We start from the raw sequence: 44,286 nt of genomic DNA on the forward strand, positions 1-44,286 counted from the left end.
GCCCCAATCAGAGAAGACTCTGCGAGTTCGGATAATATTCGAACGAGAGGTCCTGGCTTCGGATCGTCACCGGTTTGAGATTGGCTCCGCCGCCGTCGGCCTTGACACCTGTCAACACGCCTGGCGCCAGAGGGTTGCCGGAGTTAAGCAGCCTCGGGGTGATCGATCCGCCCGCGCGGACATCGTTGAGGTTGGGCGGGGAGCTGGATATCGATGCCGCCGCCCTGACGACGAAGTTGCGGCTCACGTCAAACTTGATGTTGAATGAGGGCAATATGCGCGTGTAGGAATATTTGCGTGTTTGTGGCGTGACGCTCTGCACCATCGTGTACATCGTCGGATATACACCGGCATCTTCGCCGCCCGGAGCTCGCAACGCCGCGACCAGCGCGCTATCCGCCTCCGTCAGAACAAACGGCTCCGTCACAGCCGGTTCGCTCAGATTGCCCGAAGCGCTCACCGATTCGCGAAACACGCGGACGCCGATGTTGCCGGAAAAGGCCGGAACAAAGCCTAGCCCGTCGTGGGCAAACTTGGCTTGAACATAGCCAGCGATGGTGGAAATACGGCTGCTGGTTCTACCCATGCCGCCATCGATCATATTCCAATATTGCTCACGAGTTCCGTCTTCGATCGTGCCATTATAGGTACTCAACATATAGTACCAGTCCCGGCTCTTCATAAGAGACTGGGCAGGCATGAGCATATTGCCGGGCGAGGCCAGCCGGCCACCAAAGAAATTAGGGAATTTCGTGGTCTCAAAGTCGGATGGATTGATCGTATCGAGATACTGAATATTGTTCAGCCATGACGCCCCCAGAGGCGCCCAGTAGGTGCCGATGAAATTGTCCTTTTCGGTGCGGCGCGCCGCACGTCCGCCAATCGAGATGGTTCGCAAGAAGCCATTGTCGCTCAGCCTGTAATCGAGATCCAGATTCCCCGCGAGCATCCGGCCGGTATTGTCGGGGCCATTATATCCCATCGAACCCAGATAATGATTCGCTGGGTCCAGCAAACCATCTTGATTGAGTCCGGAAATCTTTGGCAGCGTCCCCGTCAAATCCACATCCACGGATGTAACCAGAGGGGGGTGGCTTTCAATGGAGGGATCCTCCGCTATCGAAACGAACATGTTGCGACCGGTTGCGCGTGAATAGACATATTGCACGCCGCCCCGGACGCGCAGCCGATCACCCGGTGTCCATATGAAGGATTGCGAGAGGTCGAGCGTCGAACTTTTGCTATGCCCGGACGACGATCCGCTGTTGGGGTTGAGGCTCGACTGCGGCGTATTGCAACTGATGATGTTGGGATAATTGCCCCAATCCCATTTCAGGCTGGACACGGGATCACCGTAATTGCCGCCGCAACTGATATTGAGCGCTTCGCGAGGGAACCAACTCGCCCAGTCCGCCGGCATCAGCTCTTCCGCTGTGGTGTTGTTGCCGAAGGATGCGTTGCCCGTGGACCCAAGAATCAGTGTCCCGCGCTTGAAGGCGCCGGCTGAATCGTAAACCGGATCGCTGCCGAGTTGCGGCATGATTTCGTCGATCTGGCTGGGCGTACGGCCGAAGCCACCGCTCTGGCTGAGTGAATCCGAAACATATTGCGAGAAAAACAAAGTATTGGTAAATGTCAGATCGGAGTTCGGCGCCCACTGAACGGCTTGGTACGCGCCGTAACGGTCGCGCTTATTCTTGTTGACGCTCCAGTTGAAGCCGCTCGGTACCAGGGCAATGTTGTTGTTGGTTGGCGCAGAGGGAGCATATTCGCCAAACATGGCGCCCACCTGCAAATTGCTGCTCTGTTGATAAAGCCGGCTAAAGGCAAAATCCCAGAGCACGCCGAATTCACCAATACCGGTATCAAAGCGCTTGGAAAACAAAGCCGAAGCTCTGGGGGAAGACTTTTTGCTCTGGTCGCCATAGCTGGCGCCGACCGAGACATTGAATTCAGTTTTCGAGAAATCAAAGGGCAACCGCGTGCGCAGGTCGACCGAGGATACACCACCTTCGATAAGGTCGGCGCGGGACGCCTTGTAAAGATCCACGCCGCTCATCAGTTCAGGTGTCACCTCACCCCAACTGATAGCGCTACCACTATTGGCGCTGAAGACCTGCCGACCATTGACGGTACTTGTGCTGTACGGCAGCCCGCGTACCGAAAAACCGGTCCCCTCGATCTGAAAGCTGGTGCTACCCCCGTTTACGGCCACGAAGCGCGAAAGCGCGACACCCGACACCCGCTGAAGCACCTCGGTGATCGAATTGTCGGGTAGCTGACCCGCCTCATCGGCCACGACCGATTCGATAATTGTATCCGCGTTTCTCTTGTTCTCGATTGCGGTCTGCAGCGCCTTGCGGCGGGCCGTGACGATGATGTTGCGGTCCTCGGCCTTCTCCTTGGCGTCGTCGTCCTTGGCCTGGTCTTTGGCGGTCGCCTTTGTTTGTGCCAACGCCGGCTCCGCCGCGCCAATGCCCGCAGCGACGAACGCAAGAATACTGGTCTTCACCATAAGATCACGAATATTCACTTTAGCCCCTCCCATTCTCATTCAATATTTCAAACAAGAGAACCGGCGCGAAAGCGAAGAAGCCCGCTGCCTGCTGCATCGCTCGCATCCCCTTTGCGATTGCAGATGACATCGTTGTCAAAAATAATGGCTTCTTCGACGGAGGCGAGCCGCCCGCGTCCGAGATAGCAAGCTCGGCCATGCAATCTCGCGGGCCGAATGCGGCAAGCCGCATCTATTTGCTCTGGATATCTTTCATGCCTGTCCGCTCCTATTCAACCAACGCTCCGCTGGTCACGAACAGGAAGAGATTCTGAAGTCTTCCCAACATCCTTCTCTCCCCGTGCCATTTTCTAGGGCGTCCTTTTGGAGACGCTGCTGCATGGCTGGACTATAAATGCACATGTTTTTGCCGCGGCGTCCATCAATCTGTGCTAGCGGAAGCTGGTAAAGATCTGTTTTTACTAGAAATTACTGAGCCTCAGTGCCGGTTCGCAAATTTCTGGGCCGCTTCGTGAAGCGTCAGTCCGGTTCGAAACATTTCCGGCCTGGTTGTGGCTCGATGACCTTGGCCGGGCCTGTGGCATGTCCGAAACTGCTGTAACAGGAGGGGTGTGGACAGGTTGACGCCCAATGCCGCGAATCATCGCGCGACGACCTAAACTGCCGTCAGGGCCGAGATGCTTGGGCTGGGTCTGTATGAAAACAACTCGGGTGTCGGGGAGAGGAACTATGAAGTATCGGCGCCATCGCCTGCACCATCGCCTGCCGATTGTTCGGCGATTATTCCGACCCGGACTGATGGACACTCACCGCATTTTGACTGCGAGGGTAACGTGACCGAGCGTCTTCTCCCTTGTTCCCACCGCCTCGGCTATGTCGTATCATGAGCAATGCTCGACATTATCCGTTCAGGCCCGGTGCAACGATGGCGGTAACGGCTAACCCCTTCGCCGCACTGGACGTGCCTTGGCGCATGACGTCGATCGCGCCGCTGCGGTTGGCGACCTTCGCTTTCCTGACTTGGACAGCGGTGGGCCTGTTCCAAGGTGTGCCCGACTTATTCAACAGCGGGTTTAACTGGTACATGCTACTGGGAAAGCTCATCGATGCTTGGTCGTGGATATTGATGATGCCCGCGCTCTTGCTCATGGATCGGTGGCTCGTCTCGCTGGAGCAAAGCGTTCTTCGTCTTTCAATCGTTCTTTTATTGTTCAGCATACCGGTCAGCTTCGTTCACACCATCTTGGCGGGCTTGCTGATCTATCCTTTCGAGGAAATTTGGTGGAATCCGCTTCGGGATGCTGAGTTTGCCAAATATTTTTTCCTTGGCAGTTGGATGACTTACTGCGCGATCGTTGGCATCGGACAGGCCCTGAAATTCTACAGCCGTTTTATGAACAGCCAGCTTGAATTGGAGCGGGTCGAAAAACGCTTGTTGGAAGCCAATCTGAACGCGTTGCGCCTACAGCTTGAACCGCATTTTCTGTTCAATGCCTTGAACGCCATTTCGTCCGAGGTCGTCGCCGATCCGAAACTGGCGCGTGAGATGATCGAGAATCTTGGTACGCTGCTGCGATGTTCGTTGGACTGCAAGGACAGCGCAGAAATCACGTTGGCTGAGGAACTGGCGTTACTCACCAATTATCTGGCCATCCAGAAGGTTCGGTTCGGAGATCGGATCGATGTGAAGATCAACGTGGAGCCCGAAGTCATGTCGACCATGGTGCCGTCCATGTTGCTGCAACCGCTGGTGGAAAATGCGATCAGGCACGGGATCGAGGCACGCATGTCGGGCGGGATGATCGTGGTTTCAGCACAGAAGGCGGGAGGACAACTTGAAATCCATGTTCAGGACAATGGTGTCGGTCTGCCGCCCGACTGGCGGATGGAGGCGGTGGAGGGCGTCGGCTTGCGCGTGACGCGCGAGCGCATCAGCGCCCTTTATCCGAGTCCTCAAGGGGATCGCTTCGCCGTGAGCGCCCGGGAAGGTGGCGGGACCAACGTCACTATATATGTGCCGCTCTACGAGGTGGGGACCGGCGCCCGTGAACGCGCTGCCTGACTCCTTTTGCGCCCTGATCGTCGATGACGAAGCCCCCGCTCGCAGGCGGCTTGTGGATCTTCTGTCGAGGGACCGCGACGTTGGCCGCATTCTGGAAGCAGGACATGGCCTCGCGGCGCTGGATATGATTCAGGAGGCCCAGCCCGACATCGTGTTCCTGGATGTCCAGATGCCCGGCGTCGATGGCTTCGGTGTGATCGACGCCATGGGTGTGGATAATATGCCGCTCACGGTGTTCGTGACCGCCTATGACCGTTTTGCGCTCCAGGCGTTCGAGGCGGATGCGCTCGATTATCTGCTCAAACCTTTTGGGGACAACCGCTTCGAGCGGACCATGGAGCGGGTCAAGACGCGCCTGCGCGAACATCGCGCCAGTGATTCAACCGATGCGAACGACTTTGGCCCGGAATTGCTCAAACTGGCCGCGAAACGCGCCGCACCCGGAGAGATTTGGGATTGGCTTGTGGTTAAGGCGCGGGGCGTCACCCGGCTTGTGATGGCGCATGATATTGACTGGATCGAAGCCGCCGGCGTCTATGTAACCCTTCACGTTGGCGGTGAGGAATATCTTTATCGCGCCAGCCTTGCCGTGGTGGCCAGTCGGCTCGACCCGTTCCGCTTTGTGCGGATACACCGATCCAGCATCGTGAACATGCGGTCGGTCGCGCTGCTTGAACGTCGGTCGCATGGCGAATTTGAGGTCATGATGAAGGACGGAACCCATCTGACGCTCAGCCGAAGCTATCGAGCTGTGGTTGAAGGAATGCTGGGGCAGTCTCTTTAACAGGGTATATTTCCAAGGGCCTCAGGGTGCAGCCAAATGCGCAGATATAGTGCCATTTGATGTCGCTACGCCTTGTTGATGGCCGATTTCCCCCTTTTCCCCAATTCTTCGCCGGACGTCCGGGCTGCCATGAAGAAAGGGCCGATTCGTGCCGATATGTCCCGCTGGCTAGCTTCCTATCCGCTCTGTGTCCTGAATGTTCCGGCCCGGAACAATTACCCTCAGGTCTGCGAAGAGAATGTTATTACTCGCCCGAACGAAAGACACACGCTGCACAGGTGAAACGCTTCGCGCCTAACGGTCCGCGGCACCACCATGCAGGGACAGGGGAGGAGGGGGCATAGCCATATATTTCAAGCTGCGGCCGCTTCCTGCCGTGCGGACTTCGGCCGCCCGTGGGTATGCAATAGACGGAATCGCTCCGTCGCGCCACGGCTGCGGTGGTGGGCGATCATGTCCCATGCGCGGCGCGCAAGACTTTCCCGAGCCTCCCCTAGGGCCGGGCGCGGTGCGTCCGGTCCTCTTTTTGTGCCGGGGATCGCATTTGCCAGACGACAAAAAGGAAGAGGATAGTGTTTCGAACATTGACGCGCAGGGCTGTCATGGGCGGAGGCGTCGCGCTTGCTGCTACGCCTCTGCGGGCGGCACGCATGACGTCCGCAAAAGCACCGGCACCTTGGGGCGCGCTGCCCAGCCCACGCCAACGCGCATGGCATAGGCGCGAAACATACGCCTTTGTCCATTTCACGGTGAACACTTTCACCGACAAGGAATGGGGCTATGGCGACGAGAATCCGGCCCTGTTTAACCCGACCGATTTCAACGCGGACCAGATCGTCGCGGCGGCGAAGGCTGGCAATCTGCATGGCATCGTCCTTACCGCCAAGCATCATGACGGCTTCTGCCTCTGGCCGACGCCGTTAACCGAACATTGCGTGCGCAACAGCCCCTATAAGGATGGCAAGGGCGACATCGTGCGTGAATTTGCGGATGCCTGCCGTCGAGGCGGCATTGCCTTTGGCATCTATCTTTCGCCCTGGGACCGGAACCATGCCGAATATGGTCGGCCTGCTTATATCGAATATTTCCGTGCCCAGCTCAATGAGTTGTGCACCCAATATGGCACGCTGTTTGAAGTGTGGTTCGACGGCGCCAATGGCGGCGACGGTTATTATGGCGGTGCACGCGAGACGCGGAAGATCGACGCGGAGGCTTATTATCAATGGCCATCGATCGTTGATTATGTCCATTCGATGCAGCCTATGGCCTGCACCTTCGAGCCGCGCGGCGCGGATCTGCGGTGGGTGGGTAATGAAGGCGGCGTCGCGGGCGACCCCTGCTGGCCGACAATGGACAGCAAGAAAGCCTATACTCAGAGCGACGGTTTTGGGGGCATTCGCGGCGGCGACATCTGGTGGCCGGCGGAAACGAATACGTCGATCCGTCCCGGCTGGTTTTATCACGCGGACGAGGACACACGCGTCAAATCGCCCGAGACACTGACGAAGATATTCGACGAGTCCGTCGGGCGCAGCACGAACATGATCCTCAATCTGACGCCCGACCGGCGCGGTCGCGTCCCCGATCAGGATGTAGCATCGCTCACGGCATTCGGTGACGCCCTGCGCGCCAGCTTTGCGAAGGATCTGGCCCGGAATGCTGTCGCCCATGCTTCGGCCGAGCGCGGCAGGCTCTTTCGCGCTGCGAATGTGCTCGACGGCCAGCGCGACACCTATTGGAGCACGCCGGACGAGGATGTGATGCCCATGCTCACGCTCGACCTGGCGCCCGGCACGCAGTTCGACCTGATCCGGCTGCGCGAAAATATCGCCCTTGGCGTGCGGGTCACGCGTTTTGCCGTTGATGCCGACATGGCGGGCGACGGCAATTGGCAGGAGATCGTGAACAAGCAACTGATCGGTTCGCAGCGGATACTCCGCCTGGCTCAGCCTATCATGCCACGCCGCATCCGGTTGCGGATCCTGGAGGCGCCGGCTTGCCCCGCAATCACTGAATTCGCACTGTTCAAGAGCGTCGCGCCGCGCCTGTTGACAGCGGAGGAGACGAGCAGCGTCGCCTTGCTCGACCGCGCGCTGCTGAAGGTCGTGGCCGCGAGCGCACCAAGAGCTGAAATCCTGTTCGACGGGGATGGATTGACGACCTGGTTCACATCAGCTCCAGGATCGCTGACCATCGATCTTGGCCGGCGCGAACGCATTGCGGGCTTTTCGCTGGTGCCCATGCAAGACTGGTCGCATCCCTCCACGCCGCCGCCCCATTACGTCTTCGAAACCAGCGAGGATGGCGTGACATGGGAACGGCGCAGCGCTGGTGAATTCTCCAACATCGTCAATTCACGCCAGACCCAGCGAGTGCATCTTGGGCAGGCGGTTGCAGCCCGGCAGGTTCGGCTGACCTTCCTGAACAAAAGTGACGATCGACGCCAGCTCGCAATTTCGGAAATTGATATTCTGGCCCCCTTCTGAGGTTGGGCGCCTTGCATGTTACCAGGAGAGACAATGTCGTGATGAAAAGCCGTTCCACCCTATCCCTGCTTCTCGGCTTCGCTATGGCCGGCATGGTCCCGCAGGCCGCGTCCGCCGGCGAAGCGGAGGCAGCGCCGCGCATCGTGAACGTCGATACCCGAGCCGCGCAGGCGCCGGTCGATCGTTTCTTCGATCTGTCAGTGGGTTCGGACTATCCCGGTACGCTGATCCGCGATGACAGCATGGCCCAGCTTCAGAGTGCGAGCGATGAGCTGGGCTTCCGCTATATCCGTTTCCACGCGATCTTCCATGATGTGCTTGGAACGGTGCAGCAGAAGGATGGCAGGATCATCTACGACTGGACCAAGCTAGACGAGCTGTACGACAAGCTGCTCGCCCGCAAGATCAAGCCCTTCGTGGAACTGGGCTTCACGCCTGAGGCGATGAAGACCTCCGACAGCAGCATCTTCTACTGGAAGGGCAATACGTCGCACCCCAGGCTTGGCCCCTGGCGCGATCTGATCACCGCCTTCGTCCACCATCTCCAGGACCGTTACGGCAAACAGGAAGTACGCAGCTGGTTTTTCGAGGTCTGGAATGAGCCCAATCTGGACGGCTTTTGGGAAAAGGGCGACCAAGCCGCCTATTTCGAACTTTATGACGTGACTGCCAAGGCGATCAAGGCCATCGATCCGACTTTGCGGGTAGGCGGTCCTTCCACCGCAGGCGCGGCCTGGGTGCCCGAATTGCTAGATTATGCCCATCAGCACGGCTCGCCGATCGACTTTGTGACGACGCATACCTATGGTGTCGATGGCGGCTTCCTGGACGAGGAAGGCAAGTCGGACACCAAGCTTTCATCTTCCCCCGATGCGATCGTCGGAGATGTGCGTCGCGTGCGCCAGCAGATTGCGGCTTCGAAATATCCAGATCTGCCGCTCTATTTCACCGAATGGAGCACCAGCTACACGCCCCGCGACCTGGTGCATGATTCCTATGTGAGCGCGGCCTATATTCTCACCAAGCTCAAGGCGGTTCAGGGCATCGCCCAAGGGATGAGCTATTGGACCTATAGCGACCTGTTCGAAGAGCCTGGCCCGCCCCATGCGGCGTTCGAGGGCGGTTTTGGCCTGATGAACCCCCAGGGTATCCGCAAGCCGGCCTGGTTCACCTATAAATATCTGAACGCGCTCAAGGGACGTGAGATTCCCACGGGTGATCCCTATACGATCGCATCGGTCGATGGATCCGACATGGCTCTGGTCGTGTGGGATTGGCACCAGCCGGAGCAGTCGGTCAGCAACCGCTCCTTTTACGGCAAGCAGGTCGAGTCCGAGCCGGAGGCGCCCGTTAAGCTGCGCTTCGCCAATGTCCGGCCCGGCAAATATACGCTGCGCATATTCCGCACGGGATACCGGCATAACGATGCCTTCTCGGCCTATATCGACATGAAGATGCCGGTTAAGCTGACCGAAGCGCAGATCGCGCAGCTTCAGGCGCTGACCCGTGATCTGCCTGAACGTCAGGACAAGGTGACGGTGCCCCGCGGCGGATCGTTCGAGGTCGATCTGCCGATGCAGTCGAACGACATACTGCTCGTGCGGCTCGAACCAGTCAGACCCTGACGGCCGCAGCAGGGTTGCGCGCGGCCGGGGAAGCGCCTCGCCGCGCGTGAAACCATGTCACAAAGGAGCGACGGGCGATCATGCGCCATCAGCGGCGCGCTCCAGGCAAGTTACAGGCCGCCAATCCATATTGGGGCGTCAAGCGCCCGACGGTTAAGAGTGGCGGCGCGGATGAAGGAATGAAGAATGCCGATATTCGATGATCTGTCGCGACGCGTCCTACTGGCGGGCATGGGGGCGTTGCCTCTTGCGTCTGGCGCGGTCGCCAACATCCCCGCCGGTGGGCGGTCGAAACCCTGCCGGCTTTGGTATCAGCGGCCAGCCTCCATATGGGAAGAGGCGCTACCGCTCGGCAATGGCCGGCTCGGTGCGATGGTGTTCGGTCGGGTCGGGCAGGAACGGCTTCAACTCAACGAAGATACGATGTGGGCGGGCGGCCCCTATACGCCGGACAGCCCGGATGCGCTTTCCGCCCTGCCTGAGGTGCGGCGCCTGATTGCGCAAAGGCGTTACAAGGAGGCCGAGGTGCTTGCGGGCGACACAATGATGGCGCGTCCGATGTGGCAAATGCCTTATGGAACCCTGGGTGACATCTTCCTCACCTTCGATGGAGCGAAGGCCCCTTCCGCTTATCGGCGTGAACTTGATCTTGAAACGGCGATAGCCACGACCAGCTATGACACCGGGGCCGGGCAGGTCCGGCACGAATCCTTCGCGTCCGCGCCCGATCAGGTCATCGCATGGCGGATCGAGGCGAGCAGCGGACGGATCGGCTTCGACCTGGGCTATCGTGGCCCGCGGGAAGCCGAATATGGGAATCCGGATTTCAGCAATGTGGCCGGCGATGCGATCGACTGGATGCAGCGCGAGGAAATGGGCCTTCGCCCGGACGACATCGTCATTCGCGAAGACGGGCCGGGGGCCTGGCTGATCACCGGACGTAACAAAGCCGCGAACAATGTGCCGTCGGCGCTTACATTCGCCATTCGGGTCAGGCTGTTGACGGATGGCATTGTGACATTGTCCGATACCGTTCTGTCGGTCGGCAATGCGCGTTGGGCCACGCTGCTGATTACCGCCGCTACGAGCTACATAAATTATCGCGATACGTCCGGCGATCCCGTTGCGATCGTGCGATCGCGCAGCGAAAAGGCCGCGCGGAAATCTTTCGCGTTGCTGCGCCGCGATCATATCAAGGACCATCGCGCCCTCTTCGGCGCCTTTTCCTTTGAACTTGAAGGGGAAGACAGGGACGGCACGCCCACCGATACGCGGATATCCCAATCCGCAGCGGCCGATGATCGCGGTCTGGCCGAACTATATCTGCAATATGCGCGCTATCTGCTGATCTCGTCCTCGCGGCCGGGAACGCAGCCGGCCAATCTGCAAGGGCTATGGAACGCGGGCACCAATCCGCCCTGGGGCAGCAAATATACGATCAATATCAATACCGAAATGAACTATTGGCTCGCCGAACCCGCGGGTCTTGGGGCGTGCGTAGAACCGCTGCTGCGCATGGCGGAGGAATTATCTGTCACCGGCGCGGGCACCGCCAGAACTATGTATGGTGCCCGGGGGTGGGTCACGCACCATAATACCGACATCTGGCGGGCGGCCGCGCCGGTCGATGGCGCATTCTATGGACTATGGCCTTGCGGCGGTGCGTGGCTATGCAACACGCTGTGGGATCAATATGAATATCGCCTCGATCCGGCCATGCTCGCCCGGCTCTATCCGGTGATGCGGGGCGCTTCGCTCTTTTTCCTCGATACATTGGTTGATGATCCGGCGGGTCGTGGATTGGTCACCTCGCCCTCATTGTCCCCCGAAAATGGCCATCCGTTCGGATCATCTATCTGTGCTGGCCCGGCGATGGATCGCCAGATCGTCCGCGACCTGTTTCGCCACACGGTCATCGCGGCCGGTCGGTTGGGCGTGGACGCCGACCTGGCCCGGCAAATATCGGAGACCGGAAAGCGGATCGCGCCCGATCAGATCGGCCAGGGCGGTCAGGTGCAGGAATGGCTGGACGATTGGGATGCGCAAGCGCCGGAGCAGAATCATCGCCATATCTCGCACCTGTACGGTCTCTTCCCCAGCGCGCAGTTTAACCTGCGCGACACACCGGCATTTGTGAAGGCCAGCGAGGTCAGCCTGAAACAGCGCGGCGATCTTTCGACGGGCTGGGCGACGGCATGGCGTATCTGCTGCTGGGCGCGGATCGGTGACGGCGATCATGCACACGCTATTCTGAAATCCCTGATCGGACCGGATCGGGCCTATCCAAACCTGTTCGACGCCCATCCCCCGTTTCAGATAGATGGCAATTTCGGGGGCGCGATGGGGATTATCGAAATGATCCTGCAAAGCTGGGGTGGAGAGGTCATCCTGCTTCCTGCGCTTCCCGCCGCCTGGCCATCCGGCCGAATGAGCGGGATCCGCGCGCGCGGCAACATTACAGCCAGCATTGGCTGGACGAACGGCGCGCTTTCCTGGCTCGCCCTGCAAGGCCCGCCTTCATCGGAGGTTGCGATCCGATATCGGGGCAAGCTTCAGCAGGTCAGGCTTGATGGCCGTGGCCGATATCGCATGACGGCGGACACGCGACCGGGCGCCCTGACAGGATAATGCCACGCGCTATGCGATGCTATGCAGCGCGCGCGGACTGTCATGCCGCGGCGGGCCGGGTGCCGAAGCCGCGGCGATGCGCATTACTGATCAGTTCTCGATTGGACGGCAGGTTGGCGATCGCGAAGCTTGCCTGCCGGCGCACTTCTGCAAAGGCCCGCCGCGCCTCGTCATGGTAGCGATAAATGCCTGCCTTTGCGGTCAGGTCGGTCCTCCACCCCATGCCATAGAGGACATATTGCCAACTCATTTCGGAGAAAATATCCACCTGAAGGTCGAAATCCATTTCGTTGGGGGGACGAAAGCGCCAGCGATCGAGCAGTTCGAGCAAGCTGTCCGGGATCGAAGACTGGGCGACATTGTCGCGCCAAAAGTCCGTGTCCCGACGTTCCGAAATGCAATAATGAAGCTTGATGAAGTCGAGCGCCCTTTCGTAGCGCTTGCGCATATTAGCGTTATACTGACGCGCGGAAGACTCAAAATCCCCACCCCAGGGGAAGAGGTTTGCGATCATCCCCGCCGCGATCTCCGAAAATACGATCCCCGTCGCTTCGAGCGGCTCAAAAAAGCCGCTGGAAAGGCCGACGGCGACGCAGTTCTTGTGCCAGTTGGTTTCGCGATAACCTGCTTCGAAGCGAAGTTTGCGGAACTCCAGCCGATCCGATGCCGGGCCGACATAAGCGCGCAGGCGCGCTTCGGCAGAGCCGTCGTCCATATGGGCCGACGAATAGACATGGCCGATACCCCGCCGCTTTTCGAGCCCGATATCCCATATCCAGCCTGCATCCTGCGCGGTGGCTATGGTGCAGGATGCGATAGGATCATCGATGGTGGCGTAAGGCACTTGCATCGCCACGGCACTGTCGCAAAACAGTACGTCGCGGCAGGACCGATAGGGCATGTCGAGCGCCTTGCCGATCAGTTCGGCGCGAAATCCGGTGCAGTCGATATAAAGGTCGGCCTTCAGCAATCCATGCTGGGCGGTGCGCACGCCATCGATCGCACCATCGCCGCCGACAAGCACCTCCGTCACGCGATCGGAGAGATGCGCGACGCCATTTTCGACCGCCTTGTCGCGCAGCATTTCCGCGAGCGCCACTGCGTCGAAATGATAGGCATAATTTAACGGCGCAACATAGTCGGGATGGTCGGGCAATTTGGGCGCGCGATGTGCATCGGCCGCCTTTTTCTGCGGACCGCACACCTCGTCCCAATTGTCCGTGCCGCCCTGGCCAAGCAACCAGTAGGGGAGCAGTTCCATGCCCTCCGGGGATTCCGCGACCTGGAACGGGTGAGAATAATGATCCGGGCCAGCCTGCCCCGGTGCATGGCGCCAATGCACGAATTTCGCGCCCTGCTTGAAACTTGCGCCGCATCGGCGGATCATTTCCGCCTCGTCGATGCCGATCGTCGCAAGCGTGCGCCGAATGGTGGGAAAAGTGCCTTCTCCCACACCCAATATGCCGATCTCGGCCGATTCAACCACGCGGATCGAAACGCCGCCGGGCAGGTCGGAACCCAGGCGGCGGGCCAGATACCCTGCCGTCAGCCAGCCTGCCGTCCCTCCACCCACTATGAGGATGCTCTTGGCCATGGCAGATTCACCCTCCACGGGACATGCGATTGCCGGTTCGGCCGGCAATCGCATCCGCATCGTCAAAATGCCAGATTGATGCCCGTGCTGATCCGTCGGTCCGTTTGAAACCAACTGCGCCCTTGGAGTTTGCCACCGGGATAGCCGCCCATCAAGGTCCGTTGGGTTGAATTGGTCAGGTTCGTCCCCTGGACGCCGAACGAGAAATTCTCCGTGACCTTGAACCGGATGCCGGCCTCCAACTGACCATAGCTTGAGCCATAGACCGGCAGGGCGATCTGGGTGCCGCTACTGACGCCTGGCGCGGAATAATAGTTATAAGTCGGGTTGGTGCCGTTGCTGTTGGTCGATTGAAGATAGCGCGACCGCCAGGAATAGGCGACACGTGCCGAAATCGCCTTTCGCTCATACAGAAGCGTAGCGTTGAAATTATGCTTGGAGAGCCCGACCAACGGCGCGTCGTCACGGACCGTGCCAAGGATGTCGCGGTAGAGGTCACCCGGATTCTTGCTGTCGATGAACGTGTAATTGCCTTCGAACCCAAAACCGTCCAGCCAGCCTGGCAGCATGTCGAAGAAGATGCGCCCGCCGATTTCGAAGCCCTTCACCGTGGCGGCCTTGCTCGAATTCACATAGTCGGTCGCGGAAGCGTTCACCGTCTCCGTGCGGCCGTTTGTAAAGACCACGGTGACCTGCCGTTCCGTTATCGAAAAGATCGGCAGGTTGGTTAGGCGCTTGTAGAAAGGCGCCAGGTGAAATGATGTGCCCGGCCGGGGATAATATTCGAACGACAAGTCGAAATTGTTCGACAATGTCGGCTTGAGCAAGGGATTGCCCGTTTCTGCCGTAAAGTTGGTCAGCAAACCGGGCAGATTATTTTCCGGCGTGCTGTCGGGATTGGCTGTAGTAGCCGCGCCCACCGAGCCCGATGCCCGCAAAGCCTGAAATGTCGGAAGGTCGAGAGTGATGTTATACCCAAAGCGCAGCTTCGTATTCGGGGTCGGTGAATAGTCGATGTTCACCGATGGCAGAATCCGCGTGAATGACGCCTTCCCGCTGCGCGGAACGGCCTGCGCGCCCAGTGTAAGTCGCTCACCATTCCAGATGAACTCGGTGGCATTCTGCTGAATGAAGCCACTGCCTTCATTGCGGATGTGCAGGACGCGCGCACCGACATTGCCGGAAATGCCGAAACCCTGATCCGAGCCGAAGCGTATGAGCGCATAACCCGCTATGGTCTGGGTCTCATTGTCTACCCGATCCACCGGCAGCATGAAGCCGGGGGCGCGGATGCCCGAACCGCCACCATAGCCCGTCTGGGACAGCGGACCCGCGGCAGAACAATCATTCTCGATGCCAGTGCAAAAGCCGGCCGGCGGTGAAGCGGTCAATTGCAGCCGATCGAACCGGCGGACCAGATCATCTGTGGGAAACATCAGATGGGCGGGCAACGACGCCGCGCCGTGAAAGAAATTTTTAAAAGCGTGCAGTTCCACGTCGCCCGGCGCTGCATTGGCGAAGGTGAGCTGAGGATCACCGTTCCATCCACGGCCGAGCGCGGCCCAATTATAGCCATTGCCAAAGTCGCGCTCCGTGCGCTTGGCATAACGCCCGCCGAACTTCACGGAGCGAAAGAAGCTATCCTCGAACTTATATTCCAGGTCCAGATTGCCCGACTCGAGGCGACCCTGATTATCCTCGTCATGCGGCATGGATGCGGCCCAGAAATAATTGGCCGGATCTGACAATGACTGTTGCGTGCCATCCGGCACGCTGACGACCGGCAGGTCGCCGCTGAGATCGAGGCCGAAGCCGGCCGGGAATGCCACGTCCCGAAACACGTCGAGGCGAGTGTAGGTCTGCGCCGATTCCACGCGCTGGATCGCGCCCTTGATCGACAGGGGGCTGTCGTCCGGGCTCCAGTCGAAGCTGAGCGAATAATCGCGGGTGGTGGTGCGGCTGGCATAAGCGCCCTTATTGCCGCCCGACGTGATGGGGCCGCTGGGCATGAACGTGTCGGGGTTGCGATTGAACAGCAGCGGCGTCGAGACCAGCAGATTATTCTCATCGAACTCGCTGGCGGCGGGATCGACGCTGAGCGACTGCGAAGACACGAAAGCACCCCAGTCGCCCGACCTGTTCTTATAGCGCGACTGGAAAAAGGTCCCCGTGAAGGTCAGCGCGTCAGATGGCGCCCATTGGATCGCGCCATAAATGCCGGTGCGGGTGCGCTGGAACTGCTCCTCGCCATAGGTGAAGCCGCCGGGAATATAATAGTCTGAGTTGTTGATGCTGGTGCGGAAATAAGGCTCGACGCGAAAAAAATGCGAATTCGAGCTCAAACGGCTATAAGCCACATCGCCCAGAATGCCGATCTCGCCGATGGGCGTCGACCAGCGATAAGCCGCGAGAACTGAACCGGAAGCGTCCGCTTTGCGAGCCAGATCGCCCATGCTGACATCGCCCGTTGCTGCAACATGGAAACCGTTGCCATAGTCGAACGGCACCTTCGTCCGCAGGTCGATCTGGCCGCCGGTGCCCCCTTCGATCAGGTCGGCCGTCGATGCCTTGTAGATATCGACGGCCGCCATCAATTCGGGCGTGACGTCGGCAAATTGCAGCGCGCGACCATTATTCGCGCTGAAGATCTCGCGCCCGTTGAGTCGCGATGCGACCCCGGTTAGGCCGCGGATCTGGATGCCGGAACCCTCGACCGAATAATGGTCGGGATCGTTGAGCGCGGCGAAGCGGACGATGGTGACGCCCGACACGCGCTGCAATACTTCGGTGATGGAATTGTCCGGCAATTTGCCCGCATCGTCCGCCACGATCGAATCGATGATCGTTTCGCTTCGGCGCTTACGGTCTTCAGCCTGTTGCAAAGCTGCTCGGCGGCCCGTTACGACGATGTCCTGGTCTGTGGCGGCGGTCTCTTGCTCATCCGCCCATGCCGGCATCGCGTAGGTCATGGCGGCGATCGCCAAACCGGAAGCGCCTAATATCTTGCTAACACCGCGCGCGCGCGGAATCCTCTTGGTAGCCATCTTCCCCTCCCCATGCGGTTTACTCATACAATAAGCACCGTGACGCTTACATACCGCGATTTGACAACGCTGCCAAGCATGCTTTCATATTTCCGCAAGATGATCGCGCGCCTTCGCTGCGTGATCCGGAAATTATGATAGTCTTGAACGGGTCAGGGGCATTGAACGGGAGGTAATAGACGCCAAGCCGGACGCGGTTATCACAAGCTGGAACGAGCTGGGTCCACGCCACCTAAGGGTTGGGTTAGGCCGGGCCGCGTGCCGGAAGCGCCCTGCTTACTATCCAGGATCATGATGGGAAAATGAAGGACTGGCTGGGTTGGGCGAGATGTCGGTAGGTCAGAATAGTCGGCTTTCCTGTCAAGAGGCGGTTCCGCACACTGGCGGACTGTGCGCGAACAGCGGGCGGAGGCCGCAGCCTCCGCCCGACATGCACGTCAGAAGTGGTAGCTGAGGCCAGCAAGCACGCGATGGCGGTCGAACTTGCCATCACCTTCGCTGAGATCCGAATAGCGATACTCCATCCGCGCGGACACTTTTTCGGTCAGTTGGCGCTCCATGCCGCCCCCCAGCAGCCAGCCGTCCTGGTTGTGGGTCTCGGACGCGGTTCCGGCGTCATCCGCCACCATGGTTTCAACTCTGGCGTTGGTGTAGCCGGCGCGGGCATAGACCAGAGTAGCCGGTGTAACCAGGAAGCCCGCGCGGGCCGTGAGATCGAACGAATATTTGGGGTCCAGCGTATAGGAACCCGAGATGGTGGAGCCGTGGAGCCGGTCGTCATTGGTAGTGTCGAGGCTGCCCTCCACACCCAATACGACCCGGTCGGTCAGTCGGTGATCGAAACCGGCATAGACGCCTGCGGTAAAAGACTGCTGGTCATCATTGATCGCTGCGACTCCCAAGGGCGTCTCGACGTTGCGCACCTCGTACGAGTTCCATCCCGACTGCACGCCAACGAAGGGGCCGTCGAAAGTTTCGGCGAATGCCGTGCCGGTCAGGGCTGCGCTAGCGAGGACAGAGGTGAGAGCAATCTTGGGGAAGCGCATGAAAATTCTCCTGATTTTTTGAAGACGGCCGCTCCTGGCGAGCCGCTGTCGGCTACATTCACCTTTCTTGAAAGTTCATCAACATTCATAAAGTTCAAGTATGATGTCCTGTTAGTGCATAATAAAGCCTAAGTTCAACGGCGCATAGGGCATCGGGCCGGGCTCCTGCGAGACCGGCCTGATACCCTCTGTGGGACGGAGCGAACGGCGCGCGCTCGCTTCAATTTAAATTATTTGCCGCCTGTGCAATTCCCGGCCCGAATGGGTGGGACTGGCGGGATCAGGCCGATCCCATATCGACCGCAGGCGCGAAACCGCGGCGGCCGGCGACATGATCCAGAATGGATCGCACATGTGTCCGGGTAAAGCCGGCCTCAAAAAAAGGGCGCAGATCATCGCCCCGCAATCGCGTCCGGCACCAGGTCTTGACCGCAAAGCAGCGAAGCGTTTCCAGCCGCTCATTGGCAAGCGGCAGCGGAACGTCCAGGCCGAACAACAGCCGGTCCACGCGGCAGAGAAGGCTGCCGGGGTGCAGGCTCTTGAGCCCGTCCCAGCGCGCCATTTCAACAACTTCCCATTCAGTACCTGTGAACTGGCCATCGTCGATCGGCCGGGGTTGGGCATCACTGGAGACGGGGCTGCTGTGATCCGCGCAAATTTTTTCGAGGAACATGATGTTGAATCCGTTCGTGGTTGTCGATTGACAGGTGTCATCGCGCGCTCGAGCGATCAACTGTCGGCTGATTTACAGAAGATTTCCTGCTGGTTCATGATGAGGCAAATCGCACAGGCATCAGGAGACAAGTGGTCCGCACTCCACCGGCACACAGGTTCCGCTGACCAGATTCGATTTCGCACTTGCGAGGAAAAGGACGACCTCCGCTATCTCGGTTATCTCTTGGGGGCTGGGCGAGCAGGAATCGGTCCCGGCGGGCGCCTTGCCTGCGCGAAGCTTTGCATCATGATAGGAAATAATGGCGTTGGCGCGGATCCCTTTCTTGGCATGATCCGATGCGATGCTCGCGGTGAGCGCTGCCAGGCCCTGTGTTGCGGTGCCCCACAGGCTGTGGGCGGGCGCCAGGCTTGGGGCGGACAGGCCGGCCACATTGACGATAACGCCGCCTCTCGCCTGGATCATCGTCGGAATTTGCGCACGTACGGCATGGAAGATGCCTGATAGATGCGCAGTGGTTATCTGGTCCCACGCCGCCTGCGACATGTCCATGAGAGGCGTCGAGAGCGTGTTGATGCCGGCATTGTTGACAGCGATATCGAGCCAGCCGTAACGATGCCTGGCGAACCGCACCAGGCCAAGATGATAGTCCGGACTGGTTGGGTCGCCGACGAACAGTGCCGCTTGTCCGGCCGCCGCCTCGATCGCCATGACGGTCTCCTCGCCCGCGGCGGCATCCTTTTCCGCAACGATGACATTGGCGCCTTCGCTGGCAAAGCGCCTTGCGATTCCGCGGCCTAACGCCGTTCCGGCGCCGGTGACGATCGCGGTCTTGCCTTGGAGGACGGGGAGCTGCGCCTCACCGGCGCGTGCGGTCCTGAACGGGAAATCCCCGTAATTCATGTCTGCATCCTATTTGAGAGAATTTAAGGAGATGCAGAATGTCGTGGTGCTAGCTGGCGCGATCAACCACGCCAAAGTTCATGCTGGCTGTCCTGTCAGTGCGTGAACATGTGGGTCGCGTTCAGCCTTGATCTGCTGAACCTTGACGTTGAAGAAATCGATGAAGGCGCGGACCTTGGCGGCAAGGAATTTCCGACTGGGGTAGATTGCATAAATCCTGACCGGAATTTGAGCCGCGCCCGGCAGGACCAATGCCAGGCTTCCGGCGTCGAGATCGTCCTCGACCATCAGGTCGGGCAGCAACGCCATGCCCATGCCTTCCAGCGTGACCAGGCGCACGAGCGACTCGTTGCCGCTTTCGAACCCAACCTGGAATTTCACGGTCTCGCGACCAAGCGGACCTTCGAAGGGAACAGCTGCGCCCACATGCATGGTTTTGCACAGCAGTAGCTTCGCTCCATTGAGGTCCGCCAGCGCCTCAGGCCGCCCAACGGAGTCGAGATAAGCCGGTGAGGCAACCAGGTGAAAGGGCATGTCGGCCAATGGACGGGTGATGAGGCCCGGATCGAGCAGTTCGGGGACGGTGGCCCGAATGAGCAGATCAAATCCCTCCTCCACAAGATTGACGAGTCGTCCGCTGAGGTCGATGTCGAAGCGAATCTCAGGGTAAAGCGATGAGAATTCAGCGAGAATAGATGAAAAGCGGGGGCTGTCGAACCAGAGCGGCACGCTCATGCGCAGCGTGCCCTTTGGCACGACCGAAGTATTGCTGACTGCAGCCTCGACCTCATCCAGCGCTTCCAGCGTCTGCTTCGCCTGACTGAAATAGAGGGCGCCCGTTTCCGTCATGCTGACGTGGCGGCTGGTCCGGTTCAACAATCGCGTGCCGAGCCGGCTCTCGAGCGCCCGGACATGCTTGCTTGCCATGGTCGGTGACATGTCGTGGCGCTCTGCGGCCGCCGTAAAGCTTTTGAGTTCCACGACGGTGCAGAACAAACGGAGGCTGAGCAATGTGTCCATGATCGTGAACTTACAGGACACATTGGTTAAACTCAAGCCGCGTTGATGAATTCTGGCGACAAGTGCATTTGGCCGGCGTCGGCAGTCGTTGGACGAACCCCAACCTCCCCCATCCAGCGGCTGTCGGCGCCCTTATCAACTAATTAGCGCAGGACCAACCAGCATGGCCCAGAAAATTGCTCCGCCCAGAGCCGCGCGCATTGGCCGCGCCGCTATATTGCTTCCTTTCCTTCTCACCGGCGCGTGCGCGTCGATCCCCGATCTTGGCACCCAGCCCGTGCCGCACGCGCCGAGCGACTATCAGTCGTCAGCGTCGCTGGCCGGGTCGCGCGCGGCATGGCCGGGCAGCGACTGGTGGCAGGGCTATGCCGATGCCGGCCTGACGCAGCTGATGGACGAGGCGCTGGCCGCATCGCCTGATCTTGCCGCTGCCGCCGCCCGGATGCGCACCGCGCAGGGCTATGCCCAGGCCGCCGGTGCGGCGCTCAAGCCCACCGTCGATGCGTTCGGCGCCATGGATGAGACCAAGCTCAGCCAAAACGGGGTCATGCCCGCTGCGATGACACCCAATGGCTGGAACGACAGCGGCAGCCTGGGGCTTCAGATGACGCTCAACCTCGACCTTTGGGGCAAGAACCGCGCCGCAATGCGCGCCGCCCGGCTCGACGCAGAAGCGGCCCGGTTCGAGATGCAGGAGGCGCAACTCGCGCTGACCACCGGAGTCGCATCGACCTACGCGCAGCTTGGCGCCCTTTACGCCCAGCGCGACAGCCTGAAAGCGGCTTTGGACGTGCGGACGCAGACGCTCGCGCTCGTCGCACAGCGGACCCGCGCCGGGCTGGAAAATGACAGCGCGCTCAAGCAGGCCCAGGCGCGCCTGCCCCAGACCCGCGCCGATCTGGCCGCCACGGACGAGGCGATCGCGCTGACCAAGAATGCCCTTGCCGCCCTGGTGGGGGCCGGTCCCGACCGCGCGCTCACGATCGGCCGTCCGGACGTGGCGCAGTTGCATGACCAAGGCGTGCCCGCCGACGCATCGATCAATCTGGTCGGTCGCCGCCCGGACGTCGCCGCCGCCCGCGCCCGCGTTGAAGCGGCGGGGCAGCGGATCAAGGAGGCGCGCGCTGCCTTCTATCCCGATCTCAGCCTCAGCGCTCTCGCCGGGATGCAGGCTTTCGGCCTCGACAATCTGTTCTCCAACGGTTCCAGCTATGGCAGCATATCGCCGGCGGTGAGCCTGCCGATCTTCCATGGCGGTGCGTTGCAGGGCCAATATCGCGGCCGGCGCGGCCAGTATGATGAGATGGTCGCGCTTTATGACGGTCAGGTCGTGCAGGCTCTGCGCGAAACCGCCGACGCAGTGACGAGCCAGAAGATGCTGGGCCAGCGGCTGGCGGAATCGTCCGAGGCTCTCGCCCGCTACGAAGACGCGCACCGCATTGCAGAGCAACGCTACAAGCGTGGCCTATCAACCTATCTTGACGTGCTCACGGCGCAGGAAAGCGTCATCGCAGCCCGCCTCAAGGTGGCCGAGCTCAAAGCCCGCGCCTTCACCCTGGATGTTCAACTTGTTCGCGCCCTTGGCGGTGGCTTCACGGCCGCCTGACCCCACACACGGAGACTAGAAATGGCTGATATCGAAACCGGCACCGTGCGTGCCAACGAAGACCTGCATCTCGCCCAGAATGATGCCAACACGAAAAGCAAGCGCAAGCGGCTGTTCGCCGCCTTCGCCTGCGGCGTCGCGCTGATCGGCGGCAGCGCCTATGCCTATGAGACGCTGGTGGCCAGCAAACATGCAGTGACCGACAATGCCTATGTCGGCGCCGACGTTGCCCAGATCACCTCGCAATTGGCCGCCCCGGTCAGCGCGGTGCTGGTGCAGGACACGCAGCAGGTGCGCCGTGGCGACGTGCTGGTGCGGCTTGACGGCACCGATGCGAAGATCGCCGTCGCTCGGGCCGAAGCCGATCTGGCGCGTGCCGTTCGCAAGGTTCAGGGCCTGGAGGCGACGGACAGCGGGCTTGGCGCGCAGATCAGCGCCCGCGCCGCCGACGAAGCCCGCGCGCAGGCCGATGTGGCCGCGGCAAAGGCGCGCTTCGACAAGGCGCGGATCGACCTGCAGCGCCGCCAGGGGCTGGATGGATCGGGCGCCGTGTCGGCCGATGAAGTGACCACGGTCCGCACCGCGTTCGACAATGCGGCAGCTGGCCTGCGCGCTGCCGAGGCGGTGCGCGCCCAGGCGGCGGCGGCCCGCAACGCCGCCATTGGCGACCGCGACGCCAACCGCGCGCTGATCGCCAACAGCACGGTCGACAACAATCCCGAAGTGCTGGCTGCTCGTGCGGCGCTCGCCCAGGCCAAGGTTGATCTGGAACGCACGGTCATCCGCGCGCCGATCGACGGTGTCGTCACGCGCCGCCAAGTTCAGGTCGGCCAGCGGGTGCAGCCCGGCGCGGCGCTGATGGCGGTCGTGCCGGTTCAGGCGGCCTATGTGGACGCCAATTTCAAGGAAGTGGAACTGGCCCATGTCCGCCCCGGCCAGTCGGTCGAACTGACGTCGGACCTCTATGGCGAAAACGTCGTCTATCACGGCAAGGTCGCCGGCTTCTCCGGCGGCACGGGCGCGGCCTTCGCGCTGGTGCCGGCGCAGAATGCGACCGGCAACTGGATCAAGGTGGTCCAGCGCCTGCCGGTGCGGATCACGCTCGATCCCAAGGAACTCGCCGCGCACCCGGTGCGCGTCGGCCTGTCCATGAACGTCGACGTCGACGTCTCGAAGTAAAGGCGACCATGCCATGACTGCGATCGCAGCGGCTCGGCCGCTAGAAAAAACCGCGCCACCCCTCACCGGGGTGGCGCTATTTGCAGCCGCGATCCTGATCGGCCTCGGCAACTTTCTTGTCGTGCTCGACACCACGATCGCCAATGTTTCGGTCAACACCATAGCCGGTTCGCTCGGCGTATCGTCGAGCCAGGGCACCTGGGTCATCACCTCCTATGCGGTGGCGGAGGCGATCACCGTCCCGCTCACCGGCTTCCTTGCGCGCAAGTTCGGCGCGCAGCGCACTTTCATCACCTGCTACCTCGCTTTCGCCGCCATCTCGCTTTTGTGCGGCCTGGCGAATTCGCTCGGCATGTTGCTTGGCATGCGTGTGCTGCTCGGCCTCTTCGGCGGACCGATCATGCCGCTCTCGCAAATGCTGCTGCTGCGCATCTTCCCCAAGGAGAAAGCGACGCTCGCCACGGTGATCTGGGCGATGACGACCTTGATCGGGCCGGTCGCCGGGCCGATCCTGGGCGGCATCATCTGCGATAATTACGGATGGGAATGGATCTTCTTCATCAAGGTGCCGGTTGCCGCCGCGGCGGGTCTGGCGCTGATGATGCTGATGCGCGGCCAGGCGGACCCCAAATTCCAGGCGACGATCGACAAGGTCGGCCTCGCCTTGCTGGTGGTCTGGGTCGGCGCGTTGCAGATCATGCTCGACGAAGGGCGCAATCATGACTGGTTCGCCAGCCATGAGATCCGCACCCTTGGCATCGTTGCGGCCATCGGCTTTGTCGCCTTCCTGATCTGGGAACTGACCGAGAAGAATCCGATCGTCAATCTCAAAGTCTTCCGACATCGCGGCTTTGTCGGCGCGGCGCTCACTTATGCGGTCGGCTTCGGCGCCTTCTTCGCCAGCATCGTCATCCTGCCGCTCTGGTTGCAATCGAATATGGGCTACACCGCCACCTGGGCGGGCTATGCCACCGGCATCATGGGCATCCTGGCGGTCGTGTGCTCGCCGCTGGTTGGCAGGGCGGTCGAGAAGTTCGATGCGCGGTTGATCGTCTGCCTCGGCCTGTTGGGCCTAGGCCTCATCATGGTCTGGCGGATGTGGACGTTCAGCAGCGACGTCACCTTCCTGCAAATGGCCTGGCCCACTTTGCTGACCGGCACATTCATGGTCATGTTCTTCGTGCCGGTGACCGGGCTGGCCATGGCCAGCGTCGAACATCATGAACAGGCGGATGCCGCCGGCCTTTCGAACTTCATGCGGACCCTGGCCGGCGCATTCGCCACCTCTCTGATCCAGAGCGGCTGGTCGAACGCGACCCGCGCCAACAATAATGAACTGACGAACGCGATGCAGCATGGGCAAGCGGCCGTCGATAGCATGACGCAGCAGGGCGTCCCCACCGAAACGGCGCGAACGATGCTGTCCATGGTGATCGAAGGTCAAAGCGTCATGCTCGCGACCCTCAATATGTTCGGTGTCATCGCCCTTTGCCTGGGCTTCGCGGCGACGCTCATCTGGCTGGTGCCCAAGCCCAAGGGGCCGATCGACACCAGCGGCGCGCACTGACCGATTGTTCGGCGCCCGTAAGATCGGGCGTCCGAACCGGGCGACTGGCCGGCCCCGTTCCCTGGCAACTTCCCTTGTGCTGCCAGGGGGCGGATCGCCGGCCAGTCCTTGCCACTCCCCATAGAAAGTAAAATGATATGACTGGTTTCAAATGGATTTCCCTGGCTGCGGCCGTTCTCAGCTTTCCCTGCGCCGTTCCGGCCGCTGCGAAAGTGGACGTGGTGCAGACCTCGTCCGCCGCACTGGCGAGCGGATCGACCTTCGCCTGGGCGCCGCTGCGGGCCATTCAGGTGGGCGCGCCCGACCCTGCGGTCGCCAACGACATCGCCATCGACCGGCTGCGCATCATTACTGAAGCCGCCCTGAAGGCCAAGGGGTACCGGCAAATCGACGATCCCCAACAGGCTGATCTGTTCGCCGCTTATACCATTGTCATGCAGCCCGAACTCAACGGCAAGTTGACGTCCAACGGCGGTGGCTGCGGCTTGCCCTTCTGCGGCGGCGCGAGCGACTATAATCTGGACACAAGCCATTATACGCAGGGCACGTTGGTCCTCGATCTGATCGAACGTGACACCGGGCGTCTGGTGTGGCGGGCAACCTCGAAAAAGCGCGTCACTGGCAAGGACGTGTCGGACAAGAAGCTCACCGCACTGCTACGCGAGATGACCAAGTCGCTCCCCGGACATTAAGCAAAGCTATCGTGGATATGTGCGGCGCTCCAGCGCAACTCCCCCCGAAAGGCCGGATGCGTGCGCATCAGGACTGAGAAGAAGCGACGGGAAATCATCGAGGTCGCGGCCGCGCTGTTCGAGGAGCGCGGCTTCGAGGGAAGCTCGATGGATGCGATCGTGCAGCGCATGGGCGGATCGAAGTCGACGCTCTATGGGTATTTCCCGTCGAAGGAAGCGCTGCTGCGGGCCGTGCTCAATGTCGATCTGACCGAATGGGTCGATCAGACGATGGACCTATGTCTGCGTGGCCAACATCTCTGTGATGGTCTGGCGAGACTTGGCACCGCCTATCTCTCTCGCCGGCTCAGCCCCTTGTCCATTGCGCATCTTCGTATCGGAAGCGTGCAATCGACCCATTCCCCGATCGGCAGCGATTTCCACCATATGGTCCTGAAACCAGCGTGGCGAAAGCTCGCCGATCGATTCGAACGGCTGATGGAGGAAGGCAAGCTGGATCGCGCCGACCCCTGGGTCGCGGCCATGCATTGGAAAGGATTGAATGAGGGCGATATGCTTGAACGCCGATTGCTTGGCGATCTGGTCGCACCCGACGCCGCGGAAATCCGCCTCGCCGCAACATGCGCTGCGCAGGCCTTTCTGAAAATTTACGGTCGTTGAACTCTCAATCGCTGGGGCGGATCACGGCGCGACCCTGTTTCCCGTCCCGAACATGGGCGAAAGCGGCCGGACCCTGCGCCAGGCTCACCGAGCAACCCACCGGCAGAAAAATATGGCTGGAAACAGCGCCCAATTCGGTTAGGGCCTCCTGGTCGGGACGAAACAGGGTCCAGCCATAGCGTCGGCATCCCGCCGGCAACGCCATGCGATGCCGACGCTTGATGGTCATGCTCGCAACGGCGCCGCGGACCCAGCCCAGCCGGTCGATGGTGGCGAGCAACGGATGGACGGTTGTGGCATGGCCCAATGCGCCCGTGCGCAGGCAGCCGATCAGCGCCAGATCATCGTCCCAGCTTGCAAAATTGAGCGTTGCGGTGAAATGGGCATCCAATCCTGCGAAGGGTTTCGACGCTGCATCGACCGCGTTAGAAGCGCCTGCCGACCGCAAGAGGGAGTGGCTGTCCGCCCAGCCAATCGCCGTGACGTTCGCTCCCCATTGCGCCAGCAACTGCACCGCCAGCAGCCCCAGCCCGCCTGACGCGCCATGGACCAGCACGTCCTGGCCCCGCGCATTGTCGCGCGTCAGCCCGGTCCCGCGCAGTGCGAGATACATGGTGACAAAGCTGTAGGGCAGGATGGCCAGTTCGCACGGTTCCCGGCTCGCGGCCGCTTTGAGCACATGCGCCGCCTTGGCAATGACATGCGTGGCGTGGGTTCCGTTTGCGGAGGCCGGCTTCAACCCGAACACCGCGTCCCCGGTCGAAAGGTTCTGAACATCCTCGCCAACGGCCGTGATGCTCCCGGCGAAATCATTGCCCAGCACCAGCGGGAAGCGCCCTGCCTTCATCAGCCGGAACAGACGTGCGCCATAGCCGTCCGACCGGCGCACGTCGATCGGGTTGACTGACGTGGCCTCGACGCGGACCTCGATTTCCCCCTTGCCCGGTGGCCGCCGCGTCAACGGACGCACCGCAAATCGATCCGCGCTTGCAGGGCCGAGGCAGGCCAGTTCCACGTCGTCCATCATCTTTTCATTCCGGGGCGCGGCGGCCGCTTCAGCCACCGTGCCCCGGCCCTTTCCCAAGTTAGAAATCGAACCGGCCCTGGAGCACGAATGTGCGTCCCTCGCCGAAAAAGGCATTGCTGCTGACCGCGCCGAATATGTCGTAGGCGAGTGGAACCGCCGTCGCGAAAGACATCGGCTTTTTGTCCGTCAGATTTTTGGCGAGCAGTGCGACTTCCCATTTTTTTGGCCCAACGGAGCCCAGCGCCAGGCGGGCGTTGAACCGCGTATAGGCGCGTTGCACCAACCGCGGGTCGAGCGTGGGATCGGCAAAATATTTACCGCTGTAGAACATGTCGCCCGATGCCCTGATCTCCAGGGCGTCGGTGATCGGCACCATATATTGAAGCGCCAGCGTCCCGGTGGTTTTCGGTACGAATTGCGCCGTCTGCCCCTTATAGCTGCAATAGCCCTGAGCGGCGGCCGGCCCGTTGGGCACCTGACCCGAATAGCATTGGCCGTATGGAAATTCCTTGAACTTGAAATTGGTATAGGCGAACGACCCATTGGCCGACAGCCGCGGCGTGATCCGCACCCGACCGTCCAGTTCAAGGCCATAGATCCGCGCCTTGGCCGCGTTGCCGACATTGAATCCAAGCCGGCCGTCGAAGATCGAGACCTGAAGATCCTTGTAATCGGTATAATAGACCGCCGCATTGAGTTCGGCCCGACCGCCGAGCAGGCGGGTCTTGAGGCCGCCTTCCACCGTCATCGCCTTTTCGTCGCCAAACGCGAAGGCTTCGTCCATGGACGCGGCCGCGCCCTTGTTGTTCGCGCGATAGTCGAACCCGCCCGACTTTGCGCCCGTCACCCAGCTGGCATAGACCATGGTGTGCGGGCCGGCATCATATTGCAGCGTCAGCGACGGCGTGTAGCGCCATTGAGAATAGTCGCCGGCGGTCGGAAGCGCGCCCAGCGCATTGACGAAATCACCCGCCGACGTCGATATGCCGGGGATGCCCGCCGCTGCGATCTCGCTCAGATTTTGCGACGCGATGCCGAAAAGGGCGGCATAGGCGATAGGCGTGAGCAGCGCCTGCTGGCCTTGCAGCGCGCCGCCGCCACGCGCTTCGATCGCCATCGTCCGCCGGCCGTCTTTTTTCTCATAATTGAGTCGGCTGCCGAAGGTGAGGCGCAGATCGTCCGAGATATGCCAGGCGATCTGACCGAAAACGGACCATACCTTGGCATCGACCCGGGCCGAACGCGCGGCCTGGGTGTCGGCAAGGGCAAGCCCGATGGTGCCAGCCTGATTGCCCGCCGCGCGCCCCGCACCGACCGCGCCGGCGACATCGCCCGGATTGGCCGCAAGCCAGCCCTGCGCCGCCGCCTCGAAAGCCGGGCCATAGGCCTGGTTGAACACCAACGGCACCAAGGGTGAACCGGCGCCGATCTCGATCCGGTCGGCATATCTGTCGCGGCTCTTCTGGAAGAAAGCGCCGAGAATATAGTCGAACTGCCCGCCCTTGTCGGACACCAGCCGCACTTCCTGGCTGAACTGGCTATATTTCTCCTTCAGTGGTGCATCAAGGATCGGCGCGCCCGTGAAGTCGCAGTCGCACAGCTCGTTGGACTTGAAGCGGTTATAGCCGCTGATCGCCGAGACAGTGCCCAGGCCGGTCTGCCAGTCGAGCTTGACCATATAGGCCTGCGCCTTGTTGCTGCTGAAGTCGCCATTGGACGAACGGTTCTGATCGCGCCGGTTGTTGAGCACGGAGGCGTCCGCCACCGGCAAAGGACGCAGTTCCATGCCCGTCGCCGCATTCACGGCGGAGATGCGCGTGTTGACGGGCACGTCGCCGCTATTGGTCAGGATTTGCGCGTAGGTCAGGCCGTTGACCAGGCCGGCGGCGGGATTGCTGGCAGGCAAAGCAGCCGGCAGCTCACCGACAATTTCATTCTCGCGACCCGTGACGTCGAAACTGCCCGCCTCGCCCTTGACCGTGAGCGTGAGGTTGCTGGCAAGATCGGCCTCTATCGTACCGCGCAATTGCCATTCCTCGCGCTGCGCTTCGGGCCGGTCGAGCGTCAGGTTGTGCATATATCCGTCCGCATTACGGTATCGGCCGGCCAGCCGGACGCGGACGCCATCGCTGACCGGCCCGGTCAGCGCTACGGTCGTTTCATAATCGTCTGCATTCGTGCCATAGGAGGCGACCGCATAGCCGCCAAACCGGTCTGCTGGCGCTGCCGTCGTGATGTTCAGCGCGCCGGCAATGGCGTTTTTGCCGAACAGGATCGATTGCGGCCCGCGCAACACCTCGACTCTTTCCACGTCGAAAAAGGGCGACCGGGCCTGTTGAGCCCGGCCATAATGAACGCCGTCGATGAAGACGCCGACCGATTGTTCAAAGCCCTGGTTCACGCCGGAAAAAATGCCGCGAATGCCCAGCGCAGTGCCGATCCCGCTTTCGGCGAGCGTAAGGTTCGGCACCTTGAACCGCAACTCCCCGATGTTGCTGACGCCTGATTGCTGCAACGCCATCTGCCCGACCACCGCGACCGAAATCGGCACATCCTGTTGCGATTCCGACCGCTTTTGCGCGGTGACGATGATTTCCTGGAGCGCTCCGCCGGTTTGTTCCTGGGCGGGCGCCTGCGGTGTGGCGCCTTCCTCCGCAGCGCGGGCTGCTTCGAACGGGGTTGAAAATGCGCCGACCAGGATTGTCGTCGTCAGCATTTTTCGGAAAATTATATTTTTCATTTTACCTCTCCCTCCTCATTGATTGTTTCAGCTGGTTTCGACGGCCCTCTCATTGCGTGCCGTCATGAAGCCATTGGCCTGTTGGTCTGCCGCAAATGCCATGGGTGCCGCCGGGGGCGCTTCGAACAGGTCGAGCGTGCGGCTGACCAGTTCGGCAGCCTTGTCGGCCGGTCCAATTGCGACAATCGTGCGATCCGGGCGGACGATCGCCACATGACTGGTCCTGGCGGCAGCCGGAACCAATATGCCCGACACATCCTCGAAACAGTCCGGCGCCCCTTTCGCATTGCCGGGTGCAAGGATATGGATCGTCTCGCCACCGAACCGCGCCCAGCGGGCGAGCGTGACGGGGTCAATGCCCTTCAACGGAGCCGCGCCGAGGCCGACGAGCATCATCCGGTCACCCAGAATATCGTCGCTCGCGACCGGATGACCGCCGCCTGCCGGGCGCAGCTTGACCTGCGGGAATTGCGCGCCGGGCCGCCATGCCGACCTGCCGCCGCAGGGGAGGAACAGGCCCTTTCGAAAGGCATTTTTCGGCTTCATCCGCAATTCGCGGAACATGCTGCGAAGGCCCGGTACATATTGGCTGGCGCGCAAGGCGCCGTGGGTCAGCAAGGCCCGGATTCGGTTGCGCGGCATGACCAGCGCGCCCAGGAACAGGGCGAATTTGATCGTCGCCTTGGCATGGGGGCGACGCTCGACATCATAGCTGTCGAGCACAGCGGGCGAACAGCGCCCGCTCGTTACCCAGGCGAGCTTCCAACTCAGATTGGCGGCGTCGCGCAATCCGGCGACCAGTCCCTGACCGGCAAAAGGCGGGGTGATGTGCGCGGCGTCTCCCACCAGATGGCAACGCCCGCTTGAAAAGGCATCTGCGGCACGCGCATGGAAGCGGTAGACCGCGACGCGCTCAATCTCGATCTGGCTCCCCTTAGTCCAGGGTTCGAGCAGCCGCTGCGCGACGGTGTCCCGCTCCATGTCCGCCGGGGTCTCTCCCGGTTGCAGCATGAACTCCCAGCGCTCGCGCCCGCCCGGTGCGATCATATGCGGGCCGGGCCGCCGCGGATCGCACCAGAATTCGACGTCGCTGATCGGCTCTGGCGGGCTCTTTGCATCGACGATCAGCCAGTCCTGCGCGAAACTGCGGCCCTTGAAATCGAGCTTGAGGAACTGGCGGACGGTGGATGATGCCCCGTCTGCTCCGACCAGATGCGCCGCACGAATGCTGATCTTCCGGCCGCCTTTATCGAGATGGACCGTCACGCCGGAATCGTCCTGATCCAGCCCGACCAGCGTCACGCCGGTCTGGACCTCGACCGTGGGGTAATCGGCCAGCCTTCGCCGCAGCACGGCTTCCAGTTCCGGCTGGTAGAAGGTGACGAGTTGCGGGTGACCGTCAATTTCCCGGCTCGTGTCGGCGCAGGCATATTCGCCCAGCATCGGCGAGCGCATACGAACCTGGGGGATCGGCACGCGCGCGAAAGCGCGGTCGTCAAGACCCATCATCTGCAGGATGCGCAGCGCTTCATTGTCGAGCGCGATCGCACGGGGCGCCTGGAATATATCCTCCGCCTTGTCGATCACCAGCGTGCGCACCTGGTAGCGTCCGAGCAGGTTGGCGACTGCCGCGCCCACCGGCCCGAACCCCACGATGATGACGTCGAATGGCGCCTCCGGGATCGAGTCTGCGCCGTCGCTCATCGCGCGACCACGCGATTGCGCTGCGCGCCCAGATCGATGGCACTGTCCTCGGTGCTGATGGCCGCGACGACTTCATCGCCCGGTTGCAGGTAGCGCGGATTGCGCGCGCCTTTTTTCGTGAACAGCCGCCATTTGGTGCTGTCGGTCATGAAATGGCGCATGATGAACATGACCGCCTTGCCGGGCGCCACCGCCGCGCAACCGGCCGGAGTGCCGGTGGCGATGAGGTCGCCGGCGAACAGGTCGTGGACTTGGCTCAACTCGGTCAGGGTCTTGTGCGGCGGGAACAGCATCTCGCCACAGTGGGCATCCTGCCGCACCACGCCGTTGACGCTGAGCTGCATCCGCAATTCGCCCCAACGCCTCCACTCGGCCGCGTCGAGCAGGACCAGCACAGGGCCGGTCGGACAGAAGCTGCGATAGCTTTTACCCTTGTAGAACTGGGTCTGCGGCAACTGGACGTCGCGGGCGGAAATATCGTTGACGATCGTCACCCCGGCGAGGAACTTGTGCAGATTGTCCGGCTCGGCCTTGATCGGCCCCGTGAGGTCGCAGCCCAGCACCAGTCCCAGTTCGATCTCATAGTCGAGCAGCCGGACATGGGCGGGGCGGATGATGTTGTCCTGCGCGCCGCACATGGACGACGACGCCTTGGTGAAAATGGTGTTGAAGCCGATCTTGTCGGGGTCCATCCCGGATTCCCGGACGTGGCTGCCATAGTTGATCCCTTGGCACAGCACCTGCTGGTTGCCGGTGACGGGCGACAATATGTGCAACTGCGCCAGCGGCAGGGTCGCATCGGCGGGCGTCAGGCGGCGCAGATTGTCCTGCCCATGCCGCAGCAGGTCGCCGGTCGTCGGATAAGCGTCGTCGAGCATGGCGACCTTGTCGCCGAACAGGATGCCCCAGCGGGCCGTGGCATTGTCTTGAAAGCGGATGACAGAAATCGCCATTTTGATGTCCTTCGAGAAATAGGAGTGCTTAGAGCCAGGGTCGCGCGGGCTTACCCATTGCGCTGGCAATGAGTTTCAGGCGGGACAGGCTGACCCGCCCACGCCACAGCGCGGCGGCCACCTTGAGAAGCAGCGCGGGGCTTTTCTTTCCGCGCAACTGGGCCGGCGCGTCGTCGCCCCAGGCCCAGATGCTGCCGGCTTCGAGCGGCGAATATCGGGTCTCATAGTCCGCCGTGAACAGGTCGCCATCGGCATAATGTTCGAACTGAAACCCGTCGGGATCATACCAATAATCGAACAACTGGCTGCCCAGGACGTGCCGGCCGATGCCCCACATGTGGCGATGACCCCGCGCCCGCAGCAATTGCTGCCCTTGCCCGATCGCGTCGAGATCGACGACTTCATAAGCGCTATGCTCCAGTTCGTCGGACAGGCCGCCCACCAGCACGAGCGCGTGGTGATCGGCGGGCGTGGCGCCCAGGTCGAGCCGGAAGAAGGTGAGCGCCGGACTGCCGTCGGCCAGATATTGGACATCGGTCGGGATCAGACCCAGGTGCGCCATGTACCAGTCCGCCATCTCCGGGAAGCGGGTCGTCTGGATTACCATGTGGCCCAGTTTGACCACCTGTGCCGGGCCAACGGGCGCGCGGATGGTGGCGTTGATGCGATGGCTGCGGATCGGCGTGTTCGGGTCGGTCCCGATCGGCGCGCGGACGGGCAGGGGGGGCACGCGCCCCCAGTCTCGCAGCAGCCAGACCGGGTGTCCGGCCGGATCGATCAGTTCGACCCCCTCGCCGCCACCGGGAATTTCGGCATCGGTCAGTGGCCGGGCGCCCGGCTCGCCATGGAAACATGTCAGGTCGCAATCGGCCGCGACCGTGAACGCCGCGCCGACGAAACGGCTCCGGCGCGCCTTCTCGGCGACATAGATGCAGGGCGACTCGTTGGCGCCGCGCATCACGAGCCGGGTGTCGGTCCGCTCGACCGCCATCATGCCAAAGTCGCTCAGGAAAGCCTCGGTCGCGCGAAGGTCACGCTTCTCGAACCGCAGAAATGCGAGCGACGTTGCGCGGGCCTGGGACGCCGGGCGCTCCAGCGTGGTCACGCCATCGGGCAGTTCGCTTTGCGGGTAGCTCAGGTGCGGTGCGGCAGCCGAGCTGATCTCGTGCTCCATCAATATCCTCTCATGTAACCTGTTGCAGCTACAAATGACATGTTCGTCATTATGACGCAATCGTCATTTCGATATGGACGAACGAAGTTGAATTTGGCACTGTCGGGCCAAGGAGAGGCTGAGTGGCAAAACAGGCAAATCGGGAAGACCATCGCGTGCGGGTAGCGGCGGAGCGGCGCGAACGGATGCAGGCGCGGCTGTCGGAAGCGGCGTTGCTGGTCATCGGCGAGCGTGGCGTCGATGGTAGCGTGATCGACGAAATTGCGCGCGTCGCGGGCGTGGCCCGCGGGACATTCTACAATTATTTCCGCGGCAATGAGGATTTGTTGGCGGCGGTCGCGACCGAAGCAGGCGACGAGATGATGCGGGCGGTGGACCCGGTCGCCATCTCGGACACCGATCCAGCGGTGCGGGTCTCGAACGGCATACGCCTGTGGTTGCTATTGTGTCGGCGCTATCCGCATCTTGCCGCCTTCCTGCGTCGTGCCGGTTCCTACGCCTTGACGCACAGTTCGCTCGTTCGGGATTTCCTGCCGCGCGATATCGGTGCGGGTATTCGCTCAGGCCGCTTCCATGTCGATGACGAGCGGCTGGCCTTCGATCTGGTGGTCGGACCGGTGCTTTCCGCAATCAACACCATGCTCACCGATGAGGTCGCTGCTGATTATCCGGACCGGCTTGCGGCCGGCGTCCTGCTGGCGCTCGGCATCGATGCCGCCGAAGCTGGAGCCATTGCGACCCGCCCCTTGGGTGATCCTGGCCTTCCGTCCGAATCGTTGATCGAGCGCTCCGGCGCACTTCAGGAGACGCTCCACCAATGAACGCATTCACCGATTTGCAGGCAGGCATGGAGTTGACGGTGGCTGGCCGACATGTGCCCCAACTTTTTTCAGAGTGGGTTCGTCGGACGCCTGATAAAGCCTTTTTGATATGGGCGCCGTTCGATGAGCCTGCCGTCACATGGAGCTATGCGGACTTCTGGGATGCGGCCGGCCGCGTCGCCATGGGCCTCGCCAGGCGCGGGGTCGGCAAGGGAGCGCGCTTCCTGATCCATATGGAAAACGCGCCCGAGTTTCTCCTGGCCTGGCTGGCGGGCGCGCGGATCGGCGCGGTCGCCGTGACCACCAATAGCAAGAGCAGTCCGGACGAACTCGCCTATTTCGCGGAAAAATGCGGTGCCGTGGGTGCGATAACGCAAGCGTCGCTGCTTCCGGCTCTGACCCGGATAGATCGGCGCGACTTTTTCATCATCGCTTCCGGTGCGTCCGTGGGCGATGCGGAGCCGTTCGATGGGTTGCTGGCCAATGCTGGGCAGCCACCGCGGCATGAGCCTCAACCTCTCGATGAACTCTCCATTCAATTCACGTCGGGCACGACGGCCCGGCCCAAGGGCGTTGTCTGGACCCATGCCAACGCCATCTGGGGGGCTCAGGCCAATGCGCGGCATTTCCGGCTTCAGCATGACGACATCTGTCATGTTTTCCTGCCGTTATTTCACACCAATGCCCAATCCTATTCGCTGCTCGGCACCTTGTGGGTGGGTGGCACGCTGGTTCTCCAGCCCCGTTTTTCGGCATCGCGTTTCTGGGATGCGGCCGTGCGGCACCGGCCAACCTGGGCGTCCATGATCCCCTTTTGCGTGAAAGCAGCGCTCGGCCAGCCGATCCCCGACGATCATTGCTATCGGCGCTGGATACCTGCCGTCGCCCTGCCGGATTTGGTCGACAAACCGGTCGGCATTGCGACCATGGGTCTTTGGGGCATGACCGAAACGATCACGCACGGGATCGTCGCCGATCCGTTGCATCCCGGACCCGCCATGTCCATCGGCCGGCCGGCGGCCGGATACGAAATCCTCATACGCCGCGATGATGGCGGTCGGGCCGGCCCCGGAGAAAGCGGCCGGCTTTATATTCGCGGCATCCGCGGCATAACGCTTTTCAAGGAATATCTGGACGACCCCGCCGCCAATGCCGCGGCCTTCGACGATGATGGCTGGTTCGACACCGGGGACCGGATCAGAATCGGCGCGGATGGCGATCTGTTCTTCCTCGATCGTGACAAGGACATGCTGAAGGTCGGCGGCGAAAATGTCGCGGCGTCAGAGATTGAGGCCGTGATATTGGCGAGTGGTTTGGTCCGGGAAGTGGCCGTGGTTGGCCGGCCCGATGAGATGCTCGACGAAGTGCCTGTCGCATTCGTCATTCCGCAGGCCGATCATCCGCAACAACTCGAAGCGCTGTTGATTGCGGCCTGCAAGGATAAGCTCGCTGACTTCAAGGTCGTTCGCACCGTGCATGTGGTCGATTCCCTGCCTCGCTCGACTTTGGAAAAGGTCGCCAAGAATGTCCTCCGCGACCGGCTGAAGGAGAATGTAGCGGTCTAGGTGGCGAGGACGCTTTCGGGAGGTTGGAAATAGGGCGAATGCGGCCCAAACCCGGGTGACCGTGCTGATTTTGTGTCAGCGAAGTAGCCGCTTTCAACCAGAAGCGGACTGCTGTGCCTCCCGATCAAATCGCTGACTCTCGATGAATTCGTATGCGTGACTTGTCCCGCATGGCTCGCCATGCGACCGCTGAGGATCGGGCGCAGGCGGCGGCAGGCCGGCCGCGTGAGGGACGGGAAGGGAAAGGGCATGGAAAAGCCTCGCCAGGGCTTTGCCGGGCTGTGGAATATCAGCTTCGGCTTCTTCGGCATCCAGATCGGCTTTGCGTTGCAAAATGCGAATATGAGCCGTGTCTTTCAGTCCCTGGGTTCCAGTATCGACGATCTGTCGGCGCTCTGGGTGGCCGCGCCGCTCACGGGGTTGCTCGTCCAGCCCGTGATCGGCCATTTGTCGGACCGGACCTGGCTTGGCCGGCTGGGGCGGCGGCGGCCCTATTTTCTGGCTGGCGCGATCCTGGCGGCGGTCGCGCTGCTGTTCATGCCGCAAAGCGACGGCTTGCTGATGGCCGCGCTGCTGCTCTGGATGCTGGACGCCAGCCTCAATGTCTCGATGGAGCCGTTCCGCGCCTTTGTCGGCGACATGCTGCACAAGGATCAGCATGTCGCGGGCTACGCCGTGCAGACCGCCTTCATCGGCGCGGGCGCGGTGGTCGGCTCGCTGTTCCCCTATGCGCTCGATCATCTGGGCGTCTCCAACATCGCAGCCGCCGGCGAGATACCCGACACCGTGCGCTACAGCTTCTGGGCAGGGGGCGCGGCTTTGTTCGGCGCCGTGCTGTGGACAGTGCTGACGACCAGGGAATATGCGCCCGACGCATTGCGCGCGTTCAGCAGGGAAACCGAAACCCAAGCCGCGCCTGACCTGGCGGGACGTGGGCTGTGGCCCTGCTTCGCGTGGATCGGGGCGGGCGGCGCGGTCGCGTTCCTGGTCGACCTCTGGGGTATGGAGAAGGAAGTCTATCTGCTGGCCGCCTTACTGGCGGGATATGGCCTGGCCAGCCTGACGGCGATCGGGCTGGCGCGGTCGGGGCGGCGGGACAATATGCTCGCCCATATCGTCGGCGATGTCGCGGGAATGCCGCCGATCATGCGGCGGCTGGCGGTGATCCAGTTTTTCAGCTGGTCGGCCCTGTTCATCATGTGGATTCACACGACGCCGGTGGTCGCCCAATATATGTTCGGGTCCGCCGATCCGGCGAGCGCCGCCTATCAGGCGGGCGGCAATTGGGTAGGGGTGCTGTTTTCGGTCTATAATGGCGTGGCGGCGGTGGCCGCACTGACGCTGTTGCCCTGGGTCGCGCGGCGGATCGGGCAGGCGCACACCCATGCGCTGTGCCTGATGGCCGGCGCGGCCGGTTTCGCAAGCTTCCTGGTTCTGCGCGATCCCCAATGGCTGCTGCTGAGCGAAGTCGGCATCGGCATCGCCTGGGCGTCGATCCTCGCCATGCCTTATGCCATGCTGGCGTCCAGCCTGCCATCCGCGAAGATCGGCATTTACATGGGACTGTTCAATATTTTCGTGGTGATGCCGCAATTGCTGGTCGCGACCGCGATGGGATCGATCATGAAGGCTTTCTTTCCCGGCGATCCGATCTGGACCATGGCCTTTGCCGCGGTGACCCTGCTGGTCGCGTCGCTCGCGTCGCTGCGAATCAGGGTCTGAGGTGATTCGTTTGGGAATGGCCTATTGGCTGCAACGCCGGGGCGATGGACGACCAGAATGACGCTACGGAAAGCGTTGCATTGCGCCACGGATGCATATTTTGCAACCGCGAGCAGGGCTTTCGCACTTGCAGCAGAAGCCGGTTGGAGGCAAAAGAAAGCTGCCTTTCAGGCATCCTCTCCTAAAACTTTCACGGGCTGGTCTTCGGATCGGTCCGTTTTTTTTAGTGCCCGATCAAGGGGAAGGACCATCCCTGCGGCCGCAGGGACCAGGATTGAAAGTCATGCTCAGTGATGCCGCGATGCGGCATCCGAAGGATCGCGGCCGGTAGCCAGCGGACAGATTAGTTGATTGAGGCGCAACTCATCCTGCGCGCCGGATGCGAAAGCCCGACAAAGCCAATCCAGACACTGCGCCAGAAGCCGCATGATCCTCTCCATTTTCTTGTTTCCATATCATAGCATAAGCGTGGCAGGCGGAAAGAGGCGAAGCTTGCAACGCGTCAAATGATACGATCCGGTACGGATTTTAGCCCTTTCCAGCGATGCCCACGCCCTATCGTCGCGATTGGCGTCCACGCGCATCTTGCCAATCTTTGCCATGCGCCTAGAATGCGCCCATGAGCACGATGAACATCTCGCTGCCCGAAACGCTCAAGGCTTTTGTCGATGAGCAGGTGACCGGGCGCGGCTATGGAACCAGCAGCGAATATGTCCGCGAACTGATCCGAAAGGATCGTGACCGGCAGGCGCTGCGGCGGATGCTGCTCGATGGCGCGGCGAGTGCGCCGGGTGCGCCGGCGGATGCCGGCTATTTCAACGGCCTGCGCGACCAGATCGCCGCGCGGTGAGCGCCAAGCCGGTGGTGCCGCGCACGCGCGCGCGGACCGATGTCGACAGCATCATCGACCATTATCTGCGCGAGGCCGGCGCCGATATGGCCCTGCGCTTCGTCGATGCGCTGGAGGCCGGCTATGGCGCGCTGTCGTCCCGCCCCGGCGCGGGATCGCCGCGTTTCGCCCATGAACTGGGCCTGCCGGGCCTGCGCAGCCGCAGCGTCGGCCGTTTCCCCTATCTGATCTTCTACGTTGAACAGCCGGACCATATCGATGTCTGGCGCATCCTGCACACGCGGCGCGACATTGCGGAATGGCTGGGCGCGGACTGAACCCTATTGGTCCGCGCCGATGACGCGGTAGAGCAGGATGCGGTTGCTGACCAGCGCCAGATCGGTCGCGATCGCCGACTGGCGCGCGTTATAGAGCGAACGCTGGCTGGTGAGAGCGGTCAGGAAAGTATCGACCCCCGCGCGATAGCGTTGCTCGGCAAGATCATAGGCGCGCTGGCTCGCGATCACCAGCCGCCGCTGCGCGGCCTGCTGCGCGTCGATCGTGCCCTCGCGCGCCAGCCCGTCGGCAACTTCCCGAAAGCCGGTCTGGATCGCCTTTTCATATTGAGCGAGATAGAGGTCGCGCTGCGCCTTGCTATAGTCGAGATTGCCGCGATTGGCGCCGCCGAAGATCGGCAGGCTGGCCGAGGGGCTGGCGGACCAGGCGAAGGCATTGCCGGTGAAAAGCGAGGATAGTGCCGAACTGGCGACTCCGATCGCCGAAGTAAGGCTGATCGTCGGGAACATCGCCGCACGCGCCGCGCCGATGTCCGCATTGGCGGCCTTGAGCTGATGTTCGGCCTGGAGCACGTCGGGGCGCTGGAGCAATATATCCGATGAAAGGCCAGCCGGCACCGTCGCGACGCCGGCAATCAGGCTGTCGAGCGAGGCTGGCAGCAGCGCGTCTTCAACCGGGGCGCCGACCAGCAGATCGAGCGCGTTGCGATCCTGCGCCACCTGGGTCAGATTGGCGGCGACATCGGACGCGGCTTGCTCGACCGTGGTTTCAGCCTGACGCACGTCGAGTTTTCCGGTAAGCCCCGCCGCGTTGAGCGACCGGATGAGGTCGAGCGTGCGCTGCGCGCTCGCCTGGGTCTGGCGCGAAAGGATGAGCAGTTCCTGGTCTGCGGCCAACGTCGCATAGGCGGTCGCGGTCTCGGCGATCAGGGTGATGCGGGTCGCACGCGCGCCTTCCTCGGTGGCGAGGTAGGTTTCCAGCGCGGATTCCGTCAGGCTGCGCACCCGTCCGAACAGGTCGATCTCGAACGCGCTGAAACCGACGTCGGCGCTGTAGCTGTTTTGCCGCATGTCATTCTGCCGGGTGAAGCTGGCCCCGGCATCGGCGGTGACGGTGGGCAATTGCGCCGCGCGCTGCACCCGATATTGGGCGCGGGCCGACTGGACATTGGCGAGCGCGACGCGAAGATCGCGATTATTGTTGAGCGCCCGCTCGATCACCGTTTTCAGCCTGGCGTCCTGCACCAGCGCGGTCCAGGGGAGGCCGGCGCTGGCCCCTTGCGTCAGCGGCGCATAGGCCGCGCCCTGCGGCAAGGTCGCGGGAATGGGCAATGCGGGTCGGTCATAACGGGGCGTCATCGAACATCCCGCGAGTAACAGGGCGCTCGTAGCGATCGATAGGCGGATCATGCCGGCACCTCCGTCGCGGCGGCCGGGCCGGCGGGCTTGTCCTTGCCGAACAGGCGCAGGATCGAGAGGAAGAAGAGCGGAACCAGGAAGACCGCAAGCACCGTGGCGGTCGTCATGCCGCCGATCACGGCGGTGCCGATGGCGACCCGGCTTTGCGCGCCCGCCCCGGTCGCGATCGCCAGCGGGATGACGCCGGCGATGAAAGCGAGGGATGTCATCAGGATCGGGCGGAAACGCAGCCTCGCCGCCTCCAGTGCGGCGTCCCAGGCATTTTTGCCTTCATGATGCGCCAGTTCGGCGAATTCGACGATCAGGATGGCGTTCTTGGCGGCAAGGCCCATGGTGGTGAGCAGGCCGACCTGGAAGAAGATGTTGTTTTCCAGCCCCCGCGCCCAGACCGCTATCACCGCGCCGACCAGGCCGAGCGGGATCACCAGCAGCACCGCGAGCGGGATCGACCAGCTTTCATACAGGGCCGCAAGGCACAGGAACACGACCAGCACCGACAGCCCGTACAGCAGCGGCGCCTGACCGCCCGACAATTGTTCCTGGTAGGACAGGCCGCTCCAGGCAAAGCTGGTGCCGGCGGGGAGCTGTTTTTGCAGCGCCACGATCCGGTCCATCGCCTCGCCCGAACTGGTGCCTGCCGCCGCCTGTCCCTGGATTTCGTAGGAAGAAAGGCCGTTGAAGCGTGACACGGTGGTCGGCCCCATCACCCAGTGAGTGGTGGCGAAGGCGGAGAAAGGCACCATCTCTCCTGTGCTGCTGGAGCGGACCATCCACTTGTCGAGATCGGTCGGCAAAGCGCGATAAGGCGCGTCCGCCTGCATATACACACGCTTCACCCGACCGCGATCGACGAAGTCGTTGACATAGGTGCTGCCCCAGGCGGAACTCAGCACATCGTCGACACTGGACTGCGTCAGGCCAAGTACGGCGAGCTTTTCGGAATCGATATCGACCTGAAGCTGGGGCGTGTCCTCCAGCGTGGCCGCGCGCACCCCGGCCAGTTGCGAATCCTTGGCGGCGGCGGCGAGCAGCTGGTTGCGCAGCTCCAGGAAGCGGTCGCGACTAAGGCCGCCGCTGTTGAGCAATTCGAAGGTGAAGCCGTTGGACTGGCCAAGGCCGCGAATGGCGGGCGGCGTCATCGCCAGCACCTTTGCATCGCGGATGGCGCCAAGCTGCTTGTTGGCGCGCTGGGCGATGGCGCCTGCGGCATTGCTGCTGCCCTTGCGATCCTCCCAGGGCGCCAGATTGATGAACCCTTGGGCGACATTTTCACCCTGACCCTGGAAGCTGAAACCGGTCATGATGAAGGCGAAAGCGACATTGTCCTTCTCGTCGTTCAGGAAATAATCCTGCACCTGTTGGGCCGCCGCGGCGGTGCGGCTGGACTTGGCGCCGGCGGGCAAAGTCACCTGCGCCATCACCTGTCCCTGGTCCTCGACCGGCAGGAAGCTGGTGGGCAGGCGCGTGAACAGCAGCGCCAGCACCACCAGGATGACAACATAACCGCCCCAGAACAGCGCGCGCTTGCCCATCACCTGTTCGGTCCGGCGGACATAGCCATTGGTCACCCGGTCGAACCAGCGGTTGAACCGGCCGGCCCAGCCGCGATGGCGCTGATCCTCCGCCGACGCCTTGAGCAGCGTGGCGCACAGCGCGGGCGAAAGGATCAGAGCGACGACCACCGACAATAGCATCGACGACACGATCGTGATGGAAAATTGCCGGTAGATGACGCCGGTCGATCCTCCGAAAAAGGCCATTGGCAGCAGCACCGCCGACAGGACGAGTGCGATGCCGACCAGCGCGCCGCCGATTTCCCCCATGGACTTGATCGTCGCGTCCCGCGGGGACAGGCCTTCCTCCTCCATCAGTCGCTCGACATTTTCCACCACGACGATGGCGTCATCGACCAGCAGGCCGATGGAGAGCACCATGCCGAACAGCGTCAGCGTGTTGATGGAATAGCCGAACAGCGCGAGAATGCCGAAGGTGCCAAGCAGCACGACCGGGACGGCGATGGCCGGGATCAGCGTCGCGCGCCAGCTTTGCAGGAAGACGAACATCACCACGACGACGAGGCCCACCGCCTCGAACAGCGTCTGGATGACTTCTTCGACCGACAATTTGATGAAGGGCGTGGTGTCGCGCGGATAGACGACCTTGTAGCCGTGCGGCAGGCCGGATGACAATTCGGCAACCTTGGCCTTCACCAGTTCGGCGGTCTTGAGCGCGTCGGCGCCAGGCGCGAGTTGCAGCGCCATGCCGGACGCGGGATGGCCGTTCAACCGCGCGGCCGTGGTGTAGCTTTCATTGCCCAGTTCCACCCGTGCGACATCGGACAAGTGGACGACCGACCCGTCGCTTTGCGTCTTGACGATGATGTTGCGAAATTGCTCGGGCGTCTGGAGGCGCGCGCGGGCGCGCACCGTGGCATTGAGCTGTTGTCCGGCCGGCGCGGGATCGGCGCCGATCTGGCCTGCGGATACTTCGACATTCTGCGCCTGGATGGCGCTTTGGACGTCGGACGGCATCAGCTTCACGGTGGCGAGCTTGAAGGGGTCGAGCCAGATACGCATCGCATATTGCGACCCGAAAATCTGGGTCGCGCCGATACCGTTGATGCGCGCGATCGGGTCCTGGAAATGATTGACCAGATAGTCGGCGATGTCGGCCTGGTCCGCCTTGTCGCTCTCGTCATAGAGGCCGACCACCATCAGGAAGTCGGTCTGCTGCTTGGTGACGGTGAGCCCCTGCTGCTGCACTGCATTGGGCAGGCGGCTGACGGCCTGCTGCACCTTGTTCTGCACCTGCACCTGCGCGGTGTCGGGATCGGTTCCCTTCTGGAAGGTAACGGTGATCCGCGCCTGCCCGTTCGCCGTGGAGGAGGACGAAAAATACATGAGGCCGTCGATGCCGGTCAGCTGTTGCTCGATGATCTGGGTAACGCTGGTTTCGACGGTCTCGGCATTGGCGCCGGGATAGGTCGCGCTGATGCCCACGCCCGGCGGCGCGATATCGGGATATTGCGCGATCGGCAGTGACAGCATGGAGCCGATGCCCGCCAGCATGATGCCGATGGCGATGACCCAGGCAAAGATCGGCCGGTCGATGAAATAGCGGCTGAGCATGGATCGACCCTTATTTCGCCGCCGTGGCCGGCACGGGCTTGACCGTCGCGTCGGGCTGCACCTTGTCGGTGCCCTCGACGATCAGCCGGTCGCCGGCCTTGAGTCCGTCGGTGATCAGCCATTTATCGCCGATCGCCTGGGCGGCGGTGACGGTGCGGCGTTCGACCTTGTTCGCGTTGGTGACCACCAGCGCCGTGGCGTTGCCCTTGGGGTCGCGGCTGATGCCCTGCTGGGGGGCCAGGATGGCATTGGGCACGACGGATTGCGGCGCGACAACGCGCACGAACATGCCGGGCAGCAACAGCCCGTCGGGATTGGGGAAGCGGGCGCGCAATGTCACCGTGCCGCTGTCGGGATCGACGATCGGTTCGGCGAATTCGATACGGCCTTCGAGTGGATAGTCGCTGCCGTCGTCCAGCTTGAGGCGGATCGTCGCGCTGGCCGGCAGCGTCTGCCCCGACGCCAGCGACCGCCGCAGCGCCAGCAGTTGCGAACTGGACTGGGTCACATCGACATAGATCGGGTCGAGCTGCTGGATCGTCGTCAACGGATCGGTCTGGCTGGCCGTCACCAGCGCGCCCGGCGTGAAGAGGGTGCGGCCGGCGCGGCCGCTGATCGGCGCGCGGACCAGCGTGAATTCCAGGTTGACGTTGCTGGTCTGAAGGCTGGCGCGCGCCTGCTGCACCGCGGCCTGCGCCTGGCGGGCGGTGGCGATGACGTCGTCGCGATCCTGGGCGCTGACCGCTTCGGTATCGCCCAGGCTGCGATAGCGCTGCGCCTTGGCCTGCGCCGCTGCGGCGGTCGCCTGCGCGCCGGCGAGCGTC

The 44,286-nt window shown here is 62.1% G+C and carries 31 protein-coding genes; 15 read left to right on the top strand and 16 right to left on the bottom strand.

The genetic code is table 11. The annotated features are described in order from the left end of the window. Positions 1 to 7 precede the first annotated feature (7 nt). Both C100_RS37570 and C100_RS37575 read right to left on the bottom strand, forming a co-directional pair. Positions 8 to 2,533 (bottom strand): TonB-dependent receptor, encoded by a 2,526-nt coding sequence (locus C100_RS37570; RefSeq protein WP_200866571.1) that lies wholly within the window; start codon positions 2,531 to 2,533, stop codon positions 8 to 10. Between the two features lies 1 nt (position 2,534). Beyond that, positions 2,535 to 2,714 (bottom strand): hypothetical protein, encoded by a 180-nt coding sequence (locus C100_RS37575; RefSeq protein WP_024020245.1) that lies wholly within the window; start codon positions 2,712 to 2,714, stop codon positions 2,535 to 2,537. A 684-nt stretch (positions 2,715 to 3,398) separates the two neighbouring features. Between C100_RS37575 and C100_RS37580 the strand changes: the two genes are divergently transcribed. The 5 genes from C100_RS37580 to C100_RS0124815 all read left to right on the top strand — a co-directional run bounded on the left by C100_RS37580 (position 3,399) and on the right by C100_RS0124815 (position 12,100). Next, on the top strand, positions 3,399 to 4,577 hold the full coding sequence (locus tag C100_RS37580) for a sensor histidine kinase (RefSeq protein WP_084625399.1): 1,179 nt from the start codon (positions 3,399 to 3,401) through the stop codon (positions 4,575 to 4,577). Further along, positions 4,561 to 5,361, top strand: coding sequence for a LytR/AlgR family response regulator transcription factor (locus C100_RS37585; RefSeq protein WP_024020247.1), 801 nt, complete (start codon positions 4,561 to 4,563; stop codon positions 5,359 to 5,361). The genes C100_RS37580 and C100_RS37585 overlap by 17 nt, the downstream gene beginning before the upstream one ends. 602 nt (positions 5,362 to 5,963) lie before the next feature. Continuing rightward, on the top strand, positions 5,964 to 7,847 hold the full coding sequence (locus C100_RS37590) for an alpha-L-fucosidase (protein ID WP_024020248.1): 1,884 nt from the start codon (positions 5,964 to 5,966) through the stop codon (positions 7,845 to 7,847). Positions 7,848 to 7,888: 41 nt separating this feature from the next. Beyond that, positions 7,889 to 9,472, top strand: coding sequence for a GH39 family glycosyl hydrolase (locus tag C100_RS37595; RefSeq protein ID WP_235219090.1), 1,584 nt, complete (start codon positions 7,889 to 7,891; stop codon positions 9,470 to 9,472). Positions 9,473 to 9,658: 186 nt separating this feature from the next. Further along, on the top strand, positions 9,659 to 12,100 hold the full coding sequence (locus tag C100_RS0124815; RefSeq protein WP_052028310.1) for a glycoside hydrolase family 95 protein: 2,442 nt from the start codon (positions 9,659 to 9,661) through the stop codon (positions 12,098 to 12,100). A gap of 40 nt (positions 12,101 to 12,140) precedes the next feature. Here C100_RS0124815 and C100_RS37600 read toward each other — a convergent pair whose 3' ends face one another. From C100_RS37600 to C100_RS37625, 6 genes are all read right to left on the bottom strand, one after another. After that, the gene (locus tag C100_RS37600) at positions 12,141 to 13,694 is read right to left on the bottom strand and encodes a tryptophan halogenase family protein (protein ID WP_031309613.1); all 1,554 of its coding nucleotides are present in this window, start codon (positions 13,692 to 13,694) and stop codon (positions 12,141 to 12,143) included. 62 nt (positions 13,695 to 13,756) lie between these two features. Then, a complete protein-coding gene (locus tag C100_RS37605) occupies positions 13,757 to 16,738 on the bottom strand; it encodes a TonB-dependent receptor (protein WP_161633920.1) in 2,982 nt (993 codons plus the stop codon). Between the two features lie 437 nt (positions 16,739 to 17,175). Continuing rightward, positions 17,176 to 17,784: an outer membrane protein gene (locus C100_RS37610; protein WP_024020254.1), complete on the bottom strand. Its 609-nt coding sequence runs from the start codon at positions 17,782 to 17,784 to the stop codon at positions 17,176 to 17,178. A gap of 280 nt (positions 17,785 to 18,064) precedes the next feature. Continuing rightward, a complete protein-coding gene (locus tag C100_RS37615) occupies positions 18,065 to 18,457 on the bottom strand; it encodes a hypothetical protein (protein ID WP_152536474.1) in 393 nt (130 codons plus the stop codon). Positions 18,458 to 18,577: 120 nt separating this feature from the next. Further along, positions 18,578 to 19,360, bottom strand: coding sequence for an SDR family NAD(P)-dependent oxidoreductase (locus C100_RS37620; RefSeq protein WP_024020256.1), 783 nt, complete (start codon positions 19,358 to 19,360; stop codon positions 18,578 to 18,580). A gap of 78 nt (positions 19,361 to 19,438) precedes the next feature. Then, positions 19,439 to 20,380, bottom strand: a complete 942-nt coding sequence (locus C100_RS37625; RefSeq protein WP_024020257.1) for a LysR family transcriptional regulator — start codon at positions 20,378 to 20,380, stop codon at positions 19,439 to 19,441. Between the two features lie 163 nt (positions 20,381 to 20,543). Here C100_RS37625 and C100_RS37630 point away from each other — a divergent pair, with 163 nt between their 5' ends. The 5 genes from C100_RS37630 to C100_RS37650 all read left to right on the top strand — a co-directional run bounded on the left by C100_RS37630 (position 20,544) and on the right by C100_RS37650 (position 26,084). Then, on the top strand, positions 20,544 to 21,986 hold the full coding sequence (locus C100_RS37630; protein WP_024020258.1) for an efflux transporter outer membrane subunit: 1,443 nt from the start codon (positions 20,544 to 20,546) through the stop codon (positions 21,984 to 21,986). A gap of 21 nt (positions 21,987 to 22,007) precedes the next feature. Then, on the top strand, positions 22,008 to 23,165 hold the full coding sequence (locus tag C100_RS37635; protein ID WP_024020259.1) for an HlyD family secretion protein: 1,158 nt from the start codon (positions 22,008 to 22,010) through the stop codon (positions 23,163 to 23,165). A gap of 13 nt (positions 23,166 to 23,178) precedes the next feature. After that, complete coding sequence (locus tag C100_RS37640; RefSeq protein WP_024020260.1) at positions 23,179 to 24,732, top strand: DHA2 family efflux MFS transporter permease subunit; 1,554 nt, start codon at positions 23,179 to 23,181, stop codon at positions 24,730 to 24,732. A gap of 137 nt (positions 24,733 to 24,869) precedes the next feature. Beyond that, complete coding sequence (locus C100_RS37645) at positions 24,870 to 25,424, top strand: DUF4136 domain-containing protein (RefSeq protein WP_024020261.1); 555 nt, start codon at positions 24,870 to 24,872, stop codon at positions 25,422 to 25,424. A gap of 60 nt (positions 25,425 to 25,484) precedes the next feature. Then, entirely contained in the window at positions 25,485 to 26,084 is a 600-nt protein-coding gene (locus C100_RS37650) for a TetR/AcrR family transcriptional regulator (RefSeq protein WP_024020262.1), read from the top strand. Positions 26,085 to 26,088: 4 nt separating this feature from the next. Here C100_RS37650 and C100_RS37655 read toward each other — a convergent pair whose 3' ends face one another. From C100_RS37655 to C100_RS37675, 5 genes are read right to left on the bottom strand one after another with little or no spacing between them, the layout of a single operon-like run. Next, entirely contained in the window at positions 26,089 to 27,111 is a 1,023-nt protein-coding gene (locus C100_RS37655) for an alcohol dehydrogenase catalytic domain-containing protein (protein ID WP_161633921.1), read from the bottom strand. A 58-nt stretch (positions 27,112 to 27,169) separates the two neighbouring features. Further along, entirely contained in the window at positions 27,170 to 29,851 is a 2,682-nt protein-coding gene (locus C100_RS37660; protein WP_084625403.1) for a TonB-dependent receptor, read from the bottom strand. A gap of 27 nt (positions 29,852 to 29,878) precedes the next feature. Next, the gene (locus tag C100_RS37665; protein WP_024020265.1) at positions 29,879 to 31,555 is read right to left on the bottom strand and encodes a bifunctional 3-(3-hydroxy-phenyl)propionate/3-hydroxycinnamic acid hydroxylase; all 1,677 of its coding nucleotides are present in this window, start codon (positions 31,553 to 31,555) and stop codon (positions 29,879 to 29,881) included. Beyond that, positions 31,552 to 32,508, bottom strand: coding sequence for a fumarylacetoacetate hydrolase family protein (locus tag C100_RS37670; protein ID WP_024020266.1), 957 nt, complete (start codon positions 32,506 to 32,508; stop codon positions 31,552 to 31,554). The genes C100_RS37665 and C100_RS37670 overlap by 4 nt, the downstream gene beginning before the upstream one ends. Before the next feature lie 28 nt (positions 32,509 to 32,536). After that, positions 32,537 to 33,682: a VOC family protein gene (locus C100_RS37675; RefSeq protein WP_024020267.1), complete on the bottom strand. Its 1,146-nt coding sequence runs from the start codon at positions 33,680 to 33,682 to the stop codon at positions 32,537 to 32,539. 122 nt (positions 33,683 to 33,804) lie between these two features. Between C100_RS37675 and C100_RS37680 the strand changes: the two genes are divergently transcribed. The 5 genes from C100_RS37680 to C100_RS37700 all read left to right on the top strand — a co-directional run bounded on the left by C100_RS37680 (position 33,805) and on the right by C100_RS37700 (position 38,957). After that, on the top strand, positions 33,805 to 34,503 hold the full coding sequence (locus C100_RS37680) for a TetR/AcrR family transcriptional regulator (protein WP_024020268.1): 699 nt from the start codon (positions 33,805 to 33,807) through the stop codon (positions 34,501 to 34,503). Beyond that, positions 34,500 to 36,068, top strand: a complete 1,569-nt coding sequence (locus C100_RS37685; protein ID WP_024020269.1) for an AMP-binding protein — start codon at positions 34,500 to 34,502, stop codon at positions 36,066 to 36,068. Before C100_RS37680 ends, C100_RS37685 begins: the two co-directional genes overlap by 4 nt. 249 nt (positions 36,069 to 36,317) lie before the next feature. Next, a complete protein-coding gene (locus C100_RS37690; protein ID WP_031309627.1) occupies positions 36,318 to 37,790 on the top strand; it encodes an MFS transporter in 1,473 nt (490 codons plus the stop codon). A gap of 619 nt (positions 37,791 to 38,409) precedes the next feature. Then, positions 38,410 to 38,640, top strand: a complete 231-nt coding sequence (locus C100_RS37695) for a type II toxin-antitoxin system ParD family antitoxin (protein WP_024020271.1) — start codon at positions 38,410 to 38,412, stop codon at positions 38,638 to 38,640. Continuing rightward, on the top strand, positions 38,637 to 38,957 hold the full coding sequence (locus tag C100_RS37700) for a type II toxin-antitoxin system RelE/ParE family toxin (protein ID WP_024020272.1): 321 nt from the start codon (positions 38,637 to 38,639) through the stop codon (positions 38,955 to 38,957). Before C100_RS37695 ends, C100_RS37700 begins: the two co-directional genes overlap by 4 nt. A 3-nt stretch (positions 38,958 to 38,960) precedes the next feature. On the opposite strand, the gene C100_RS37705 is transcribed toward C100_RS37700, so the two are convergent. The 3 genes from C100_RS37705 to C100_RS37715 all read right to left on the bottom strand — a co-directional run. Further along, positions 38,961 to 40,325 carry an efflux transporter outer membrane subunit gene (locus C100_RS37705; protein ID WP_024020273.1) on the bottom strand — a complete coding sequence of 455 codons (1,365 nt, stop codon included), beginning with the start codon at positions 40,323 to 40,325 and terminating at the stop codon, positions 38,961 to 38,963. Then, entirely contained in the window at positions 40,322 to 43,462 is a 3,141-nt protein-coding gene (locus tag C100_RS37710; RefSeq protein ID WP_024020274.1) for an efflux RND transporter permease subunit, read from the bottom strand. The genes C100_RS37705 and C100_RS37710 overlap by 4 nt, the downstream gene beginning before the upstream one ends. A 10-nt stretch (positions 43,463 to 43,472) precedes the next feature. Then, positions 43,473 to 44,286 (bottom strand): efflux RND transporter periplasmic adaptor subunit (locus C100_RS37715; protein WP_024020275.1); only part of this gene is annotated, 814 nt, incomplete at its 5' end.

Source organism: Sphingobium sp. C100 (assembly GCF_000508185.1).
Taxonomy (GTDB): domain Bacteria; phylum Pseudomonadota; class Alphaproteobacteria; order Sphingomonadales; family Sphingomonadaceae; genus Sphingobium.

Coding starts and splice junctions, on each gene's coding strand:
- C100_RS37575 (WP_024020245.1), bottom strand. CDS start 2,714: ATGGCCGAGCTTGCTATCTCGGACGCGGGCGGCTCGCCTCCGTCGAAG.
- C100_RS37580 (WP_084625399.1), top strand. CDS start 3,399: ATGAGCAATGCTCGACATTATCCGTTCAGGCCCGGTGCAACGATGGCG.
- C100_RS37590 (WP_024020248.1), top strand. CDS start 5,964: ATGGGCGGAGGCGTCGCGCTTGCTGCTACGCCTCTGCGGGCGGCACGC.
- C100_RS37595 (WP_235219090.1), top strand. CDS start 7,889: ATGAAAAGCCGTTCCACCCTATCCCTGCTTCTCGGCTTCGCTATGGCC.
- C100_RS0124815 (WP_052028310.1), top strand. CDS start 9,659: ATGCCGATATTCGATGATCTGTCGCGACGCGTCCTACTGGCGGGCATG.
- C100_RS37600 (WP_031309613.1), bottom strand. CDS start 13,694: ATGGCCAAGAGCATCCTCATAGTGGGTGGAGGGACGGCAGGCTGGCTG.
- C100_RS37605 (WP_161633920.1), bottom strand. CDS start 16,738: ATGGCTACCAAGAGGATTCCGCGCGCGCGCGGTGTTAGCAAGATATTA.
- C100_RS37610 (WP_024020254.1), bottom strand. CDS start 17,784: ATGCGCTTCCCCAAGATTGCTCTCACCTCTGTCCTCGCTAGCGCAGCC.
- C100_RS37615 (WP_152536474.1), bottom strand. CDS start 18,457: ATGTTCCTCGAAAAAATTTGCGCGGATCACAGCAGCCCCGTCTCCAGT.
- C100_RS37620 (WP_024020256.1), bottom strand. CDS start 19,360: ATGAATTACGGGGATTTCCCGTTCAGGACCGCACGCGCCGGTGAGGCG.
- C100_RS37625 (WP_024020257.1), bottom strand. CDS start 20,380: ATGGACACATTGCTCAGCCTCCGTTTGTTCTGCACCGTCGTGGAACTC.
- C100_RS37630 (WP_024020258.1), top strand. CDS start 20,544: ATGGCCCAGAAAATTGCTCCGCCCAGAGCCGCGCGCATTGGCCGCGCC.
- C100_RS37635 (WP_024020259.1), top strand. CDS start 22,008: ATGGCTGATATCGAAACCGGCACCGTGCGTGCCAACGAAGACCTGCAT.
- C100_RS37640 (WP_024020260.1), top strand. CDS start 23,179: ATGACTGCGATCGCAGCGGCTCGGCCGCTAGAAAAAACCGCGCCACCC.
- C100_RS37645 (WP_024020261.1), top strand. CDS start 24,870: ATGACTGGTTTCAAATGGATTTCCCTGGCTGCGGCCGTTCTCAGCTTT.
- C100_RS37655 (WP_161633921.1), bottom strand. CDS start 27,111: ATGATGGACGACGTGGAACTGGCCTGCCTCGGCCCTGCAAGCGCGGAT.
- C100_RS37660 (WP_084625403.1), bottom strand. CDS start 29,851: ATGAAAAATATAATTTTCCGAAAAATGCTGACGACGACAATCCTGGTC.
- C100_RS37665 (WP_024020265.1), bottom strand. CDS start 31,555: ATGAGCGACGGCGCAGACTCGATCCCGGAGGCGCCATTCGACGTCATC.
- C100_RS37670 (WP_024020266.1), bottom strand. CDS start 32,508: ATGGCGATTTCTGTCATCCGCTTTCAAGACAATGCCACGGCCCGCTGG.
- C100_RS37675 (WP_024020267.1), bottom strand. CDS start 33,682: ATGGAGCACGAGATCAGCTCGGCTGCCGCACCGCACCTGAGCTACCCG.
- C100_RS37685 (WP_024020269.1), top strand. CDS start 34,500: ATGAACGCATTCACCGATTTGCAGGCAGGCATGGAGTTGACGGTGGCT.
- C100_RS37690 (WP_031309627.1), top strand. CDS start 36,318: ATGGAAAAGCCTCGCCAGGGCTTTGCCGGGCTGTGGAATATCAGCTTC.
- C100_RS37695 (WP_024020271.1), top strand. CDS start 38,410: ATGAGCACGATGAACATCTCGCTGCCCGAAACGCTCAAGGCTTTTGTC.
- C100_RS37705 (WP_024020273.1), bottom strand. CDS start 40,325: ATGATCCGCCTATCGATCGCTACGAGCGCCCTGTTACTCGCGGGATGT.
- C100_RS37710 (WP_024020274.1), bottom strand. CDS start 43,462: ATGCTCAGCCGCTATTTCATCGACCGGCCGATCTTTGCCTGGGTCATC.